The organism is Mucilaginibacter ginsenosidivorax (assembly GCF_007971525.1).
GTDB classification, from domain to species: domain Bacteria; phylum Bacteroidota; class Bacteroidia; order Sphingobacteriales; family Sphingobacteriaceae; genus Mucilaginibacter; species Mucilaginibacter ginsenosidivorax.
Genome location: NZ_CP042437.1, coordinates 1,895,019 through 1,952,689, shown reverse-complemented (window position 1 = coordinate 1,952,689; position 57,671 = coordinate 1,895,019). Strand labels below are relative to the sequence as shown.

52 protein-coding genes (1 of these 52 only partly in view) are annotated in these 57,671 nt (G+C 42.9%); 27 read left to right on the top strand and 25 right to left on the bottom strand.

The window, feature by feature from the left end; translation table 11 throughout:
• A protein-coding gene (locus tag FSB76_RS08265) for an AI-2E family transporter (protein WP_147053125.1) crosses the window boundary here: on the top strand, window positions 1-38 show its 3' portion. The gene continues 1,060 nt to the left of window position 1, outside the view; 38 of the gene's 1,098 nt are visible here — the last part of the coding sequence; the start codon falls outside the window, past its left edge; its stop codon occupies window positions 36-38.
• A 177-nt stretch (window positions 39-215) separates the two neighbouring features.
• On the opposite strand, the gene FSB76_RS08260 is transcribed toward FSB76_RS08265, so the two are convergent.
• The 6 genes from FSB76_RS08260 to FSB76_RS08235 all read right to left on the bottom strand — a co-directional run bounded on the left by FSB76_RS08260 (window position 216) and on the right by FSB76_RS08235 (window position 8,763).
• Window positions 216-1,553 (bottom strand): M16 family metallopeptidase, encoded by a 1,338-nt coding sequence (locus FSB76_RS08260; RefSeq protein WP_147053124.1) that lies wholly within the window; start codon window positions 1,551-1,553, stop codon window positions 216-218.
• Between the two features lie 16 nt (window positions 1,554-1,569).
• The gene (locus FSB76_RS08255; protein ID WP_147053123.1) at window positions 1,570-2,949 is read right to left on the bottom strand and encodes a M16 family metallopeptidase; all 1,380 of its coding nucleotides are present in this window, start codon (window positions 2,947-2,949) and stop codon (window positions 1,570-1,572) included.
• 119 nt (window positions 2,950-3,068) lie between these two features.
• Complete coding sequence (locus FSB76_RS08250; RefSeq protein WP_147053122.1) at window positions 3,069-3,767, bottom strand: hypothetical protein; 699 nt, start codon at window positions 3,765-3,767, stop codon at window positions 3,069-3,071.
• A gap of 161 nt (window positions 3,768-3,928) precedes the next feature.
• Window positions 3,929-5,776: a UbiD family decarboxylase gene (locus FSB76_RS08245; protein WP_147053121.1), complete on the bottom strand. Its 1,848-nt coding sequence runs from the start codon at window positions 5,774-5,776 to the stop codon at window positions 3,929-3,931.
• Window positions 5,777-5,987: 211 nt separating this feature from the next.
• Window positions 5,988-7,289 (bottom strand): M16 family metallopeptidase, encoded by a 1,302-nt coding sequence (locus FSB76_RS08240; RefSeq protein WP_147053120.1) that lies wholly within the window; start codon window positions 7,287-7,289, stop codon window positions 5,988-5,990.
• A 100-nt stretch (window positions 7,290-7,389) separates the two neighbouring features.
• Window positions 7,390-8,763: a M16 family metallopeptidase gene (locus tag FSB76_RS08235; RefSeq protein ID WP_147053119.1), complete on the bottom strand. Its 1,374-nt coding sequence runs from the start codon at window positions 8,761-8,763 to the stop codon at window positions 7,390-7,392.
• Between the two features lie 360 nt (window positions 8,764-9,123).
• Here FSB76_RS08235 and FSB76_RS08230 point away from each other — a divergent pair, with 360 nt between their 5' ends.
• From FSB76_RS08230 to FSB76_RS08220, 3 genes are all read left to right on the top strand, one after another.
• Window positions 9,124-9,960: a sulfite exporter TauE/SafE family protein gene (locus FSB76_RS08230; protein WP_147053118.1), complete on the top strand. Its 837-nt coding sequence runs from the start codon at window positions 9,124-9,126 to the stop codon at window positions 9,958-9,960.
• Window positions 9,961-10,095: 135 nt separating this feature from the next.
• Window positions 10,096-10,485, top strand: coding sequence for a DUF1634 domain-containing protein (locus FSB76_RS08225; protein ID WP_147053117.1), 390 nt, complete (start codon window positions 10,096-10,098; stop codon window positions 10,483-10,485).
• A 52-nt stretch (window positions 10,486-10,537) separates the two neighbouring features.
• On the top strand, window positions 10,538-10,768 hold the full coding sequence (locus tag FSB76_RS08220; RefSeq protein ID WP_225976449.1) for a KTSC domain-containing protein: 231 nt from the start codon (window positions 10,538-10,540) through the stop codon (window positions 10,766-10,768).
• Between the two features lie 114 nt (window positions 10,769-10,882).
• Here the strand turns inward: FSB76_RS08220 and FSB76_RS08215 are convergent, their stop codons facing one another.
• Window positions 10,883-13,321 carry a TonB-dependent receptor gene (locus tag FSB76_RS08215; RefSeq protein WP_147053116.1) on the bottom strand — a complete coding sequence of 813 codons (2,439 nt, stop codon included), beginning with the start codon at window positions 13,319-13,321 and terminating at the stop codon, window positions 10,883-10,885.
• Window positions 13,322-13,599: 278 nt separating this feature from the next.
• Here FSB76_RS08215 and FSB76_RS08210 point away from each other — a divergent pair, with 278 nt between their 5' ends.
• The gene (locus FSB76_RS08210; protein ID WP_147053115.1) at window positions 13,600-14,916 is read left to right on the top strand and encodes an alpha/beta hydrolase; all 1,317 of its coding nucleotides are present in this window, start codon (window positions 13,600-13,602) and stop codon (window positions 14,914-14,916) included.
• 76 nt (window positions 14,917-14,992) lie between these two features.
• Here the strand turns inward: FSB76_RS08210 and FSB76_RS08205 are convergent, their stop codons facing one another.
• The gene (locus FSB76_RS08205) at window positions 14,993-15,481 is read right to left on the bottom strand and encodes a DinB family protein (protein WP_147053114.1); all 489 of its coding nucleotides are present in this window, start codon (window positions 15,479-15,481) and stop codon (window positions 14,993-14,995) included.
• 88 nt (window positions 15,482-15,569) lie between these two features.
• On the opposite strand from FSB76_RS08205, the gene FSB76_RS08200 reads away from it, so the two are divergent.
• On the top strand, window positions 15,570-17,354 hold the full coding sequence (locus tag FSB76_RS08200) for a DUF885 domain-containing protein (RefSeq protein WP_225976448.1): 1,785 nt from the start codon (window positions 15,570-15,572) through the stop codon (window positions 17,352-17,354).
• A gap of 58 nt (window positions 17,355-17,412) precedes the next feature.
• On the opposite strand, the gene FSB76_RS08195 is transcribed toward FSB76_RS08200, so the two are convergent.
• The 3 genes from FSB76_RS08195 to FSB76_RS08185 all read right to left on the bottom strand — a co-directional run bounded on the left by FSB76_RS08195 (window position 17,413) and on the right by FSB76_RS08185 (window position 18,431).
• Window positions 17,413-17,703 (bottom strand): type II toxin-antitoxin system RelE/ParE family toxin, encoded by a 291-nt coding sequence (locus FSB76_RS08195; protein WP_147053113.1) that lies wholly within the window; start codon window positions 17,701-17,703, stop codon window positions 17,413-17,415.
• Window positions 17,703-17,942 carry a hypothetical protein gene (locus FSB76_RS08190; protein WP_147053112.1) on the bottom strand — a complete coding sequence of 80 codons (240 nt, stop codon included), beginning with the start codon at window positions 17,940-17,942 and terminating at the stop codon, window positions 17,703-17,705. Before FSB76_RS08190 ends, FSB76_RS08195 begins: the two co-directional genes overlap by 1 nt.
• A gap of 240 nt (window positions 17,943-18,182) precedes the next feature.
• Window positions 18,183-18,431, bottom strand: a complete 249-nt coding sequence (locus FSB76_RS08185; RefSeq protein WP_147053111.1) for a hypothetical protein — start codon at window positions 18,429-18,431, stop codon at window positions 18,183-18,185.
• 153 nt (window positions 18,432-18,584) lie between these two features.
• Between FSB76_RS08185 and FSB76_RS08180 the strand changes: the two genes are divergently transcribed.
• The 6 genes from FSB76_RS08180 to FSB76_RS08155 all read left to right on the top strand — a co-directional run bounded on the left by FSB76_RS08180 (window position 18,585) and on the right by FSB76_RS08155 (window position 26,545).
• Window positions 18,585-19,490, top strand: a complete 906-nt coding sequence (locus FSB76_RS08180; RefSeq protein ID WP_147053110.1) for a DUF6263 family protein — start codon at window positions 18,585-18,587, stop codon at window positions 19,488-19,490.
• Window positions 19,491-19,682: 192 nt separating this feature from the next.
• Window positions 19,683-21,698, top strand: a complete 2,016-nt coding sequence (gene ligA, locus FSB76_RS08175; protein WP_147053109.1) for an NAD-dependent DNA ligase LigA — start codon at window positions 19,683-19,685, stop codon at window positions 21,696-21,698.
• Window positions 21,699-21,863: 165 nt separating this feature from the next.
• The gene (locus tag FSB76_RS08170) at window positions 21,864-22,097 is read left to right on the top strand and encodes a hypothetical protein (protein WP_147053108.1); all 234 of its coding nucleotides are present in this window, start codon (window positions 21,864-21,866) and stop codon (window positions 22,095-22,097) included.
• A gap of 102 nt (window positions 22,098-22,199) precedes the next feature.
• Window positions 22,200-24,650, top strand: a complete 2,451-nt coding sequence (locus FSB76_RS08165; protein ID WP_147053107.1) for a DUF5686 and carboxypeptidase regulatory-like domain-containing protein — start codon at window positions 22,200-22,202, stop codon at window positions 24,648-24,650.
• A gap of 116 nt (window positions 24,651-24,766) precedes the next feature.
• Window positions 24,767-25,645 (top strand): 4-hydroxy-tetrahydrodipicolinate synthase, encoded by an 879-nt coding sequence (gene dapA / locus FSB76_RS08160; protein WP_147053106.1) that lies wholly within the window; start codon window positions 24,767-24,769, stop codon window positions 25,643-25,645.
• Window positions 25,646-25,747: 102 nt separating this feature from the next.
• Window positions 25,748-26,545: a Fic family protein gene (locus tag FSB76_RS08155; protein WP_147053105.1), complete on the top strand. Its 798-nt coding sequence runs from the start codon at window positions 25,748-25,750 to the stop codon at window positions 26,543-26,545.
• Between the two features lie 68 nt (window positions 26,546-26,613).
• On the opposite strand, the gene FSB76_RS08150 is transcribed toward FSB76_RS08155, so the two are convergent.
• A complete protein-coding gene (locus tag FSB76_RS08150; RefSeq protein WP_090652322.1) occupies window positions 26,614-26,793 on the bottom strand; it encodes a histone H1 in 180 nt (59 codons plus the stop codon).
• A 615-nt stretch (window positions 26,794-27,408) separates the two neighbouring features.
• On the opposite strand from FSB76_RS08150, the gene FSB76_RS08145 reads away from it, so the two are divergent.
• The 3 genes from FSB76_RS08145 to FSB76_RS08135 all read left to right on the top strand — a co-directional run bounded on the left by FSB76_RS08145 (window position 27,409) and on the right by FSB76_RS08135 (window position 29,366).
• Window positions 27,409-27,990, top strand: coding sequence for a Crp/Fnr family transcriptional regulator (locus FSB76_RS08145; RefSeq protein WP_147053104.1), 582 nt, complete (start codon window positions 27,409-27,411; stop codon window positions 27,988-27,990).
• Between the two features lie 198 nt (window positions 27,991-28,188).
• Window positions 28,189-28,605 carry an ABA4-like family protein gene (locus FSB76_RS08140; protein ID WP_147053103.1) on the top strand — a complete coding sequence of 139 codons (417 nt, stop codon included), beginning with the start codon at window positions 28,189-28,191 and terminating at the stop codon, window positions 28,603-28,605.
• Window positions 28,602-29,366 carry a hypothetical protein gene (locus FSB76_RS08135; protein ID WP_147053102.1) on the top strand — a complete coding sequence of 255 codons (765 nt, stop codon included), beginning with the start codon at window positions 28,602-28,604 and terminating at the stop codon, window positions 29,364-29,366. The genes FSB76_RS08140 and FSB76_RS08135 overlap by 4 nt, the downstream gene beginning before the upstream one ends.
• A gap of 79 nt (window positions 29,367-29,445) precedes the next feature.
• Here the strand turns inward: FSB76_RS08135 and FSB76_RS08130 are convergent, their stop codons facing one another.
• Window positions 29,446-30,237, bottom strand: a complete 792-nt coding sequence (locus tag FSB76_RS08130) for a hypothetical protein (RefSeq protein ID WP_147053101.1) — start codon at window positions 30,235-30,237, stop codon at window positions 29,446-29,448.
• 204 nt (window positions 30,238-30,441) lie between these two features.
• Window positions 30,442-31,881, bottom strand: coding sequence for a glycoside hydrolase family 125 protein (locus FSB76_RS08125; protein ID WP_147053100.1), 1,440 nt, complete (start codon window positions 31,879-31,881; stop codon window positions 30,442-30,444).
• Window positions 31,882-32,093: 212 nt separating this feature from the next.
• On the opposite strand from FSB76_RS08125, the gene FSB76_RS08120 reads away from it, so the two are divergent.
• From FSB76_RS08120 to FSB76_RS08100, 5 genes are all read left to right on the top strand, one after another.
• A complete protein-coding gene (locus tag FSB76_RS08120; protein ID WP_147053099.1) occupies window positions 32,094-32,654 on the top strand; it encodes an NUDIX domain-containing protein in 561 nt (186 codons plus the stop codon).
• A 39-nt stretch (window positions 32,655-32,693) separates the two neighbouring features.
• Complete coding sequence (locus tag FSB76_RS08115; RefSeq protein ID WP_147053098.1) at window positions 32,694-33,428, top strand: lysophospholipid acyltransferase family protein; 735 nt, start codon at window positions 32,694-32,696, stop codon at window positions 33,426-33,428.
• Between the two features lie 296 nt (window positions 33,429-33,724).
• Window positions 33,725-34,198, top strand: a complete 474-nt coding sequence (locus FSB76_RS08110; protein ID WP_090652302.1) for a ribonuclease H-like YkuK family protein — start codon at window positions 33,725-33,727, stop codon at window positions 34,196-34,198.
• A 62-nt stretch (window positions 34,199-34,260) separates the two neighbouring features.
• Window positions 34,261-35,097, top strand: a complete 837-nt coding sequence (locus FSB76_RS08105) for a sulfurtransferase (RefSeq protein ID WP_147053097.1) — start codon at window positions 34,261-34,263, stop codon at window positions 35,095-35,097.
• 40 nt (window positions 35,098-35,137) lie between these two features.
• Window positions 35,138-35,602, top strand: coding sequence for an SRPBCC family protein (locus FSB76_RS08100; protein WP_147053096.1), 465 nt, complete (start codon window positions 35,138-35,140; stop codon window positions 35,600-35,602).
• Between the two features lie 368 nt (window positions 35,603-35,970).
• On the opposite strand, the gene FSB76_RS08095 is transcribed toward FSB76_RS08100, so the two are convergent.
• Window positions 35,971-36,753 (bottom strand): hypothetical protein, encoded by a 783-nt coding sequence (locus tag FSB76_RS08095; RefSeq protein ID WP_147053095.1) that lies wholly within the window; start codon window positions 36,751-36,753, stop codon window positions 35,971-35,973.
• A gap of 107 nt (window positions 36,754-36,860) precedes the next feature.
• Window positions 36,861-37,625 carry a putative periplasmic lipoprotein gene (locus FSB76_RS08090; protein ID WP_147053094.1) on the bottom strand — a complete coding sequence of 255 codons (765 nt, stop codon included), beginning with the start codon at window positions 37,623-37,625 and terminating at the stop codon, window positions 36,861-36,863.
• A gap of 888 nt (window positions 37,626-38,513) precedes the next feature.
• Here FSB76_RS08090 and FSB76_RS08085 point away from each other — a divergent pair.
• The 4 genes from FSB76_RS08085 (at window position 38,514) to FSB76_RS08075 (ending at window position 45,655) form a co-directional block, all read left to right on the top strand.
• The gene (locus FSB76_RS08085) at window positions 38,514-39,824 is read left to right on the top strand and encodes a hypothetical protein (RefSeq protein ID WP_147053093.1); all 1,311 of its coding nucleotides are present in this window, start codon (window positions 38,514-38,516) and stop codon (window positions 39,822-39,824) included.
• Between the two features lie 760 nt (window positions 39,825-40,584).
• On the top strand, window positions 40,585-40,746 hold the full coding sequence (locus FSB76_RS32075; protein WP_158642862.1) for a hypothetical protein: 162 nt from the start codon (window positions 40,585-40,587) through the stop codon (window positions 40,744-40,746).
• Between the two features lie 923 nt (window positions 40,747-41,669).
• Window positions 41,670-43,544 (top strand): NACHT domain-containing protein, encoded by a 1,875-nt coding sequence (locus tag FSB76_RS08080; RefSeq protein WP_147053092.1) that lies wholly within the window; start codon window positions 41,670-41,672, stop codon window positions 43,542-43,544.
• 299 nt (window positions 43,545-43,843) lie between these two features.
• Window positions 43,844-45,655: a DUF262 domain-containing protein gene (locus FSB76_RS08075; protein ID WP_147053091.1), complete on the top strand. Its 1,812-nt coding sequence runs from the start codon at window positions 43,844-43,846 to the stop codon at window positions 45,653-45,655.
• 625 nt (window positions 45,656-46,280) lie between these two features.
• Here FSB76_RS08075 and FSB76_RS08070 read toward each other — a convergent pair.
• The 3 genes from FSB76_RS08070 to FSB76_RS08060 form a co-directional block, all read right to left on the bottom strand.
• Window positions 46,281-46,667: a hypothetical protein gene (locus FSB76_RS08070; RefSeq protein ID WP_147053090.1), complete on the bottom strand. Its 387-nt coding sequence runs from the start codon at window positions 46,665-46,667 to the stop codon at window positions 46,281-46,283.
• Between the two features lie 38 nt (window positions 46,668-46,705).
• Complete coding sequence (locus FSB76_RS08065) at window positions 46,706-47,287, bottom strand: hypothetical protein (RefSeq protein ID WP_147053089.1); 582 nt, start codon at window positions 47,285-47,287, stop codon at window positions 46,706-46,708.
• Window positions 47,288-47,727: 440 nt separating this feature from the next.
• Window positions 47,728-49,068 (bottom strand): alpha-L-fucosidase, encoded by a 1,341-nt coding sequence (locus FSB76_RS08060; protein WP_147053088.1) that lies wholly within the window; start codon window positions 49,066-49,068, stop codon window positions 47,728-47,730.
• Between the two features lie 408 nt (window positions 49,069-49,476).
• Here FSB76_RS08060 and FSB76_RS08055 point away from each other — a divergent pair, with 408 nt between their 5' ends.
• Window positions 49,477-51,855 (top strand): ABC transporter permease, encoded by a 2,379-nt coding sequence (locus tag FSB76_RS08055; protein WP_147053087.1) that lies wholly within the window; start codon window positions 49,477-49,479, stop codon window positions 51,853-51,855.
• A 266-nt stretch (window positions 51,856-52,121) separates the two neighbouring features.
• Here FSB76_RS08055 and FSB76_RS08050 read toward each other — a convergent pair whose 3' ends face one another.
• Entirely contained in the window at window positions 52,122-52,724 is a 603-nt protein-coding gene (locus tag FSB76_RS08050) for an FMN-dependent NADH-azoreductase (protein WP_147053086.1), read from the bottom strand.
• A 143-nt stretch (window positions 52,725-52,867) separates the two neighbouring features.
• Between FSB76_RS08050 and FSB76_RS08045 the strand changes: the two genes are divergently transcribed.
• Window positions 52,868-53,272 carry a winged helix-turn-helix transcriptional regulator gene (locus tag FSB76_RS08045; protein ID WP_147053085.1) on the top strand — a complete coding sequence of 135 codons (405 nt, stop codon included), beginning with the start codon at window positions 52,868-52,870 and terminating at the stop codon, window positions 53,270-53,272.
• A 166-nt stretch (window positions 53,273-53,438) separates the two neighbouring features.
• Here the strand turns inward: FSB76_RS08045 and FSB76_RS08040 are convergent, their stop codons facing one another.
• The 4 genes from FSB76_RS08040 to FSB76_RS08025 form a co-directional block, all read right to left on the bottom strand.
• Window positions 53,439-54,542: an NADH:flavin oxidoreductase gene (locus FSB76_RS08040; protein WP_147053084.1), complete on the bottom strand. Its 1,104-nt coding sequence runs from the start codon at window positions 54,540-54,542 to the stop codon at window positions 53,439-53,441.
• Window positions 54,543-54,571: 29 nt separating this feature from the next.
• The gene (locus tag FSB76_RS08035; RefSeq protein ID WP_147053083.1) at window positions 54,572-54,871 is read right to left on the bottom strand and encodes an ArsR/SmtB family transcription factor; all 300 of its coding nucleotides are present in this window, start codon (window positions 54,869-54,871) and stop codon (window positions 54,572-54,574) included.
• A gap of 295 nt (window positions 54,872-55,166) precedes the next feature.
• Window positions 55,167-55,538, bottom strand: coding sequence for a DoxX family protein (locus FSB76_RS08030; RefSeq protein ID WP_147053082.1), 372 nt, complete (start codon window positions 55,536-55,538; stop codon window positions 55,167-55,169).
• Window positions 55,539-55,549: 11 nt separating this feature from the next.
• Complete coding sequence (locus FSB76_RS08025) at window positions 55,550-56,347, bottom strand: SDR family NAD(P)-dependent oxidoreductase (protein WP_147053081.1); 798 nt, start codon at window positions 56,345-56,347, stop codon at window positions 55,550-55,552.
• Window positions 56,348-56,478: 131 nt separating this feature from the next.
• Between FSB76_RS08025 and FSB76_RS08020 the strand changes: the two genes are divergently transcribed.
• The gene (locus FSB76_RS08020; protein WP_147053080.1) at window positions 56,479-56,862 is read left to right on the top strand and encodes a winged helix-turn-helix transcriptional regulator; all 384 of its coding nucleotides are present in this window, start codon (window positions 56,479-56,481) and stop codon (window positions 56,860-56,862) included.
• Between the two features lie 77 nt (window positions 56,863-56,939).
• On the opposite strand, the gene FSB76_RS08015 is transcribed toward FSB76_RS08020, so the two are convergent.
• Entirely contained in the window at window positions 56,940-57,413 is a 474-nt protein-coding gene (locus tag FSB76_RS08015) for a M15 family metallopeptidase (protein WP_147053079.1), read from the bottom strand.
• Between the last annotated feature and the right edge of the window lie 258 nt (window positions 57,414-57,671).

The following is a 57,671-nucleotide window of genomic DNA, read 5'->3' as shown; positions in this document are numbered from 1 at the left end:
GGAAGAGGAGGAAGAAAGTCATTTTGCCTGAACAGTAGCTCATTGGTTCATTAGTTCAATGGTTCATTGGTGAAAAGTTCATTAGTCAAGGGGAACTATATCGACAATAAAAAAGGGTTCGAAACTGCTGTTCCGAACCCTTTTCCTTTAATTTTATTCAATCAGTTCACCATACAAGACTAATGAACTAATGAACCAGTGAACTAATGAACCAATTAGTGGCTTACACCGTTTTCGCCTTTATTCAATGTCCCGTTGATGTATAAAATCTGGTTTACTTTTTTGGGGTCGCCCTGGTATACCCACACAATATTGTTGATGTAGGTTTTAAAGGCGTTGTTAACCTGCTCTACAGTTAATTTTTTAACATCATCAACCAAAGTTAATGAGCGTTTCCAGTTATCAAATAACACTTCGTTTGATGCTATTGATGATGCCTGGGCGCTGTTGGTTTCGTTTTTATAGTAAAAACCGGTTAGGTAGGTAACCTTCATGTTGGCTACTTCTTCGGGTTTAAATCCTTCTGTTTTTACTTTATCAACCAGTTTATCAAATACGGCTATATATTTATCTGGTTGCGTGGTTGATACCGAAAAACGTGCGGTTGACGTTTGCCCAACGCTAAACCAGGCCTGCGGCGCGTATGACAAGCCGTTATTGGTACGCACATCTAAAAAGTGGCGGTTAGCAAAAATGCGCATGGCCACGTTAAAGGCGTCAAAATCTTCGGTACCCGGTATTGGGCCGCTGGTAATGCCTTCAACATAGTTGGTAGCCAAATCGCGCTGCTCTACATTAATGCTGTTTTTGTAAACTTTAAATGACGCTTTTTTGAAGGTAAAGGCAGGGCCTTTTTTAACACCATCCAGCATTGCTTTTACTTTAGCCTCGATAGTAGCCTGGTCCAAATCGGCCACTACAACAATAAGCAAACGCGATTTGGTGAAGATTGAGCTGTAATAGGCTTTGGTTTCTTCAGGGGTTAATTTGGTCAGGATGTCCACGGTACCCATAGGGTCTTTGGCATAATCACGATTAACAAAGGCAACTTTATCTGCAAATTTGTCAATAGCATTATCCGGCCTCGAATCCAGGCTTTTTAACTGGGTAATAGCGTCTGTTTTAATACGGGCAAACTCCTTGGCATCAAAACGCGGCTGGGTCATGGCCTCAACATACAGGGGCCAAACCACATCTAAATCGCTTTTAATACAGTTCATGCGCACTACCGAATAGTTTTTGTTGCTATACCCATAAACAGTAGCGCTTACTTTATCCAATATATCTTTAAACGCGTTTTTATCGTGCTTAACCGTACCGCATTCGGTTAGCGCATTCATCGCCATCGATTCGATACCCATTTTTTCGGCAGTGTAATTTTGTACGCCGCCTTTAATAATGGTTTGTATCTCTACTATGTCGTTGCCGCTTGGCTGTACAATTACCTTAACGCCATCAACTGATGTTTCGTAAGCTGCTTTTTGTGCCTGTACCGTTTTTATATTTCCTATCGCCGCTACAATCAGCAGGGCGAACATATATTTCTTCATCATGATAAGATCTTTTAAATTACTTAGCTACAAAAAATGAAGCTGCATTCAGTTGTTTACTCAAATCGGGCGAAATAATTAAGCCGGCCGCGTATGGTTTACCTATAATGTAGGTATCCACAAATTTCTTAATATCGGCACGGGTTACTTTCTGATAATTACTATCCAGGTCGGTAGCAAAATTAAGCGATGTGCTGCACCATTGGTAGCTTAGCTGGCTGGCCAGGGTTGATGGTTTTTCTTTACGGTGAATGCTATTGCGCATTAATATGGCCTTCGCATCTTTCAGCTGCTCATCGGTATAGTAATCGTCCTTTGCCCACAGGCTTATCTGGTTTATCACTTCGTCATAGCATTCTTTAAGCTTGGTTGGGTTCGGTTCAATACCCATATCAATAGGGCCAACATATTTACTTGTTGTATAGTTTACATATACGCTGCTTGCCAAACCTTTATCAACCAAAGCCTGCTGTAGTTTTGATGAATTTAAACCTACAATGGTGCCAAACAAATCTGCAGCTACAGTAGAGGCCGAATCGGTAAGGTATGATGGGCCCTGCCATGAAATCTGCATCGATGGTGTTTGCGCTATGGTAGTTTCTTTAATAAAATATTCCTTTTTGGTTAATGGCTTAAATGCCGGTATAGGGTATTTTTCGTGCGGGTTGAAACCACTGCTTTCCCAATCGCCAAATATTTTTTCGGCCATGGCAAAAGCTGCGTCATGTTTTACGTCGCCGCAAATGGTAAGCAGACTGTTGTTAGGGAAATAATATTTGTTTTTGATAACCATCATTTTTTCGGGCGTAGCGGTATTAATCACTTCGTGAATCCCGATTGGGTTTTTACGGGTGATAAGGTCGCCCCATAGTTTTTGCTGGATGCCGTACCATAACTGGAAACCCGGATCGCTTTCGGCACGCTGAAACTCCCCATCAACAACGGGGCGCTCTTTTTTCATGTCCTCTTCGCGGTAAATAGGAAAACGAATGGCTGCGTTCATGAATTTTAAACCCGCACTAAGGCTATCCCTGTCAAAAGTAAAAAAGTAATTTACCCGTTCAACATCGGTTGTGCCGTTCCATATTGCGCCAAGTTCTTGCGTACGTTTCAGGAATGAAGCCTGGTCTGGGTAATCTTTGTTGGCTTTAAAAAACATATGCTCGAACATATGAGACAGGCCGCTAAACTCCGGGCCTTCGGTATAAGCACCGTTCTTTACGGCAATTTCGATGGTAGCCAAAGGCACTTTGCTGTTTTCAATAACAACAACTTCCAGTCCGTTCGGAAGTTTTTTCCAGAAATAGCCTTCTGGCAGGCGAGGCTGGGCGATTGCAAAGCAAAAGCTAAAAACCCCGATAACACTCAGTGTTAAGGTTTTAATAAGATTTCGGGTCATAGATATATTGATAATGTTTTAAACACTATAAATATATTGGTATAAATTATGAAAAGGAAAAATTTATCCCTTTTTAACTTAGTTTTTAGTTAAAAAGGGGAAAGCGATCACGTATATTATTACAGGCCCGATTTAATACTATTGTAAGGCATGCCCAAATCATCGATGGAATATTGGGTAAGTATGCTATCTTTTATGGTGATATAATCGCCGCGGTCGGTAACAAACCATTTTTCGATACCATCCTTAGTAACCACAGTTGGGATTGTTGCAGATACCACTTTGCCGGTTGTATCCAATTCCAATATGTAATATTCCTTCTTCGGGTCGGTTAAATCCCTGAAGGGAATGATGACAGTATGGTTGTTATCATCAATAAAATGCCCGAAAAAGTTTTGGTCTTTTAATTCCTTTGGATGAAAATTAACCAGTTTTTGGGCCATTTGGGCAGATACGCCGGTTATTTTTAGCCTTACAACATTGCCTTCCGAATCTTTTAAAGTATCCTGCATAGTTGCCGTTTGGGCGCTGGGATATTTGGCAATAGCGTAAAAATTATTCGATCCGGTATTTTTATCGTTATGACCGGGTAACATATAACACAGTTGCAGGTTGGGCAAAGCAGCACTGTCCGATTTTATTTTTCCGGCGATGCCAAGTAGTTGGTCCTTAGTCAGGCGGGCTTTGATATTAACGATGACTTTACTGGCCGTATCTGATTTGGTTACCTTGGATATACTGTAATAAGCAACGTCTTTTTTTATACAGGCGGATGCCAGCAGGGCAACAGATAAAATGTATATAGATATATTTTTCATAGCGGTCAAAGATAAACACGATTAAGGGATTTGGCAGGATTTACAGGATTTTTGTATGGGGGACGGGGGGTATTGTACCGGGATGTTGATGCGGAATGCTTTTGAATGCATTAACCATGCTCCCGAACCCCGAACCTCGCAACTGGCAACCGATCCCGGCCTCAGATCAGTCCATACAATGCGCCGCCCCTTTCGCCCATTTTATCAACCAGCTTTTCAACTTCCGGGTCGCGCTCCAATACCGGTGCGTGGTGGGGTTTTATGCGTGCATCAATAATGAGCGGCCCCGTGCAGCCCCAATGTTTGTGTTCGGTAAAGCTGCCTATGCCGTAAATATCATGCGATGGGTTGCTGCGTGTAAAAGTTACCCATACAAAGTTATTGATGTTTGCCGCGGCAAAGCTTGCATCATCGCATAATATCATGAGGGCCAGGCCGCCCAGTTCATCTTCCTCTTCCTTTAAACGATACTCAATAATGCTAATAACATTATCGATATCTTTATGATTTATATGTTTGGGCACTTCAACCATCAATACGCCGGGCATGGCCATTTTGATATTGGTTATCGGCCTCGGCAAATCAAACCATGATGGTAATGCTGTCCAAAGCTCACGCTTAATGTCGCCAGCCACGGTGATAGCCACTTTACTACCTGTATTCAGTCCGTCGCCGCTGTAATCAAGAGTATCAATGGTGGTGCGGGTGTAAAAATGCAGGTCGCGGGTAAAATCAACGCGTTGCAGTATATGGAGCAGGAATCCTTCTATATTGTTTACATCCAGGTTTGGGTCATCTTCCTGCGCAGCTATCAGCAGGTATTTTGCCAGGCTTAACTGGCTTTTACCTAAAATATGGTTGGCAATGGTCAATATCTCCTGCGGCTTACGTTCTTTGATATAAGGTGTATAACGCTCGCTGCCGGTTGCAAACAATAATGGGTGAACACCTGCCGCGTCAACCGCGTTAACGGCATGCAGACCCGGAATTTCTTTCGGCAGTGCTGCTCCGCTAATCTCGTGGATCAATGCCCCAAAACTGGTATCCTCCTGTGGTGGGCGGCCTACAACCGTGAACGACCAGATGGCAGCCTTACGGTGGTATACATTATGCACTTTTAATAACGGGAAATCGTGAGCCAGGCTGTAATAACCGAGGTGATCGCCAAATGGGCCTTCGGGTTTATTTTCCATGGGCATCACGGTGCCTGTAATTACAAAGTCGGCATCCGAAGAAATACAGAAACCCTCATCATCATAAAAATACCGGAAACGGCGGTTGCCCAAAGCTCCTGCAAATGTCATTTCGGATAAACCCTCGGGCAGCGGCATGACTGCGGCTACGGGGTGACTTGGCGGGCCACCCACAAAAATGCTCACCTTTAAAGGCTGGCCTTTTGCATTGGCTTTGGTTTGGTGAACACCAATGCCACGGTGCAGCTGGTAATGCAAACCTATTTCTTTATTCAAAATATAATCGTTACCGGCAAGCTGTATACGGTACATGCCCAGATTGGCATTCATGATGCCTGGTTTATCGGCATCTTCGGTATATACCTGTGGCATGGTTACAAAAGGGCCGCCATCCATAGGCCAGTTTACTATCTGTGGGATATCGCTGATAGTGCATTTACCAAAGTTTACCGGGGCACTGCTGCCACTACCTTTCATGGGCAATGCCGATAGGGCTGTAAGCGCCACATTAGCGTATTTAAAGGGATTTTTAACCGCCTTAACCGGATCGTTTTTTAGTTCGACGAGCGTTTTGATCTTCTCCAGCGTATCCCGGAAGATAAATTTAGATCGCTCCAGCGTACCAAATAGATTAGATACTGCCGGAAACTTACTCCCTTTTACATTTTCGAAAAGGATAGCCGGTCCCTGGTTTTCAAACACCCGCAGGTGTATGGCCGCCATTTGTAAATGAGGATCAACCTCCTCCTTAATCCGCACCAAATGACCATGTTTCTCCAGGTCGGCAATACAAGCCTGTAAACTCTTATAACCCATGGGGCGAAATTAGTTCATTGGTTCATTAGTTCATTGGTTCATTGGTGGAATTTGTTCATTAGTTCACTGGCTCATTAGTTCATTGGTGCTATAGTTTGATAGTTTATACATTTATATGACATTAACCTATTAAACTCAATGATTATCAACCCTGCTAAAGCCGATGGCTCATTGCCCACTGCCAAGACCAATGAACTAATGAGCCAGTGAACTAATGAATTAACATCTTAAACGCTGCATCAGCTTCTTCGGCTTTTTTCAGGTCGCCTAAGTAGCTCCAGCGCAGGCCGACTATATATTTTTGCATGGCGTCATTTATCTGGGCAACGGTTACGTTTTCGATGGCTTTGGGCAGGTCTTCGGCAAGTTGCCAGCCGCCCAAAATTTCGGCAATGCCCAGGCTGCCGGTTATGGAGGCAGTGCTTTGTTGTTTGATATAGTTTGATGTTATAAAACTGCTTTTTATGCGCTTAAGGCCTTCGGGACTCAGCCCGTAGCTTAGTACTTTGTTCAATTGCTGGTTCATGGCTGTTACGGCCTCCTTTGGGCTGGTTGTACTTACGTACATTAGCGCATAGGGCATATGCTGCATTACCGAATAGGTACCCGGATCATATGACAGATTGAGTTTGGTGCGCAATTCGCTGAATAATGACCCTCCGAGTGCCGAAATGCCTACACGGTAGGCCACATAATCGGGGCTGTTAAATGCTGGCCCGTTCATGATGGCATCTATGTAATTGGTTTGCAGGTTACGGTCTTCTTTAACCACTTTGTAATCATTCCATGCCGGTTCTTTTAGGGCAACCGGCGTATATGGTGCCGATGGCAGGCCGGCAAATGACGCCTTTATTTTGGCAATAAGTGCCTCTTTGCTGATTTTGCCGGCCACTACAATAAACATCCTGTTTTTATTGAAGATGGAGCTGTAATAATTTTTAAGATCGGCAGCGGTTAATTTGCTCAGTATCTCTTCGGTGCCATCAGGATCGGTAGCGTAAGGTGTGCCTTCAAAGGCGCTTTGCAACACCAACTGCTCTGCACGCTTATCGGGGTTTGATTGATCTTCGCGCATTTTAGCTACTATTTTGCTTCGTAATAATTCCACCTCGCCCGCGTCAAAAACCGGGTTTACTACCGATTCGGTAAATAAATCCCAGCCTTCGTTAAAATATTTGGTGATGCATTGCATCTGGATGTTACCATAATCATATTCGCCCTCCGAGGCTACGTCAACTCCATAAACATCGGCCCTGTCGCGATATACGTTGCCCGAATATTTTTTGGTGCCGCATTCGGTGGTAGCTTCCAGCGCGAATTTTTCAATACCCGCCTGGCTGGCCGGATAGTTGGTTACGCCACCGCGGTAAAACATGCGCACATTGATAATGTCTTTTAGCGTAGGTTTAAAAATTACCTTTATCCCATCTACATCAAACGATGTTGTTTCTGATTGGGCCATAACAGACAGGCTTCCGCAGATAAACAGTATGGCAGTTAGTATCTTTTTCATTAGTGATAAATAGTTTGGAAGTTAAGACTCTGTAGTCGGTAAGATGAATCAAAAGCGTTAAGAAAACTCAGTACTCAAAACTCAATACCCGTGACTTCATTTAGTTTGATGCGTTGAAAAAAGTTTTAGGATTTACCTGGCTGGCCAGTTCGGGGTTAATGAGCATGCCGGCACAGTAAGGTCTATTTTTAATGTACTTCCGCACATAGTTTTGCAAATCGGCACGGGTTACCTGGTTTAACCGGGTGTTGTAAGTAGTATAATAATCTAACGATGCTGATGACCACCAGAATGATAGTACCTGCACAAAATCCGACGCAACCTCCTCTTCCTGTATTTTTAAAATGCCCAGCTTTTGTTTAGATGTGGTAATTTGCTCGTCAGTAACATAGTCGTCCTTATCCATTAATTCCAGCTGCCGTTTTACTTCGGCCATACATTCCTTAATTTTATTAGGATTGGGTACTATAAATAAAGTAATAGGCCCAACGTGGCTTAGCGTTAAATAGCTTATACTTACATCAAGCGCCAGCCCCGATTGTACCAGCGCCTTTTTAAGGGTTGATGAGTTTTGATTTAAAATGTAACTGAACACATCCGCGGCGTAGGTTGATTGTACATCGTTACGGGTATCGGGCCCTTGCCAGTCAATCATAATCAAAGGCACGTTGCTCAGCGCCGACTCTGCTATAAAATAATCAGGTTTTGCAAGCGGCTTAAATTCGGGTATAGGCCATTTTTTAAATGGGTCAAACTTTGATGGTTTCCAGCTGCCATAAATGGCCTCCACCTTTTTAAAAACATCTTCGTGTTCCACATCGCCGGCAACTGTTAACAGGGAATTGTTTGGATAATAGTATTTGTTTTTGATGGAATCCATCAAATCGGGCGTAGCCGTGCGGATGACATCGTGGTTACCTATGGCATTTTTTCGGCTGTACAAATCGCCCCACATGTGATGGTCCATCGCATCGCTCAAAGCATATGTTGGGCTCGATTCCTGGCGTTGAAACTCGCCGTCGACCACAATATTTTCCCTTGCCATCTCTTCGGCGTTAAAAGAGGGGTAACGGATGGCCGAATTCATAAAACCAAGGCCCTGGTTTAGGTTAAACTTGGGCAGGGTGAAATAATAGTTCACGTTTTCGTAAGTGGTCGATCCGTTAAACTGCATACCCAGTTCGCTTACACGGTCTAAAAAATCTTCCTGGTTTTTATAGTCTTTATTGGCTTTAAAAAACATGTGCTCATATAAATGGCTTAGCCCGTTAAATTTGGGTGTTTCGGTATATGAACCATTTTTGGTAGTTATCATAATGGTAGCCAGGGGTACGCTATTATCTTCAACAACCAATACATCCAGGCCATTGGGCAGCTTTTTTAAAAACATATTGGCCGGTAGTTTCAATTGGGCAAAAATCAGGGCGGGTAGTAATGCAGATAGAATGGTAAGCAGGCAAGCTTTCTTGTTCATGTATTTAATATTAAAGGGCTTAAAATAACAAAACAAATTAATCACTATTGTATTATCCCTGTTATATATTAAAATTCAATATAGTTCATTGGTTTTGGTTTGTTCATTGGTTCACTTGTTCATTAGTTCATTGGTGTCGCTTCAATTTTCAGGTTGGGTTATTCAGTTCAATTGCAAAGGAGTTGCCGACGCAAACAACCAATGAACTAATGAACCAGTGAACCAATTCAGGCCACTTGCCAGGAAATTCCAGCGCAAAAGACCAATGAACTAATGAACAAGTGAACCAATGAACCAAAAAGAAGCATCTTATCTAAAAAAAGTTATTGTTACTTTCGCAGTTCAATACTACTGCAAATTATGTCGGTAATTGTACTAACGCTTATTATACTTATCGGCTCGTATTTTGCGGGATTGCTGGGTTCATTAACCGGGCTGGGTGGGGGAGTGGTTATTATCCCCTTGCTTACCTTGCTGCTGAAAGTAGATATCCATTACGCCATTGGCGCATCGCTTGTATCTGTAATTGCAACATCGTCGGGCTCGGCGGCGGCTTATGTTAAAGAGGGTATTACCAACATCAGGCTGGGTATGTTTCTGGAGATAGCCACTACTGCCGGTGCCATGGTAGGCGCGCTGATAGCAGTTTATATCCCTACCCATTTTATTGCAATCTTATTCGGGGTTATCCTTATACTTTCGGCCATCATGTCGTTAAAGAAAAAGGTAGAATCTGTAAACCAGGAACCCAGTGTACTGGCCGAAAAACTGAAGCTGAACAGCACTTATCCAACCGCTAATGGTTCGGTTGCTTATAAAGTAAAAAACGTAGGCGGCGGTTTTTTTATGATGATGTTTGCAGGCACTATTTCGGGTTTGTTAGGCATAGGATCGGGCGCTTTGAAGGTGCTGGCTATGGATACCATTATGCGTATCCCCTTTAAAGTATCAACCACAACAAGTAATTTTATGATAGGTGTTACCGCAGCCGCAAGCGCAGTAGTTTACCTGCAACGCGGATATATTGACCCCGGACTATCAATGCCTGTGGCAATAGGTGTTTTATTAGGTGCACTAAGTGGCTCCAAGATACTGGTACATACCAGCTCATCGGGCTGGCTGCGCTGGGTTTTTGCCGTAGTAGTAACCTTTTTAGCGTCACAAATGATATATAACGGATTTGCGGGGAAGATATAGTTCATTGGTTCACTTGTTCATTAGTTCATTGGTCTTTTGCGCTGGCAATTCCTTTGCAACTGTAAATAGTAAACAAGCTTAACTATTAAAGCGACACCAATGAACTAATGAACGAGTGAACTAATGAGCAAGGCAATGAACGATTCAAAGAAATTCCGTGACACCGACATGCAAGCCATCATAGGCTGGATATTGCGGGCAGGGGTCTTTATATCAATGAGCGTGGTATTTATTGGTGGCGTAGTGTACCTGTACCGGCACGGACAGACCCATGTAGATTATAGCACCTTTAAAGGCGTACCCGATTTTGTGGGTAGCGTGGGTGGTATTTTACATGGTATTTTTACAGGCCGGGGCCGTGCCATTATCCAGGCTGGTATTATATTATTAATAGCTACGCCCATTATCCGGGTGGTGTTTTCGGCCATTGGTTTTGTGATGGAAAAAGATTATTTATACCTGGGCATCACTATACTTGTGTTGCTGATTATCATGGCCAGCATGTTGAGCGGGCATGCCGGATAAAAGTATTTAAAACCTTTTTGTCTTTTGCGCATTGTAATGCTTATAAAGTATTATGCAAAAGCATGTTATGCAAAGGCAGTCGGTACAGTCATCGGCATTGAATAGCGCAGGCTACGATCCTTCTTCTAAAATATTAGAACTTGAATTTAGGGATAGTGGAGGAGTATGGCAATACTTTGGCTTTTCAAACGCATCCTTCAAAAAATTCATGAGCGCCGAATCATTAGGAAAGTTTTTTATTACCCAGATAAAAGGGAAATACCCGGAAATCCGGATTAGGTAGCTAAAAGTCATAAGTATTTAGTCTGAAGTTCTAAACCGGTGTTTTTCTTTTTTGATTACAGCCTCAGCCTTTTGGCCAAACACTATCCATCATTTTCCTGTTAACACCGCGCCCCTAATTACCTGTCCGGCGTTGTTCATCATCACTGCCGGTATTGTGTTTGGCGGCCGATTTAACTGACATCTTACCAAAACGATAGGAGAATCCAATTCGCAATACGCGGGTTTCTTTTTTGTTATATTCTGATAGGTCGATGTTTTGGTACATCGCATGATTGCGGTCGCGATCTGTATTGAAAATATCATTCAAATTTATTTTAATACTTGCGCGTTTGTTAAAAATACTCTTGCTGATGCCGGTGTTAACCGTATAGCTTTGCTTAAGCTGGTTTACACCGTAAAGTGTGGGCGATTCATACCGTCCGGTAATTTCGGCAGCTATGGTGCTGCTGATAGCGAAAGTTTGGGTACTGTTAAAAATAATATCCTGCGATGCTTTGTTAAAACTGCCATTAACCGGGTAAGCCTTGTAGCGCAGGTACGATGCATCTAAATTAAAATTTGCCGACCACCATTTGGTAAACTGCACCGGCGCGTAAAATGATACGCCGTATACATAAATATGGCCAAAGTTTTTACGCTCGGTTATGTTAACCTTGGTGGTATCGTTTTGGCGGTAAACCGGAAAATCGTATGCATCGTTGGTTTGGTTGTAATATAGCGTAGTGATAAAAGTATCGTTATAGGTATGCGACAACTGGACGGCATCGGTATATTCGGGTTTTAGGTTTTTATTGCCCGACCGGTAGTCATATGGATCGGTATAATATAAAAAAGGGTTAATGTCCTGGTAATCGGGCCGGTGAATGCCACGGTTATAGCTGATGCCGAAAACGTTTTTCTCGTTATAAGTATAACTTACCTGTGTTTGCGGAAATAAATTGAAATACTTATACGACGTAGTTACCCACGCCGTACTTACCGAACTTCCTTTTGAATTGGTGTTCTCGGCCCGCAGGCCTGTAGTAATATCCCATTTACCAACTTTATTGATATAGTTAATATATCCCGCGCTTACTTTTTCGATGTACAAAAAACGATTGCTAAAATTAGGGTCCGCCTGATAAACATTACCTACCCTGGGGCCAAACGTAAGGTTGTTGTCACTTTTGGCAAAGTTGTATTTAGCTCCGGCCTCAATACGCGAAGTTTTAGTAAGCGGGTTTACATAGTCGGCTTTAAATGTCCATATGTGTATGCTGGAGGGCGAAATGTTTTCCAATTGCTGGGCGTCCCTATAATTGATGCCACCAGGCGTGTAAAAATTGTTGGTAATAAACTCGTTGGAGTGGCGGCTATAAGTAGAGTAGGTAGCATCGGCCGAAAGGTTTTTGCCACTTTTATCAAGTTCGGCGTTATAATTAATGTTATAATTTAAAAAGTTGCTGCCCCTGTCGAGGTTGGATTGCGATATGATGATAGAGTCCAGCTTATTTTGATTGGATATTTTTAAAGTATTATCTTTTATGAATTTACTATCAGTTATAATACCGCTTACTAAAAAACCAATGCTTTGTTTCGACGATAACGAGTAATCAAGCCCTGCTTTAAAATTGTGGTTTTGCGTTTTTTGGATATTATGATAGGCAACGTTGTAATCACTTAAAGTATCGTGGTAGCTGATATTCCTGTCGGTGTTAATGATGCGCGTAGTTTTATTATCATCAAAACTATAGTTGCCAAAAACATTAACCTTTGCCGACCGGTTATTGAAAACGATACCGGCCCTGCCTTTGGCATATTTACCATACCCCGCCCCGGCAGTTATAGTGCCGTTGGTGCCCACGTTTTTACCCTTTTTTAGCACAATATTGATAATGCCGCCGCCGGATGCATCATACTTTGCCGATGCGGTGCTAATAATCTCTATCTGGTCAATAGTGCTGCTTTGCATGCTGCGCAGCAGGTTGTTAAGGTCATCGCCGGTTAAATTTGTGGCGCGGCCGTCAATGGTGATAAGCGCTGGTTGTCTACCGCTGATAATTAATGATTCTTTATCGCCCCCTACATGTACACCGGGCGACTGGCGCAGCACTTCATACGCCGAATTGCCATCGGCAAGGATGCTGTTTTGTACATTAAGCACAATTTTGCCCGGCTTAACCTGTATGTATGGCCTGCGGGCTACAACAGTTACAGCTTTAAGCTGGGTGTTTGTTTGTTTAAGAGTGATGGTTGGCGCAACAAATGTTTGCCCGGCAACTAAACCAAAAGTACCCGTATAAACTTTAGTGCTGCCTATCTGGCTTGCCAAAAGAATGTAATTGCCCGGTTTTATATTGGTTAGCTGGTACAATCCCGATTTATCGGCCAGGGTTGATTTAATGATGGCCGAATCGGCTGCCAGCATGAGCACAACAGTTGCTGCTTCGGCAGGGCTGTTGACTTCTGTCAAAACTTTACCCTGAATTACCGAAGATTTTGTTTGGGCAAAAGAACCATAGCACACTCCGGTTAGGATCGCAAAAAAAATGCCTCCGAATAAAACCTTCATTAATAGTTGATGTAGAAATTTGCGATAAAGTAATGTTTAGAAAATGTAACGCAATATAACACAAAATACTAAACTGATAATATCATTATAATTTGTTTTTTATGATATATTAATATTAATGTAGTTTGTGCTGTTATTTATAATTTTTGTATAATGCAACAAGTGCCGGTAACAATGCTTTGTCAATATAAATATAGTAAATCAATAAAAAAGGAAACCGATACGATTTTTCTTAATTTCGCATCAAACCGGCAATAGCCCTTTTTGAATATCATAACATGAAAAAAGTTAGTTTTTTAGTACTGATGCTTTGTTTTGCAGGTCGCATATTTGCACAAACAGAACCGGCAAATTACAAGGTTGCACTTAACAGGTTTATACATTTGTATAATGCCAACCAGCCCGATAGCATTTTCAACTACTTTAGCCCCGAAATGAAAGCTGCCCTGCCGCTGGAAAGCTTTAAAACCACAACCTTGCAGTTAAAGGCCCAGATGGGAAGCCTTGACCGCACCGACTTTGTGAAATTTGCAAGCCCGATTGCCTCTTACAAAGCAACGTTTAGCAAAGGCACCTATTTATTAAATATAGCCTTAAATGATAAAAACCAGTTTACAGGTTTGTTTTTAAAGCCGTTTGAAGGCGTACCCGCCGATGCAACTGCCCCGGCTCCGGCATCTGCCGCCACATTTGTAATGGACCCATCTATCCAGGAGACACCGGTAACGGTGAAAAACCTTGCAGGCAGTATATCGGGTACTTTAGCTATTCCAAAAAATGTAACCGGCAAAATACCAGTGGTGATTATTATAGCAGGATCGGGCCCCACAAACAGGGATGGTAACAGCCCTAAATTGGGCCTTGCGACAAACGCATATAAAATGATTGCCAATGAATTGGGAAAAAGCGGAATTGCTTCCCTGCGTTATGATAAACGCCTGGTTGGCAAAAGCGTAAGTTCGACCACAGAAGACCAGTTGCGTTTTGAAGATTATGTGGAAGATGGCGTAAACCTGATTAATTTTTTGACAGACGATGAGCGTTTTTCGAGGATCATTATACTTGGGCATAGCGAAGGTTCATTGGTGGGTATGCTCTCGTCAATAGATCAGCCCGTTAAAGGATTTATATCCGTTGCCGGCGCCGGCGACTCGGCCGATAATATCCTCACCGAGCAAATGAAATCTCAGCCAACCCATATCTCAGAGGGCTTTAAACGAATGCTTGATAGTTTAAAAAAAGGTAAAACGACTGATAATATCGATCCGTCCCTTTATTTCATAGCAAGGCCTGGCATTCAAAAGTACCTGATGTCGTGGTTTAGGTACGATCCGACCCGCGCCATCAAAAGACTTAAAATTCCGATACTGATAGTGCAAGGCACTACCGATTTGCAGGTAAAAGTATCCAATGCAGAAAAACTGAAGAAGGCCAAATCAGATGCCGTGCTCGAGATTATCCCCGAAATGAACCACGTTTTGAAAGATGCGCCGGCCGATAAGGATAAAAACATGGCCACCTATAACGAGCCCGATTTACCACTCAAGCCCGAATTTATAAAGGCGGTTATCAGTTTTGTGAAGAAGGTGAGGTAAAGAGCCTCACCTAAATCCTCTCCAAAGGAGAGGACTTTAAAAATGAATAGTCGAACTTCAATCCTTCGTTCCCCCTTCAGGGGGTTAGGGGGCTTCTCCACGCGCCCAACAATCTCCTGATTACAATAATCTCTGCCACGTGGTAAGCTGTATGGTCTGCCACCTGCAGGGCCTCGCGTAATATGTTTTGCCCGTCGCCGTGAGGTATTTTTGTAAACAAATCGCCGGTTTTAACGAGGCTTACCAACTCATTAAGGTCTCTATCTATTTGCTGAACCGAATTTTCCCAGGCCTCGTCGCTTTCTGGTCCGGTTTCTTTCGGCCAGTAACCTTCGGGCCATTTTGGTGATTGATGGCTGCCATCTTTACAAAACTCCAGCATATCCCATTGGGCAATCCGGATATGTTCTGTAAGCTGCCAAATGCTGTAAGGGAGTTTGTCGGGCTTTGCACTCCTTAAGGTTTTGGGTAAATTTTGTAATGCTTTTTTTATATCGGCGTGGGCATTGCCGCCTTGCAGCAAATGAACTATCTCGCCCACCAGTATGTTATGATTATCATTCATTATACCCAAGGTAACAAATTAGCTTAGGGTTTGATTTATTTGGGTTAAATGTTTTAAGTTTATGCGGCATTTTAATTCAAATTATCCCGTGATCAAAAACGTTTTATTAAAAATAGCACTGGCCGTTGTACTTTTCATGGTGGCTTTAACCGGTTGTAAAAAAGATAGCGCCAGCCGTGGTCCTAATTTTGCAAAAGATGATGCGGCTTTTACCATTTATGAAAATTCGTTCCTGGAAAATTTATGGAAGCTTAACCCCGATTGGGCAACCACAGCAGGGTACCATAAATATGATAGCTTGCTGTATATTCCTAACGACCAGAGCCGCGATAAGATGCTCGATTTTGCCAAAGTGCAAATGGACTCGCTAAGCCGTTTTGATGTAAATACGCTTAACGAAGGTAACCGCATTGATTACAACATGATGCAAAACCAGTTAGATTATGCGCAGTGGCAGATAAAACAATTAAAAAGCTACGAGTGGGATCCCTCGTCATATAACGTGATTGGCACATTTGCTTATATCCTTAATGAACATTACGCGCCGCTGCCAAAGCGTTTGCACAACTTTTACCAACGCATGTTAAACGTGCCACTGTTTTATAAAGATGCCGAAAAGCAGATTAAAAACCCAGTAACCGAACTGGTGAGCCTGGCCATTGAGCAAAATCTGGGCGGGGTAGATGTGATTGGAAAAGATTTTGCCGACTCGTTGCAGAAGACAAACATCCCTAAGGCCGAACAAAAATTGATGGTTGACAGGGCCGCGGTTACGGTTAAAGCTATAAAGGATTATGCCGAATGGCTGAAGAATTTAAAAAACGACCATCCCCGCAACTTTAGGCTGGGGCGCGATTTGTACGAAGATAAATTTAAGTACGAAGTTGTTGCAGCCAAAACGGCGCAGCAGGTTTACAATACCGCTGTGCAGCGTAAAAAATATGTTCATCAGCAAATGGCCAAAATCAGCAGGCAGCTTTGGCCAAAATATTTTGGTAAAAAAGTAATGCCGGCCGATAGTCTGGAAATGATAAGCCAGATGATAGATACTTTATCTGGAAATCATGTTAAGCCGGATGACTTTCAATCGGCCATTGTGCAGCTGATCCCTAAGCTGAATAATTTTGTGCGGACAAAAGACCTGCTAACGCTTGATGCAACAAAGCCGCTCATCATCCGCAAGGAGCCTGGCTATATGGCAGGTGTTGCCGGTGCTTCTATGAGCGGCCCCGGTCCATATGATAAGGATGGTAATTCGTACTACAACGTAGGCAGCCTTTCTGGCTGGCCTAAAGAAAAGGCCGAGAGTTACCTGCGCGAGTATAACCAGTATATTATCCAGATACTGAGCATTCACGAGGCCGTTCCGGGGCATTATGTGCAAGGGGTATACGCCAACAAAGCGCCAAGTATTATAAAAGCGGTATTTGGCAACGGTGCTATGCAGGAAGGCTGGGCTGTATATGCTGAAGAAATGATGCTTAACGCCGGTTATGGTAACAACGAGCCCGAAATGCTGCTCATGTGGTATAAATGGAACCTGCGATCGGTGTGTAACACTATTTTAGACTATAGTGTACACAGCGGCAGCATGACCAAGGAGCAGGCCATCAAAATGCTCACCACCGAAGCTTTTCAGCAGCAGGCAGAGGCCGATGGTAAATGGAAACGTGTAAGTGTGAGCAGTGTACAACTCACCAGCTACTACACCGGCTATAAAGAAATTACCGATTTGCGGGACGCCTACAAGGAAAAAATGGGCGACAAATACAAGCTAAAGGAGTTTAACGAGAAGTTTTTAAGCTACGGCAGCGCACCAGTAAAATTTATAAAGGATGCCATGCTGGCCAAGCCGGCAGCGAAGAAGGAGTAGCACAATTTGTTTACCATGTTTTGCATAGGTAGCTGAATTTAAAAGGTTTACGGATGGTTTATTTAATAAATTTCTTCCGGGGGCTACGGCTGGTATGAAATATGGCGTAGATAACAACATCGTTTTCAAAAATTTCAAATACAACTATGTAAGGAAACTTTTTTAGAATGATTTGACGGAAATTTTTCTTGACCTTGGCATAGGCGGATGGCCATATTTCTATTTTATCGTAACAGCTATCTAATTCTTTTAAAAACAGATCACCCAAGCCGGCCTGTTGCTCTTCGTACCATTCATAAGCTTCTTTGGCCATTGTAATGGCACGGGTTTTAATTATTAATTGGTACATTAAAAACTCTGTTGCCCTTTAATAATCTGGCTTGCTTCCTGGCGGCTATATGACTTGCTTTGGCCACTTAAGTGCATTTCACGTTCTTTTTTCAGGATATCTAATTGTTCATTGCTCAAGGTGAATACTTCCTCTTCCTGTATATCACGTTCCAAAAGCTTATAAAGGGCATTCACTTTACTATCATCGGCATCAGCCAGATAGCTCATTAGTTTTTGCCGCATAGTTAATGTAGTCATATGTTAAACACGTATATACAAATTTATACTTTTTATCACCGGGACACAAATCAGGTTCTTATAACAATAAAATAAGTTTCCTGCGGTTTGTAAAAAAGCACAGGATGTTTGTTTATCCATCGGTAACTGGAAATGTGGTGATGAATTTTAAAAAAGATAGCCCATGAACAAAAATTCCCATGGACTATGAACCATGAGCCATTATCCATGAACTATCAAAGTCTTTGTTACCTGTTTTACTTAGGATGCGTAATGGTTTTTTATCTGGTTGGCCAATTGAGCCATAACATAGGCGCCTAACTTGCCCCTGCTGCAAACCACATTGCTGCGGTTTTTATCAAAATTAACTTCTGCAATAACTTTACCCTGGTCAACCACGCGGAACTTTCCTGCTTCGTTGGGTAAAACAGCTACCGCGCGTTCATCATTTTTAAAATTGATTAGCACGTGAAACTGATGCTGTGGTATAAATGCTATTTGCTGTAACATAAAACCCTCCTTTCGGTTAATAAATTGCCTGAAAAATAAAAGTCAATTGGTTACTATAAAGTTAACGAAATTAGTTTTAATAAATTGCTATGTTTTAGCATATTTTTTAGCCAAAATATTATAATATCTTAGCCTAATTATACGCTGCCAGCCATGAAGTATTTGTTTAACCTGTTTTTGCTGTTTTTTGCTGCATTTTCGTGCCAGGGGCAAAAACTTAAGCTTGTTTTAAACTTAACAAAAGGCAATACTTACAATATGGTTACGGCTACCACATCGGCCATAACGCAAACCATAAACGGGCAGGTAAACCATGTTGACGTGACAGTGACGGGCACAACAGCCTTTAAAGTGCTAAGTGCCGATGATTCGCTGTACTATATGGAAGTTACCTACAAATTCCTGACGATGAAGATGCAGCTACCCGAGGGGCCGGTTAGTTTTGATTCAGAAAAAAGAGACCCGGCCGATTTGATGTCGTCAATGATGGGCGCGTTAATTGATAAGCCTTTTACGGCAACATTTACCAGGAGTGGTAAAATCCGGTCGGTTAATAATGTAGAGCGGATGATATCGTCGGTACTGGATGGTTTCCAGGAAATTCAGGGCGTGCAAAAGGAGGAACTGAAGGCAAAATTCATCCAATCGTTTGGCAGCAATGCTATCAAAGGCAGTATCGAAATGTCTACCGCGGTATTCCCCGAAACTGCGGTTGCCCGGAATGATCAATGGACAATAAACACAACACTTCAAAGTACCATGAAGGCCAACGTGGCCATGGTATACCAGTTAACCGATGCCACGCCGGCCAGCTACATTATTCATGGGGAAGGCAGCATAACTACTATACCTGCCCCGCCAGACGCACAGATGAAATATAACATGAAAGGCACCATGGTATCTGATGTTAAAGCCGACAGGTTAACCGGCTGGATAACCGAATCAAAAATAAAACAAAGTATAGGTGGCACCGTAGCCATAAAAGATACCCCCGATACCCCAGGTGGCGCCACCTTCCCGATGAGCATGGTGAGCCAAACGGTTATTACTGATAAGTAGTTCATTTACTTAGTTCATTGGTTCACTTGTTCATTGGTGTCGCTGTAAGAAAATGCAAATCGGCTCCTGGCGGGTTTAAGGCATTTAATTTATAACCAATGCCGCTATAGAAATGGAAAAGTAAATTCCGCGTTTAGGACCAATGAACTAATGAACAAGTGAACTAATGAACCAATTTATTACCTTCGTACCATGTCACCCGCCGAAGCTAAAAACCAGATCCAGGCCATCAGCGCCGAATTAAAGCAGCACAATTACAATTATTATGTGCTGGCCATGCCTACCATCAGCGATTTTGATTTTGATAAAAAGCTGGAAGAGTTAAACAAACTGGAAAAGGAATTCCCCGAATTTTTAGACCCTGATTCGCCCACACAAAAGGTAGGCGGCGAAGTTACCAAAGAGTTTGTAACGGTAAGGCACCGCTGGCCCATGCTATCGTTAGGTAATACCTACAACGAGCAGGAACTGGTAGAGTTTGATCAGCGCATCCGGAAGGCTATTGGCGATAGTTTTGAATATGTTTGTGAGCTTAAGTTTGACGGCCTGAGCATGAGCTTAACCTACGAAAACGGTAAGCTGGTACGTGCAGTAACCAGGGGCGACGGGACACAAGGCGATGAAGTAACCACCAATGTACGCACCATACACAGCATACCCAAAAAACTGACATCCGGCGAGTATCCCGACCTGTTCGAGATTCGTGGCGAGGTGTTCATGCACCTGAAAGCTTTTGAACGTTTGAATAAAGAGCGTACAGATAATGGCGAAATGACATACGCCAACCCCCGCAATTTTGCATCGGGTACTATGAAACTACAGGATTCGGCCGAGGTTGCCAGGCGGCCGCTGGATTGTTTCCTGTACGGTTTATATACCGAAAAAACATTGTTTAAAACTCATTGGGAAAGCCTGGAAGCTGTAAAAAGCTGGGGCTTTCATGTTGATAACCATAGCAGGCTTTGCAACGACATTAACGGCGTATTAGAATTTATAAGTCACTGGGATAAAGAGCGGTTTAACCTGAGTTATGATATTGATGGTATTGTTATTAAAGTAAACAATTACTCGCAACAGCAGGAATTGGGCTTTACATCCAAATCGCCGCGCTGGGCCATATCCTATAAATTTAAAGCCGAGCGGGTAGAAACCGAATTATTGCAGGTAACTTACCAGGTAGGCCGCACTGGTGCCGTTACCCCTGTTGCCAATTTAAAACCCGTATTGCTGGCCGGCACAACAGTAAAGCGCGCCACCCTGCACAATGCTGATGAAATTACCGAGCGCCTTAAATTGCACGAGCACGATACCGTATTTGTTGAAAAAGGAGGGGAGATTATCCCCAAGATCATTAGCGTTAATTTGGATAAGCGAAAGCCCGATGCCAAACCTATAGCATATATAACCCATTGCCCGGCATGTGAAACGCCCTTACTGCGCACCGAAGGCGAAGCCGCGTGGTATTGCCCTAATGACGAAGGCTGCCCGCCGCAAATTGTAGGTAAAATGCAGCATTTTATAGGCCGCAAGGCCATGAATATTGATGGGCTTGGCGACGAAACCATCGAAACACTACACTCGCGTGGGTTTATCAACCACATTAGCGATATTTATGATTTGCATGCCCATGCTGCAGAATTAAAGCAGATGGGCCGGTTTGGCGAAAAATCAATCAGCAACATGCTGGATGGTATCGAAAAATCAAAACAGATGCCATTTGAAAAAGTACTGTTTGGATTAGGGATAAGGTACGTTGGCGAAACCGTAGCCAGGAAACTGGCTTTCCATTTTAAAACCATTGATAAACTGATGGCTGCAACCGAAGAGGAACTTACCGCCGCCGATGAAATTGGCGGCCGGATTGCCCAAAGCATTGCCGAATACTTTAGCAATGAAAAACATAAGCAGGAGATAGAGAAATTAAAAGCCGCCGGACTACAATTTGTAGCTGTTGAAAAAGAGGTAACCCTGGCCAGCGAAAAACTGGCAGGCCAAAGCTTTATCATTTCGGGGGTGTTTGAAAAGTTTTCGCGCGATGAACTAAAAGATATCATTGAACAAAATGGCGGCAAAATTTTAAGCAGTATTTCGGCAAAGCTAAATTATCTTGTTGCCGGTGATAACATGGGTCCAGCCAAACTCGAAAAAGCGCAAAAACTTAATATTCCAATCATCAGCGACCAGGAGTTGTTAGATTTGATTTCTTAATTTTTAATATTTTAAAATAAAAAGTAACTGGTATTCCTGTAAAGATATAAAAATGACGTAAAATGCTTTTTTTGCATAAGTACAAAACCGTACAGTAATATTTACGTAAGTTTAATTAATTACCCGGCTGCGGTTGTGTGGTTACAGGCTTATAAACATTAAGGTATGAAAGGGTTTACACAAATTCAAGGCAATATTTTTGTTGAACCTTGTAAAGATTGCGGTGAAAGGCCGGTGGTTGAGCAACAGAAAGGGCTGTTTATAGTTAGATGTCCTAAACACGACAGTCACTATCAAACCAAACCTGGCTTTGTTGATATTAATGACTGGAACCTTAAAAACAAAGTACATACCTCGTTAGGAGCGACGGATACAAAACCTTCAAAAGAAGCATCATAACTAAGCTGGCTAATGCTACGTCATTCATATTTTGCATAATTTAACAATTAAGTGTTGTAACATTTAGCAAATAAGCTACATCTTAGTGTAAATACTGCCTGAATGAAGTTTACCACACTATTACTCCTGCTGTTTAGTTTCAGTATCGATGCCTTTTCACAACAGTTTGCTATTAGTGGTAAAATTACCGATGAGGGTAACCATCCCATTTCGTTTGCTTCTGTATATGTAAAAAATACTACTAAAGGAGTTTCCGCTAATAGCGAGGGTGTGTATGCACTACAGTTAGCACCCGGTAAGTATGAGCTGCAGTTTAAAGCGGTGGGTTATGGCCAGCAAATAAAACAAATAACCCTTGCCCAAAACCAGGTTATCAACATCAGCCTGAAAACAGAAACATACCAGCTTAAAGATATTACCATACACGCAGGCGGCGAAGACCCGGCCTACGCCATTATTCGTAAGGCCATCAAAAAGCGTAAAACCTATTTAAACGAGGTGAAAGCGTATACCTGCGATATTTATATTAAGGGCTTGCAAAAATTACTGGCCGCTCCTAAAAAGTTTATGGGTTTTGATGTGCAAAAAGCCACCAGCGAGGCCGGGCTTGATTCCAGCCGTACCGGTATTGTCTACCTTTCGGAATCTGAATCGAAATACAGCTTTATGCAGCCCGACCTGGTGCACGAGGTACAGGTATCCTCAAAGGTATCGGGCTATAACCGGGCGTTCAGCTTTAACCGGGCATCAGATATGCTGGTAAACTTTTACCAGAATTTTGAAAGCTGGAAACGCCTGAGCAACCGCCCGTTAGTATCGCCCATTGCCGAAAATGCCCTGTTTTATTATAACTATAAACTTATTGGGGCAACCATCGAAAACGGTGAAACCATCAATAAAATACAGGTAACACCCAAACGCGGTTACGACCCCTGTTTTGAAGGCTATATTTATATTTTGGACGATAGCTGGCGTATTGCCTCTCTGCAGCTTTTTATCACCAAAAAAGCAAATATTAACTATGTAGATACGCTGAAAATAAGTCAGCAGTTTTACCCGGTTGACGCCAGGGTATGGATGCCGGCCACCATTAAGTTTGAGTTTACAGGCGGCGTGTTTGGTTTTAAGCTGGGTGGGTATTTTATAAGTGTATATAAAAATTACAACCTGGCCCCCGTGCTTAATAAAAAGGATTTTGCCGAACGCATCAACATTACCAAAGGACACGATAAAGACTCGGTTTACTGGGCGCAAGAGCGGCCTATCCCGCTTACCGACGAAGAAAAAAAGGATTACGAAGTAAAAGGAAAGCTGGCCATTAAACGAGAATCAAAGCCATATCTCGATTCGTTGGATAAGGCCAATAACACCTTTAAACTAAGCAACCTGTTGCTCACCGGTATTGATACCCGTAACCGTTACAAAAAAGAATACTTTCATTACAGCAGTGTGCTTAACTCGGTATTATACAATACTGTAGAGGGTTTGGCCCTCAACTATGGTGTTGGGTTTACTAAAATGATTGATACGGTTGATAACCGCTTTATAGCCATAAACGCCCGGGTACGCTACGGTTTTGGCAATCACTTATTTGGCGGCGTTGCCGGTGTTTCGCTCCCTGTAAAACAGATGACGTTGAGTTTTAACGCCGGATCGGACGTTACCGACCTTAACAACCTACAGCCGGTATCGGCATTTGTAAATTCGGTTTATACGTTGTTCAGGCGGGAGAATTTTCAGAAACTTTACCAAAAACAATTTGCATCGGCATCATTTGCCGGTCGAATCAGCGGCGGCTGGCAGGCCAGTGCTTATGTAGAATGGGCCAATCGTAAATGGTTGCCCAACACAACCGATTACAGCTTTTTTAAAAAAAATAACAGGCAGTTTACTTCAAACAACCCGCTGTTGCCAGCACAGGATGTGCCGTTGTTTCCAGAAAACCAATCTTTTAAAATAAGCGCCCGCACCAGCTACGATTTTAGCAATAGGTACGAAACCTATCCATTTGGCCGCAGGTACCTGCCCTCAAAGTATCCAACCATCGGTATTAACTATACCAAAGGCATAAGCGGTGTGCTGGGCAGCGACGTGGATTACGACCAGCTAAGCGCCGATATCTCTAAATCGGATATCGACCTTGGATTTTACGGCCAAACCTCGTTTTTTATTGGTGCCGGTAAATTTATCAACGCAGACAACATTTACTTCCCCGATTACAAACACTTTGACGGTGACCAAACCCATGTGTACAAACCATCGTTCAACCGCTTTTTATTGCTGGATTACTACAATTTCAGCACAGCCGATAAGTACCTGGAAGGTCACCTGGAACATAACTTTTCGGGGTTTATAACCAATAAGATCCCTGTTTTAAGAAACCTGAAGCTGCAGGAGATCATTAATGTGAACTACCTGTCAACCCCAACGCTTAAAAACTATACCGAACTGGGTTTTGGCATACAGCGCGGCTTGGTACGCGTTATGTATGGCCGCAGCTACAATACAGGCAGTAACATCAAGAATGCGTTGAGGGTGGGGATATCTCTTTAGTTTTCGGTTTTGAGTAGTGAGTATTGAGGTCGGATTTACGGAATAATAAAAAACTCACCACTGATTACCCACTACTCAAAACTAACTCCCTATATTAGCATCCTTTAATTTAACTCATGAATATATTTTACGGAACAGGGGTAGCCATGGTGACCCCTTTTCAGGCGGATGGTCAAGTTGACTACGACGGGTTGAGCAACCTGATTGAACATTTGATTGATGGCGGGGTAGAATACCTGGTATCATTAGGTACAACCGGCGAAAGCGCCACATTGAGTGAGGCTGAGCGAAAGCAGGTTTGGGCCTTTACCGCCGAAGCAGTAAATAAGCGCGTGGGTTTAGTTGCCGGTATTGGCGGCAACAATACGCACGAAGTTGTTGAACAAATAAAATCATTTAATACTGCCGGTTATGATGCTATTTTATCATCGAGCCCGCATTATAATAAACCAACGCAAGAGGGTATTTACCAGCATTATAAGGCGATAGCGCAAAACACGCAACTACCCGTTATTTTGTATAACGTACCCAGCCGTACGGGCAGCACCGTTAGTGCCGCAACAACTGTGCGCCTGGCAAACGATTTTAAAAATATAATCGGCATTAAGGAAGCATCCGGTAATTTTGATTTGTTTAACCAGCTGATGAGAGATAAGCCCGAAGGGTTCTTATTTATATCGGGCGATGATCCGGTTACTTTGCCAATGATGGCTTTAGGCGCTGTGGGCGTAATATCGGTAATTGGTAATGCCTTGCCCCGCCAGCTGTCAGATATGGTGCGCCTGCTGCTTAATAACGATTATAAAGGCGCCCACAAAGCCCAGTACAGCCTGATTGAATTTACCCGCCTGATGTTTACCGATGGCAGCCCCGCCGGTGTAAAAACTGCGCTGAAGGAATTAGGCATTTGTGGCGATACGGTAAGATTACCGCTTGTGCAGGTTGGTAGTGCAACAGCAGAAGCCATAATTAAAGAAACGAAGAGTTTAGCTTAAAATAGCTAAACTAATTTAGCAAAAAAGCCACGTCAGTTTTGATGTGGCTTTTTTGTTGGGGTATTGTAAACAACAATTTATGCCTATTTTCGTACCCATAAAATGGATTGTGTTAAACTCATAGCAAAATATAACGGCCTTGGCATAGCCGAAGTGATAGACCATGATAAGTTTAACCTGATAGCTATTGACCATCATTCTACCCGGATTGAAGGATCAACCCTTACCGAGATAGAGACACAGGTGCTCATTAACGAAGGCCGTACACCTAATGGTAAACCCTTACAGGAAAGCCTTATGGTAACCGACCATCATGCCGCCCTTTTGTTTACAATACGAAACGCCAGAGCAAAAAATAAACTTTCGGTAACCCTTTTGCAGCAAATAAATGCGCTGGTGATGAAAAGCACCGGAAAAGTTTATAACACCATGTTAGGTACGGTCGATTCGGCGACAGGTGCTTTTCGTAAAGGCAACGTAACCGCCGGGGTTTCTTATTTCCCGAATTTTGATAAGGTGGAAAGGTTAACCGGCGATTTGGTGGCGAAACTAAATGATGAGATGGGTAAGCCCTTATCTGTTGAAGAGCAATTGAACCTTTCTTTTGATGCCCATTTTAACCTGGTAAGCATCCATCCTTATTATGACGGCAACGGGCGTACCTCGCGTTTATTAATGAATTACATACAGGCTTATTACAATTTACCTTTGGCTAATGTAAAAAGCGAAAACAAGGCGGCTTATATTCAGGCCCTGGTTGATACCCGTGCGCAAGAGAATATTCAGGTCTTTCGCGATTTTATGAACAGGGAGTATGCATCGCTGCTTGACAAAGAAATTGAAAAATTTGAGGAGATGAACAAGCCATCAAAAGGCGGCGGGTTTACTTTTCTTTTTTAATAAAAAACCCGGTTATTGATTGTAACCGGGTTTTTATCAGGGGAATAAGATTGATCAAAAAATCTTCCTTAGCTTTCTTTGTTTTTCGCCTCCTGAACCTCAAGGCGGATAGCTTGTGCCAGGTTTTTAAGATCTTGCATACCTTTGCGAACACGGGTTCCGGCAGCGCTGTTTCCTTTGTTGTAGAATTTGTCGGCGTCAGCCTCTAAAGAAGCTACAAGCTCCTTTACTTCAGTAAATTTTTTCATTTAATTACTCCTTTTAAATTATGAGGTCTATTGTTTTTAATTAAAGCTAAGCTATAAGGTTTTTTTTTAATTAAAAATTTTTAAAGTCGAAAAATAGTGCCTTTACAGTGGTTTTTTTCCACATCTTGAAGCCTGCCAGGATATTTAAGCATTAATTATATAGTATGAAAATAGGGGTTTTGCTTTAGTATATTATGGCTATGCTTAGTTGATTAAATGCATATTTAAATAATACGTATTATAAATACTATTAAACCCGAACTATGGTACTCATTTAACATATTATTTCATTTTTTAATTTATTAAATTGAATACATCGAATTTATCCGATGTTCCTGGGTTTAAAGCTGGCGGGGAGGGTAACCGGCTTTTAATTTTTATCGCCAATTATGCCGGGCTGCTCCTGCCATACCAGGTTGCTCTGCCGCGGCTACTGTGTGTACACAGCTTTTTATAAAAGGAAATGACAGCGGTTTTGTTTAGTGGTACGTTTCTAAAAACCGTGTACAAAAAGTAGCAGCCCCGCAGGGCGGGTTAAACGGCAATTTCAATTATTCGTGTATCTTTGGTATAGCAGTTTTTACTAAAATAGCCACCGGCCAGCAGGTTTTTACCATGTACGAAGTTATTACCCAATCATTACGCGCACTGGTTGATTTTACCGACGAGGAGCTTTTTTTATTTATGCAAAGGCTTAAGCCGCTCAGCTTAAAAAAGTATGCTTTTTACTTAAAAGAAGGCCAGGTTTGCAAAAGCATGGTCATTGTATTTAGGGGCGGGTTAAGATATTTTTCGCGCAGCGAGAAGGGCGACAATACTTTAGGTTTTGCATTTGAGGGCGAATGGATTGGCGATTACGAAAGTTTTTTATTACAAACCCCATCGCCTGATTTTATTGAAGCGCTGGAAGATTGCGAGCTATTTACCCTGAGCTACGCCGACATGCAGGCCTTGTATAACCATAGCCAGCGCTTTGAACGCTTTGGCCGTATAATAGCCGAAAGACTGTTTATTGACACCGCCAGGAACAACCGGAATTTAAAAATGCAATCGGCCGAAGACCGGTACCTTGAACTGCTTACCAAACAGCCCCATATATTTGAAAGGCTCCCCCAGCATTTAATTGCCTCATACCTGGGCATTCAGCCGCAAAGCCTTAGCCGCATTAGGGCCAGGCTGTCAAACGCCAAAAGTTAACTTAGGTTAATAAATCAACTTCGCTTTTTAACCTCATATCATTTCACGGCTAAGCTATTAGTCCCAGTTTTGTGCTGTGCATTGTAAAGCTTTAAGCAGAAGGCTCAAAACGCTTGATTTTTAGCCAGGTCAACGTTACCAGGCTGGAGTTAATTAGCAGGCTTTTAAATAAAAACAACACCACAAAATCAAAATAATATGAATGCCTCGCAGGTTTTTTCCGTCGTTAGCGCCATCGCAGCATTGCAGTGGCTTTTGTTAATTGCATTGCATAAATGGAAAGTTACGCAGTGGTTGGTTAACCACGCTGCTGTCCCATTATTGCTTTCGGTAATTTATTGCATTTACATTGCCGGCTTTTTCGGTATCCATGGCGGTGGTTTTGGGTCGGTACAGGAAGTTCGTATCCTCTTTAGTAACGATAACCTGTTACTTGCCGGTTGGGTCCACTACCTCGCTTTTGATTTATTGATCGGTTTTTCTATAGTTAAATCGGCCAGGGCTTCGGCGGTCCCGCATTGGCTGGTTATACCTTGCCTGGTGCTCACCTTTATGTTTGGCCCTTGCGGCTATTTACTTTATCAAATTGTCCACAAAATAAAATCATCCAAATGAAAACCTTATTCGTCCGTATCAAGACTATTAGTCCGCTTCTTTATTACTGCGCGTTGGGTCATTTAGCCTTATTTATACTGATGCTCATCATCGCCCAATTTGATCATCGCCAACTGATGGGGATTAATTTGTGGACAAAGCCCATCAAATTTGCAATCTCCATCGCCATATACTGCCTAACATGGCCCTTGCTGCTGCAATACCTGCCTTATGAACAGCTCAAGAGGCGCTTCGTGAATTTTACAGTTTTTGCCATGAGTTTTGAGATGCTGGCCATCGCCACGCAGGCCGCAAGAGGACAGCTATCACACTATAATACTTCGGGTGCTTATAATGCGCTTGTATTTAGTACGATGGGGATAGTGATAGTGTCGCAAACGCTGTTTGCCCTATACATTGGAATAAAGTTTTTTAAGGTGAAGGCTGTAAAATTAACACCCGCTTTGCTGTGGGCTATCCGCCTGGGTATAATTATGGCTTGCATCTTCGCGCTTGAAGGCGGTGTAATGGCATCGCGACTGGCCCACACAGTAGGCGCTGCCGATGGCAGCCCTGGCCTGCCGCTTTTTAACTGGAGCCGTATAGCCGGCGATTTACGGATAGCCCATTTCATGGGCCTGCACGCGTTGCAAATTATACCGCTGTTTGTTGTTTTCAGCGGGGTTAAAAATAGCAGGCCGGCGGTTATTTTTGCAAGTGTTTATTTTATAGCCGTTTCGCTATTATTTTATAATGCTATGCTGGGGAGGCCGTTATTTTAGAAAAGCAAATTTAGTCCAAAGTCGGGAGTCTTAAGTCAGAAAAACTTCAGGCTTAAGACTCCCGACTTATGGCTTAATCCTACATATATTTCCCGTTTACCAGCCACTTGGCTATTCGTAATATGGTATGTTCGTTTTTATCTACCCCGGCAGAAGCAATAATAGTTTTACCAAATCCATCAGGCGCTATGGTGTACGCCATAGTTTGGCTATCCTTTTTGGTGTTTATGATAAATTTAGATGCACTGTTACCACCGCTAAAACTCACCTTGACAACTATCAACCCATCGGGTAGACTAAATTCATAAGTGTCGCCCTCGGGACCCGATGAAATATTTTTAAACTTGCCAATAGCTTCCAATCCCTGGTAAATCATGTTATCGTCTTTTATCATAACAGGAAACATCATGTTTCTTTTTACAATATTGTATTCTGTTCGTACAATAGGGTTCTTGCTTTTCAGTGCTATAAACTCGTTTATTTTTGCCTCGTTAAGCTTATCATCAACTATTATCCCGCTTTGGCCTATTAGTTTAGCAAAAGATTTTTCGGCACTTAATATACTCAGTGTAAATAAGCCCACCTGGCTGGTTGTTAAAAAAGAGAAGCGATAGTAAAAGTCAGTATTGTTTTGAGGATCAGGGGGCAAATCACTGGCCAATACGGCGATGATCAGTTTTTCGCCGCTCATGGAATACAGTTCGTAATTGGCGGGCTGGGCAAACCCGGCTTTAAGCTTTACTATCCTGGCAATCTCTTTGCCATCAACACTAAGCATCCCCGATTTGTAGGAAACCGACTGGGCAGCCAAAGGGCCGGCCAGCAACAATAACACCACTGATGTGATTATCGCTTTAATTGTTTTTCTCATTTTTTGTACTTGTAAGGTTAATTTTGATAACTTGTTTAGGTTTATGGGGCTTGAAATTGCTAATTGGCTAAACCCAATTAAAGGTAAGGATATTTAATAGGTATGCTATACTAATTATATGTTAAAATACCGCGCCGGTAATGTAAAAAAAGCTGTCGCTTAAAAAGTGACAGCTTCTGCATTTTTATGATTATTCAGCGCTCGTTAAAAAATTTTCTGCAACAAATCCGGATGGTGCGCGTGCAGTTTAACAATCAGTTCGCCAAACAGGGTATTTGCCCAGGCAAACCATTTGCGGGTGAAGTTATTAGCATTATCCTTATGGAAACCTTCGTGCATAAAACCGGTGCCGGCGTGCGTGTTTTTAAGCATATGCAGGCAACGGGTAATCTCTAATTTATCCGTCGAGGTAAGGGCACGCATAGTGATAGCCATTGGCCATATAAAATCAATACCTACGTGTGGGCCTCCAATACCTTCGGCAACTTTGCCTTTAAAAAAGTAGGGGTTATCCAAACTCAATACAAAGCGACGGGTGTTTTGATATAACGGATCGGTTACCGGCAGCGAGTCGAGGTAGGGTAGTGCCAGCAGGCTGGGCACGTTGCTGTCATCCATTAATAATTGGTTGCCGTAACCATCAACCTCAAAGGCTAAAATTTTGCCATATTTTGGATGGTTTACCACCGCGTATTTTTTAAGTGCAGCATCTACTTCTGCTGCAAGGGCTGTGCATTCGGCGGCTGTTTTGGCATCTTTACCTATCACGCTAAACATTTCGGCCATTTGCTTTAAGCTGGTAACCGCAAAGTAGTTGGCAGGTACCAGGAAAGGGTATATAGTGGCATCATCGGATGGGCGGAAGATGCTGCAGATGAGCCCAACGGGTTTCACCGGGTTGCCATAACCCCTGTTTGGCGCAGTATCACTGGCGGTTTCAGTTTTACGCTGAAAATGGTACGGACCCTTGCCGTTTTTGCGTTGCTGTACTTTAAAAGTATCTAATATGGTTTTGCCCGCTTTTTGCCAGGTTTCGTCAAAAAAGCTGCTGTCGCCGCTTATTTTCCAGTAGTTATAGGCCAAACGCACCGGGTAGCAAAGGGAATCAATTTCCCATTTGCGCTCATGCAGTTCGGGTTTCATATCGGTAACGTCGCTATCCCATTCGCTGCCCGTTGGGCCTTCATTAAAAGCGTTGGCGTACGGGTCAATCAATACGCATTTAGCCTGGCGGCTTAACACACCCTGGATGACTTTTTTAAGTGCCAGGTCGTTTTTAATCAGCGGCAGGTACGGCCAAACCTGTGCCGATGAATCGCGCATCCACATGGCAAAAATATCGCCGGTGATTACAAACGTATCGGGTTTGCCGTCTTTTTCTGAATAATTTACGGTAGTATCTAAAGTATTTGGATAGCAGTTTTCAAAAAGCCAGGCTATTTCCGGATCTTTTATATTCGCTTTAACTTTTTGTATGGTGGCTTCAACCGCTTTGCTGGTAAATTTCCTGTCGGCAAGTTTTGGCCGGTGGCTTTCAAATACAGGTGAGGTTTTGCCCAGCCAGCTTGTTGCCGGTACTACACCAAGGCCTAAGCCGGCAGTGGCAACGCTGTTAATTTTAATAAAATGTCTTCTGGTGATCATAAGTAGTTTAAATGGTAACTGTAAAAATATAAAAGCGTTTCGCAATCCAAAAAAAATCATGCTAAATTAATTTACCAAGGGTATTTGACGCTATTACTGATATTTTAAAAAGCGAACACCAAGCCAGGATGATTCAAAAAAACCGCTACTCAGCATTCACTACTCACCACTCACCATTTGCTACTGTACCGCCAAAATGCTAATTTTCACCCATGCATCATCCTGAAGAAAACCCCTGGAAAATAACCTCTGAGAAATCAGTTTACGATAATCCCTGGATTAACCTTACCGAGTACCAGGTAATTAACCCATCGGGCAATCCGGGCATCTACGGCAAGGTTCATTTCAAGAACCTGGCTATAGGCGTTTTACCATTAGATGATGACCTTAATACTTATATTGTTGGCCAATACCGTTTCCCCCTTAATCAATACAGCTGGGAAATGCCCGAAGGTGGTGGCCCCGAAGGAACCGATCCCCTGAAATCGGCCAAACGGGAACTGCTGGAAGAAGCCGGGCTTAAAGCCAGTAAGTGGACGGAATTAATGCGCCTGCACCTTAGTAATTCGGTAAGTGATGAATTGAGTATCATTTACGTAGCTCGCGGCCTTAGCCAGCACGAAGCCGAACCTGAGGATACCGAGCAGTTTGTAATAAAAAAAATACCTTTCGCCCATATTTACCAAATGGTTTGCGAAGGCCGAATTACCGATGCCATGACGGTTGCTGCGGTACTTAAAGTACAATTATTGCTTTCAGAAAACCTTTTGTAACCTTATACGTTTCCAAAAAATGCCTAAATTTGGCAGTTGATGAAAAAGTTTTTAGGCTATTTTCTTACCCCTGTGGCTACGGGAGTGTTTTTATTGATACTGGTTATATTTCAACCTATTCAATGGGTATGTTTTCGTTTTTTTGGCTATTCGGCACATAAAAAATCGGTTGATATTCTGAACCTGTTTTTGTTGCGGTCGGTTTATTTGCTGGGTAATACGGTAACTTTTATCAATAACCAAAACCTGCCTGTTGGTCGTCCCATCATATTTTTGGCTAACCACCAGGGGTTGTTGGATATACCGCCAATGATATGGTACCTGCGTAAATACCACGCCAAGTTTATATCCAAAATTGAACTTACTAAGAATATTCCCTCTATATCCTACAACCTGAGGCATGGTGGCGGGGCCAATATCGACCGGAAAGACCAGCGTCAATCCATCACCGAAATTATGAAGCTTGGCGTACGGATGAAGGAAAATAAATGGTCGGCCGTAATATTTCCTGAAGGCACACGCTCAACAGACGGCACAATAAAAACTTTCCAGGTAGGAGGTATAGCCACGATACTTAAAAAATGCCCCGAAGCGTTATTAGTGCCTGTAGCCATTAAGGATTCATGGAAAATGATTCGCTATGGCCAGTACCCCCTGAATACATTTACGCCCATGAAGTGGGAAGTGCTTACCCCCATTGAACCAGCCGGCCGCCCGATAGAAGAAGTAGTATTGGAGGCCGAGAACCAGATCAGGACTGCACTGGCTTCTTAATTTGAAGATTTGAAAATTTGAGGATTTGAAAATGCAGGGGGAGAGAGGTGCATATTTCAGATTGTGCCCGAGGTAATTTAACAGGTAGGGGCTATGTTGTTTCAAATTAAAACCATTCCCCTATTACATTTTCAAATTTTCAAATCCTCAAATTTTCAAATTCTCTTCAATCTTGTTGATATTCAGCCAAATGTTAACAAATAAATCACATCATATTTACGTTTATATGAAACGTTATCGCTTATTTTTATAGACCTATAAAATGGGTCAGTTAAAATTTACTTAAAACAATTTTTATGACCTGGAGAAAATTTAGCGGTGAGGTGATCCAAACACCCATCATGGAAGAGGTTGAAAAGGCGATTGAACGCGAAGCCGCCCTCGGCAACAAGCTCAAAGTATGTATCGGAACAGATTCGCAGGTAAAAGGTAGTGTAACTGATTTTGCCACAGTTATCGTGTTTCTGCGCGAGAAACGTGGCGCGTTCATGTTTATCCACCAGGAGCGTACCTCGCAAAAAATGACCATTAAGGAAAGGATGCTGAGCGAGGTGCAGAAATCAATTGACATTGCCTACAAACTTTGCGATCTGCTTGACCTGTATGATGTGGAACTGGAAGTACATGCCGACATTAACACCAACCCAATGTTTAAATCAAATGCCGCGCTGCACGAAGCAATGGGGTACATTTTGAGCATGGGTTTTGTATTTAAAGCCAAGCCCGAAGCTTTCGCAAGCTCCTACTGCGCCAATAAAATAGTGCAGTAAAAGCCTTGAAGTAAACGGCGTGGTATTTATATTTGGTCTTTTACCACAAGACCGAACAAACTATGTCGCCACTAATTGAAATTAACGATCCGGCCCTTGCCGGCCCGAACACCATACTTATCGACGCCCGCGCCGGTAAAGATACCCACGACCGCTACCTTGCCGGTCACCTTAAAAACGCCGCGTATGTTGACCTGGACCGCGATTTAGCTGCCCACGTTACCGACGCCTCCCAGGGCGGACGCCACCCTTTACCTCCAATTGAAGATTTTGCCGCCCTTTTGGGCCGTTTAGGTATTACGCCAACAAGCCACGTGGTGGTTTATGACGATAAATCTGCAGCTTTTGGCGGTGCCCGCTTTTGGTGGATGCTGAAGGCAATAGGTCACACTAATGTACAGGTATTAAACGGTGGCTTACAGGCTGCCAAAGATGCCGGTATCGAATTAAGCACCGAAGAATTTACCCCAACCCCGGTTGAAGCTTACCCGGTACCTGCAGATTATACCGGCACCGTAGCGATTGGCGAGGTTGCCATTGCCGCCCATGATGCAACCCGGATTGTAATAGATGTGCGCGAAACCCCACGCTATTTAGGCCAAACCGAGCCTTTAGATTTGATTGCCGGCCATATACCAGGCGCATTTAACCTGCCTTATATTACCAACCTGGGTGCCGATGGTAAATACCTGGATGCTGATACATTGCGCAAAGTTTATGATGACGCCATAGGGGATATTGCCCACCAGGAGATCATAGTTCACTGTGGATCGGGGGTTACGGCCTGCCACACCTTGCTGGGTATGGAGTACGCCGGCATTACCGGGCCGCAATTATATGTAGGGTCGTGGAGTGAATGGTCGAGACGTAAATTGCCTATTGGTACAACTACGAGATAAAAATGTATATTTACAACAATATTGTACTTTATAGTTGATTGTGAAAACATACGTTTTAAAAACCGAACAAAAAATCCCGATTGGTTTAGATGAGGCCTGGGATTTTTTTTCCTCGCCCTTAAACCTGGCTAAAATTACCCCGCCCGATATGAGCTTTGTGGTAACATCCGATTATACTGCCGATACCAAAATGTACCCCGGTATGATCATCACCTACAAAATTGCGCCGGTTGCGGGTATCAAAATGAACTGGATGACCGAGATTACCCATGTTGCCGATAAACAATATTTTGTTGACGAGCAGCGCTTTGGCCCATATGCTTTATGGCATCACCAGCATCATTTTAAGGCTATTGAAGGCGGTGTACAGATGAATGATATTTTGCACTATGCCATACCCTACGGCTTTATAGGCACCATTGCAAATAAGATTTTTGTGGGTAAAGAGGTAAATAAGATTTTTGCCTATCGGAATAAGGCGATTGAAAGGCTATTTGGGTACTAACGATGCCCATCCGCTGCATCACAGCGTTATACAACCTATGACATAGTTAATTTTCCTGTCATCCTGAGTAACCTTTATTTGCGCACAAATGATCGCATTGTAAATGACACCTTTTTTTTCAATTGATAATCAGTTGGTTACAAATGTGTCAATGGCAGGTACGAAGGATCTATCAGCTGTGCATGACCGATAGAAAAGTTCGCAAATAGATGCTTCGTACCTCAGCATGACAGTCTTTTATTTTTTAATGTCATTCTTTCCCGATGGCTGTGTCCCCACAGCCATTTTCCCTTATCTCATAACATGTGGGCAGCTGTATGTGAGGACACATACAGCGGAAGAAGAAGCTCATGATCCATTCACAATCATTACCAGATAAACAGCGGTACCAGCCAAATTGGCGAGATGTAGTAAGGATCGTAGTAGGGTTCGTAGTATTCGATAGTTTCTTCTTCAACAATGGTAGTGGTGGTGGTGCCACCGCCGCCGTAATTGTTGTTATTGTTATTTTGTTTTTGCTCTTCCTCCATCAGTTTAATCATCAGCTCCGATCCCTGGTTTATCATATCTACCATGGCATCTTCGCCAACATCTTCGGGCTTTATCGCGCTGTTGCAAATATCTTCTATTTCACCCCAGGCGGTGTCGGCCATCAAATCATTTTGCCAGCCCGATACGCTGGTATCAAACCTGTTTTCGTTGATGAACGACATAAACACAATTTCGGCCGGGTCGGCTTTTTTAAACATAGCTACAGCAATGCGCAGGTCGTCAAAACGCTCATTGTCGGTAAAGTTGAACCAGTCATCGTCGTTATCAAAGTCGAAATAGCTGCTAAAGGCAAACTCGCCTTTTTCCAGGTCGACAAACGAAAAAACGTCGTAAACTTTCAGGTATTCGCTATAGCGCTTCATGAAGGTGTCAAATACACCGCGGCCTTTTGAGCTTACCTTATAAACCGAGCCCGAGCTGATGATGTAGCCATTGGCAACAAGTTCCTGGAACAGCGGCTGTAGTACGGCATCGTCGCCATAAGCGCTGCTGCTAAACTGGTGGTTGCCATTTATCATTTCGTTTAAAACGATAATTGCTTTAAACGTTTTTTTATTATCGTCAGATAAAAGCGTGTTTTTTCTTAATTGGATAGCCATAATTTAAGTAAATGTGAGCCCCCTCTAAATCTCCTCCGGGTAGGGGAGACTTTGGACTGCCCGGGATTCAAGCTAATTAAAATGTAAAACTAATTTGAAAATTGATATTATCGCCTGTGGCCAAATCCACCACGACTACGGCCGAACCCAGATCTGCTGCCCGAACTCCTGCCGCTGCCAAAGCTGCTGCCTGAACTGCTGCTGCCAAAGCCGCCACTCCTTACCCTGCTGCCCGAGCTGCGGTTGCTGAATGATCTTTGCGACCTGGTGGGCTGGCTCAAACTGCTCCGGCTGCTGCTCCTGGACGACATGTACGATGAGGTAGTTGGCCTGAACGTAGTATAGGTACGCGTACGGGTATAATAATGCGGATAATAACCGTAGTGGTAAACGGGTACATAATAACTGTGCGGGCGTAAAAAGTAGCTTAAAATCAAAAAGTCTGTTAAGCCGAATGAGGAGTGGTAGTAGTTGTTATACCCCACGTAAGTTGGGTTGCCCTGGATATCCAGGTTGGCGGTGTTATTATTGCCCGTTGGCTGAATATTAACACTGGCCACCGTTACCGATTGCGAATTGCTCACATCATCAATAATGTTCAGCTTGTTGTTATCGGCTTCCTGTACCTTCAGGTAATCAATGTTGCCGTCCTTATCCAGGTCCAGGTTGTTGATCTGGTTGGCCGGGTTGTTAATGGCTTTTTCGAGGGTTTGCGGGTCGGTACTGTTTTTTACAAACTGGGCAAGCTTATTTACGTCAAAACCGGCAGTGGTATTGTTTTCGATAGTGACATTGTTTTGCTGCGGCGGGTTTTGGCTGCATGCCGAAAGACTAACCACTAAACCTGTAAGCGCTATGAATATTTTTTTCATGATGATTTTATGGGTTGTTTGCCGGCATGGCGGTTTCTGGTTTGGGTTACGCCGACTGGCTTTTTTGTATTTGTTTTTATTTAGATGCAAGATGTTGTACGATGTTACAAATTTTTTTGAATAGCGTCAAGAATTAAGTGTCGGGATTCAAGACTATGGTAACGCTCAAGGGTAAAATTAAAGAATTATAAAGGGGAAATGACATTGGAAAAAACTGACGGTTTTGGAAAAACGAAGAATTTTCGGGCTTCCCAAAGGCTGTTTTTCCAGTTCCCTCTCTCGGGAGGGGCGCGATGGAAATGTGCGCAAAGGCAGGGAGGGGTTTAATGAATTTTTTATTTTTCGGGGAACGATTAGCAAAAAAGCGATGTTGTTGACGTTGTTAGCATGGCGGCGATTCGACTCACCCCGACGAGGCTACGCCCGTCACCCCTCTCTCCGACTGCGTCGCATAGAGGGGTAAAAAAAAGAAAGAAAAGAAAAAAATGAGCTCCACCCTCTTTCCGGCGCAGGTGAGTGTTGCACAACTAAGCCATGAAAAGGAATGCTTGTTTTATAACCATTTGACGCGCGGAGATTTGAATATAGACTAACTTGCTTTTGGAGATTGTTGAATATTGAAATCTCAGAAGGTTGATTGACAGTATTTCAAACTCTGGAGCTTATGCGCTTGGTTGCGCAACACTCACCGCAGCCGAAGAGAGGGTGGTCGGGCGTAGCCTCGACCGGGTGAGTCGTAGCCAGCGTTCAAAGCCAAAGCCAATGTTAAACCAACTACCTCATCGGGCAGCGCAAAATAGCCCCCCCTCCACTAATTTGCCATTCCATCAAATATTAACTATTTTACCAACGCAGTTGCCTATGGTTACACCTTAAAAAACATTACCTGTGTTTAAATATTACCGCCTTATTGCTACCTTATTTTTGTTATTTACGGGTCCGGCATTTGCCCAGGTAACCGATTTTAGCAGCATTCCTAAAAGCGATTCAGACAAGCTGTTGAAAAACGGCCAACCTGCCGACCTCGGCCACAGCCATTTTCCTTTACTGAAGGAATACCGCGATATGCACATTTTTACCATCAACGATTCTGTTTTTGGTGCGGTGCCCTTCCGATTGTTTATCCCCCAAACGTATGACCCATCAGTGGCAACGCCGCTGGTTTTATTACTGCATGGCGCTGTCGGGGCATCTCATTTTAGCGATGCCATGGGGCAGCACAGGGTCACCGAGGCCGACGACGATCCCTTTATTGGAAAGCTGTGTAAAACAGGCAACATCATTATTATGCCCTACGGCGATGAAACCAAAAAGTTTAGCTGGGTGGTTAACAAATGGAGGCCCACTGAAAATCTCACTTTTAAAACACTGCTCAATATCATCAATGAAGTTAAACGATCTGTAAATATCAATGACGACAAGGTTTTTGCAATGGGGCATTCTGATGGGTCGGATGGCGCGTTTGCATTAGATGTGTATAACCCCACGCCCTTTGCGGGCTTTTTATGCTATAACTCCATGCTCACCAACTTGGCGGCCAACGATATCTATTTACGAAACGCCACAAATAAGCCGCTGTACGCCGTCCACTCGAATAAAGACGATATTCGCCCCATCGAGCAGGCCCGGGTGATTATAAAACTACTGGATTCTTTAAAAACCAATGTCAAATATAAAGAGTACTATGGCTACCAGCACTTTGATAAACATTTAGACCTCGATTACCCCAACGCCCTTAAATTTATCGACAGCACCCGCCGCACCCCGTACCCTAAAGCTATATTTTGGGAAACCAGCAGTCATTTATTCAGCAACTGCAATTGGCTGGTTATCAACAACTTGGATATTGCTTTAAATGCCGCGCCCTGGCATAAGGCATACAATATTGGCAGCTATTATAAAAACACCAAAACCTGGAAGAGCTATCCTTACTACAGTATAAACCCTAGCGCCGCTATAAAAGGGACCTACAATAACAACACATTTGAAATTTACACCTCGCGGGTAACCGCTTTTGAAGTTTTAATAAGCCCGCAAATGGTTGATATCAACAAAGAAGTAAAAATAATATTAAATGGAAAAACGGCCTTCGCCGGCAAGGTAAAGGCCGATGGTAATTTTTTCAAAAAGCAATTTGCCAAAACACACGACAGGAAGGCGGTTTGGGTTGCGGCGGTACCGGTGAGGGTAGTTAATTAAGTATTGTTCATGTTTCCAAAATCGCTTTTTTTTCAGTTTCCTCCCTCGGGAGCTACTGTGTGTACACATCTTTTAGGAAAAACCCCGGAGGGGTTGAATGTCGGTAGAAAAAGGATCAAAAATAGCTTTACGTGCCGTAGGTACGAAACTATTGAACTTTTTCAGTCAAATGGTATTGATAAATAGCCAAATTTGGCGGTTAGTTTCGTACCTACGGCACGAAAAGGGGGATGCTTAATTATTCTACCGACATTTCACTCCTAACGGAGTGGCTTTTATAAATTACTATCTCATATAAACTTGTGTACACACAGTAGCCCCGGCAGGGACGCGATGGAAATGCGGGCAAAGGCAGGGAGGGGTTAATTAACTTTTTCTTTTTTCGGAGAACGATTTAGCAAAAAACCTTCTCCGCAATCTGTGTCCTCACAGATCGCTCCCCTTTCCCTTTGTTGCTGTTGTCTCCATAGATTTCGACTATTAAAAAAGCCGGGGAAACGTGCGATTCCTTCCCTTGGGAAAGGAAGGTAGGGGTTAATTGAATATGCAGGCAATAATGATTATGGCGTAACATTTAAATGCCGCGCCCTGGCATAAGGCATACAATATTGGCAGCTATTATAAAAACACCAAAACCTGGAAGAGCTATCCTTACTACAGTATAAACCCTAGCGCCGCTATAAAAGGGACCTACAATAACAACACATTTGAAATTTACACCTCGCGGGTAACCGCTTTTGAAGTTTTAATAAGCCCGCAAATGGTTGATATCAACAAAGAAGTAAAAATAATATTAAATGGAAAAACGGCCTTCGCCGGCAAGGTAAAGGCCGATGGTAATTTTTTCAAAAAGCAATTTGCCAAAACACACGACAGGAAGGCGGTTTGGGTTGCGGCGGTACCGGTGAGGGTAGTTAATTAAGTATTGTTCATGTTTCCAAAATCGCTTTTTTTTCAGTTTCCTCCCTCGGGAGCTACTGTGTGTACACATCTTTTAGGAAAAACCCCGGAGGGGTTGAATGTCGGTAGAAAAAGGATCAAAAATAGCTTTACGTGCCGTAGGTACGAAACTATTGAACTTTTTCAGTCAAATGGTATTGATAAATAGCCAAATTTGGCGGTTAGTTTCGTACCTACGGCACGAAAAGGGGGATGCTTAATTATTCTACCGACATTTCACTCCTAACGGAGTGGCTTTTATAAATTACTATCTCATATAAACTTGTGTACACACAGTAGCCCCGGCAGGGACGCGATGGAAATGCGGGCAAAGGCAGGGAGGGGTTAATTAACTTTTTCTTTTTTCGGAGAACGATTTAGCAAAAAACCTTCTCCGCAATCTGTGTCCTCACAGATCGCTCCCCTTTCCCTTTGTTGCTGTTGTCTCCATAGATTTCGACTATTAAAAAAGCCGGGGAAACGTGCGATTCCTTCCCTTGGGAAAGGAAGGTAGGGGTTAATTGAATATGCAGGCAATAATGATTATGGCGTAACACCGCTGGTAGAAGCGGTGCCGGGCTATACGCTTATACTGCACAGGCATTAGGCGCGGGGCCGGTATCCACTTCCATCACTGACGCACGCTCGCGGAGAATTATGGTCTAAACACTACACAAAAACACCGTGATTTGCATGCGGGCACACAGGTCTGGAGGCGCGCGACAGCGAGAAGTGCTTGCGATAGCTGGGGAGAATAAATTAGGATTTTTTGTCGATACCAGCAGTACTAAAATCAAACCACATGTGGAAAACTTACCTGTTTAACATGCAACGAGCCATTTGTCTGATGTAATTTAGTTATCTTTAAATCTCAATAAATTCACCTAAATCCAACCGTTAAATATTATGTCGCTCACCGCTAAAATTGGTTTCGAGGTCATAAAGGCTATTGCGAACAAAGCCATCGACAAAACGATAGATCACGTTTTGAAAGACAATAAGACTGAATTAAAGGCTATTCTGAAAAATTTGCCTGAGCTATTTGAAACTCACTTAATTGAGCTTATAAACTGGTCGGCTGAAACGCCTTTTATGGACTTACATGCTCACCAGAATATTGAATTAACAACTGTGGAGTTAAGCATCTCTCCAGCAATTCAGAGATATGAAAAGATGTGGTCTACAGAAGAAATAAGTGAAAATGATTTATTAAAACTAAATAAAAATATATTATTGCTCGGCCATCCCGGAGCAGGAAAAACAACAACGGTTAAACGACTGATTTTAAACTATTTTCTTGATGGCTATCAAAACGTTGAGTATGATTTCCCCATCCTTTTAAAGTTTCGTAAATTTAAAGTCGGTTCAACGGTTTCAACATCTTTACTTGATTTGTTTGGAATACCTTATCAATCTCGAATAGTTAAAGTTGAAAGTAGCGATAATAGGGGAAATATTACAATGTCTGAAAGGTCGATTATTCACGTAGGCGACGTTCCGATTGACATATTTGTTGCTAAGTTCTTAAATGAAACAAAGGCCATATTAATTCTTGATGGCTTGGATGAAGCCCCACAAGAAAACCAAGATAATATATTAGAAGAAGTTGAAAGCCTCGGCCTGAAACTTTTGACAGGAAAAATAATACTTACTGTCCGAAAATCAAAGCTTTCCAGCACCGGCTTGGGATTTACAAAATTCGAAATAACCCCATTAGATGAAAAACGTATAAAATCTATCGCCAAAAGCTGGCTTGGCAGTAGTAAAGGTTTCTATGACGCCCTGAAAAATAAGCCTTATAGGGATTTAGCAAGCAGACCTATTTTTTTAACGCTACTCTTGATATTGTATAAATTAAACAACAAGAACCTTCCTTATCAGTCTTATGAGGTTTACAGGGATGCAACCTATTTAATTCTCAAAGATTGGGATGAGCATCGACGAATTCAACGAAAATCTGCGTACGCAGAATTCAATGCAAGGAAAAAGCTTAAATTTCTTTATGAACTATCATTTAATCTAACTTACCGGGTAAAAAAGACAATATTTTCTACGGCGATTCTTCGTGAAGTGTATCAGAACATATATTCATCCTATAACCTGCCGAAAGATGAGATTGACGATGTAATCTCTGAAATCCAATCCCATAATGGTATTATCTCGATTTCGGGTTACGATTCCTGTGAATTTAGTCATCTCTCCATCCAGGAATATTTATGCGCCGAACACATTATAACTTTACCCTTCTCAGCAAGTATTATAGCTTATTTCTATCAATATCCTGAACCTTTAGCGATTGCTATTACTTTATCCGGCGATCCCGGATCATGGTTTGCAAATTTGCTTCTTAATAAAAATTTAAATATCGGCGACATGGATAGGCAAGAAAATGGAGTGAATTACGATAACTCGATTTTTACATTATTATCAAGATTGGTGATTGAAACGCCAATCTTTAAATGCAGTGAAGAATTGGGGATGGCAATGCTTTATTTGCTATTTATAAGCTATACTTCCATCAATCTTATAGACATCATAGATCAGCTATTACGTTTTCCTAACGTATTTATATCCTTGAACATGGCATCAAAAAAATTCTCACTCTGGCGAGACGATAAAGAATATATGTATTTCAAAAGGACTGCTGTTTTTACAGGAAGTTACTTTTTAGAAATTCCACTTGAAGGGAAAATATCAAAGCAAAGTCTTTCTATGGGATCAATTAATTTTAGCGTCATAAATGATATTTTCAAATTTGAATATATCCGGGAAAGGGCTTAAAACTCCAACCTGGCCTAAGCGCAGACATTGCGGCTGCATCCGGGGGGATCGCTTGTGATTTGCAACTATTTGGCTTCTCGTCGGTGTTATCGCTGTATCAGCAAGAGCTTGTATTTACATATGCTTTAGCTGCAAATCTATATAATTGAAAGCTTCCTTAAGGCTAGCTGGAAACGGTGTGGTGATAATACCGACCACTGGCTGAATAACATAATTCTCAATAAAAAACAGTTTATATGTAGTTATATACACAAAAAAGGAATTAATTTACGCACCGATATTTAAACGTATCATATTAAATGGATATTAAAGCTGAAGTAAAGTCAATTGAAAAATTAAAGGACTATTTTTTTATTGTACCCGATTATCAACGAGAATATGTATGGACAGCTGATGTCCATGTCGCTCGTTTTTTGCAAGATATATCAGATGAGTTTTCTCCCACAGCTCTAAAGCAAAGCAATTATTTTATTGGATCAACAATTATAGTAAAACGTGAAGATGGTGCATATGATGTGGTTGATGGCCAGCAACGCCTAACAACTATTGTAATTTCATTATGTGCTATTAGGGATATACTAAAAAATTTAGTTGGCATAACAGATGAATTAGATACTGTCAAAAGCGAATTGCATAAAGTCGTTAAAGAACTTTTATATAAGTACGATATAGCAACAAAAAAACATACGCCTCGACTAACTCTACAATACGAGGAAAGTAAGGATTACTTGATTAAATTAATTTCTGAAAAATCTTTCACCGATACTTTGACTCCTTCGATTAAAAAGATGATCGAAGCATATGGTACAGTAAATGATTATCTTATAGAATTAAAAAGTGACGATCCTGAAACGTTATTAAATTTCATAAGCTATTTTTTAGCTAATGTCGAAATGGTTATTATCAGACCTGACGACTTGGGAAGTGCCTTGAAAATCTTTGAAACAATAAATGAACGAGGTGTAGGGCTAAATGCGATGGATTTATTAAAAAATCTACTTTTTAGTCATGCGAAAGAAGAAGATTTTGTAATTATTAAAAACACTTGGCGCGAAATGCTTAAAGGGTTAGATGAAAGTAATGAAGGAGATAAACCTTTAAGGTTTTTGAGATATTTTCTGATGGCTCGTTATCATAATGGGGTAATTAGAGAAGATGAAATTTACAAATGGATGATTTCAGCAACAGGTAAAAACAAAATCAAATATCAAAGTGACCCAATTTCTTTTGTTAAAGAGCTTAAAGCAGCAGCTTATACTTACGCCAATTTTGTCAAGGCTACAAATTCGTGGGATGCTGACAAATTGTATCCTAATATTACAGGAATCGGCTATTTAAGCAAAAAAACTTCAAGACAACATCTCGTCCTTTTAATGGCGTTACCCGGAAATATCTCCGTTGAGGTTATTAAATTCTTAGCAAAAAACATTGAAAGTTTAGTATTCTATTATGCGATTAATAGAACACTGACGAAGTCGTATGAAGCCTTATTTGCAAATTGGGCAATTAAATTACGTTTGGTTAAATCATTGGATGACTTAAAGAACTTTCTAAACGACGATTTTAATAAAGAGTTAACTGAACAACAAGCGAAGTTTGATGGACAATTTTCTAATAAAAGTCAAGGCGACTTAAATCCACAATATCGAATTAAATACATTTTAGGTAAAATTGAAGAGGATATCCGACAAAAAGTCAATTTTCCATCAGCGAATTTTACATTTTATCAAAGTCAGCAATTAGAACATATACTTCCGCAAACAGGCACAAATATTCCAGATACTGATTATCCACAATCGTATGATTATAGCAACGCTGTTTATCGATTAGGCAATCTAACATTGCTCGAGGCACCCATCAATCAAAGTCTCAATTACTCAAATGACATATCATCTAATGAATGGTTTATTATCAAAAAGACAGCTTATTTGAATTCGAATATCTTGCTTACCAGAACTTTTTCTCTGATTCAAATCGGAGAGCAAACGAAGTTTAATGGGTTTGCTACAGAAAAATTAAAGACGTTTGACGATTGGAATATTTTGGCAATAAATGAGCGACAAGATATTTTAAAACGACTAATTCAGGACATCTGGAAACTCTATGTCTAATTTTATATAGTTGATTTAAAGGTAATTGATATTAAAGGCTGCCGACAGTATGAGCCCACTTGGGGCAAGTGTTGCACACATAGCAGCGACTTAGCTCAATTGTGATCGTTACCCACAATATCGTCGTCGGAAAACATAGCGTATCCATCCCAATACATAATCATTTTGGCCCGCAATAGGGATGGAAATGGATACAGGCCCCGTGCCTAATGCCTTGTGCGCGTATGAATGTACAGCCCGGGCCGCAGGCATTGCCCTTATTTTAGATAAAGGATTATGGATAAATGAGCAAGTTTCGGTCCCTGAGGGGACGCAATACCACACTCGTCATCCGGCGGGCTGATATGTCACCCTTTCAGGGCTATCATAATAACCTTTTTAATCGATGGGCGATGCCCATCGCAGATGGATGCCACCCTTTCAGGGCTGTCTCGTTGTGTATTTTTATTTGATGGCCGATGTTCCATCACCGTTGGATGCCACCCTTTCAGGGTTGCTTTTTGTTGGCGCAAATTTAAATTGAAGGACTAGGCCCATTTAGCGCAATTGTTGCGCACAGGGCGGCGTGTTAGCTCACTTGTGACCTTATAAATGAGCTTTTTAACGCCTTGGTATTACGCTGAAATCATTTAACAACACCTTCATAATAATTATACGTTACTTTATCCCAACTGATAAAATAATAAATGCGGCCATTTTCTATTTTATCAAGATGTAATACATGGTTCCTCTCTCCAAAAATTCGGATACTTAAGTTTTTTAAATCTATTACCGCTAATTTGAAGCCCCAACCGAAAGAAGATTCTTTTATATAAACCGGTATGTACAAATTACAGTTTTGATAAATTAACGGCCCTCCAAATCCATATCCAGGCATTTGTTTACCATTAATCAGTAAGTTGCCTATTATCGGTGCGCCCTGACCAATCTCACGGAGGTTTTCATACTTTATCTTATAGCCTTCTATCTGTATTGCTTCGTCGAAATCCCATGGTGTTTGATTGTAACTCATCCTGATTCATTTGGTGTTTAAGCCCCATCCTACAAAACCTATCGCGGTATCACCACTGTATTCGACCAGATCAGATTGTTCTCACCGGTTTCAGCGAATTTTTTTGTGGCATCAAATGTTGTAAGCTGTTGTTTATTTACAAATTTGAAAAAGCCCACGCCAACTTTAAAAGGCGTGTTTGCAGTCATTTTGGTTTTATTGTACACCAACGTAATGGCGTAAATTGTTGATTTATGTGGGGCAACAAAGCTCACTACAGTAGCATCCGAGCTGCAGCCATTTTTCCAGATGCGCATTTTGACGTTATCTGTTTTTAATATGTCGGCCCAGGCGCATGATTTGTTCAGGTATTTTAACGTGTCGTTCGAGTTGTTGGTCACTTTTAGCACGCAGTCGAGATATATTACCTTTGTTGGAAAAGCGGGGTCGTTGCTGGCACTTACCGGTTTTTTCATTTGGTCCTGAGCAATGGTTACCACATAGCTTTTTCGGTCGTCGGCTGTTAACGCGCCGTTAGTTTGCTGTTTTGTTTTTGGCTTATACGCTGTTGTGTACGCTACACCGTTTCGCCCAAAGGTAAATACGATGGCAAAGAGTAGGAAGAAGGCGAATTTTTTCAATTTGATAAGGGTTCAATTTAAGAGTTCCAAGTTACGATTTTTAAAAAGTTAGGAGAACAATTTTAGAACCCCGCTTCCCTGCAATAGGGATGGAAATGGATACCGGCCCGGCGCCTAAGGCACTGTGCGCGTATGAATGTACAGCCCGGGCCGCAGGCATTGCCATGAAGTAGAGTCAAGAGGTAAGAATCAAGACAGAAAGACAAACGATACCCCGCTTTTATTGCTGATCCTGGTTAAATGATATGGGGCCCGAAGCGACTTGTATTGGCCAACACCCTACACAAATATTTTGATGCGCCTAAATGCGCTATCAATTTCATGTTAACCATGATTAAAAATAAAATGTTGATTATCAGGTGATTGTAAAATATTTATCTGAAATGTGTTAAGTTATGTTAACCATGTTTAGATGCGTTTCCCAATATCTGCATGCCGGTTTACAGCCCGCCCTGCCCATGATATAATTGCAGAGGCTTGTTTAATTGTAGTTTGATAACGGTTATGTACGGGTCTTTATATTTGTCGGGTACGTTGATGAAAACAAGGCCGGGTACCGGGCTCCAGGAAATTTTACCTACAATCTTGGGCTGTAAATGAGCGGTTGTTCCCACTACCTGTACATCTTTAATGGTGTTTTTCAAGCCTTTCAGCATAATATTTCCGGTGGTTTGTCCCGGTAAAAAAAGATAAATGGTTGTTGAGTCCTTTGATAGGGTGGTTGGCCCGTAAAAATGACCCTGGGGCAAACCGGGTAGTGTTCCAAAAATAGCTTCTCCATTTTTTTTATTCCAGGCGCCAAGCTCTTTTAAAATATTTACCTGTTCGGCGGGGATGGTACCATCTGCTTTGGGGCCAATATCTAATAAAAGATTGCCGCCGTTACTAACCGCATCAACAAAAATGCTTATCACCTCAAAAGGTGTTTTGTAATTGATATCATCGGGATGATAACCCCAGTTGTTGTTGGTTGTCATACACAATTCCCACCAATTAAAGTTAGGGCGGCTAACCGGGAAGTTTTGTTCGGGTGTTTCGTAATCGCCATAACCTTGCAGCCGGCCGTTAATGATAGCCGCCGGGTTGAGGTTTAAAATTTGTTTCCTTACTTTTTCCGAATGCCATTCGGCAGCGCTGTGTTCCCAGTCGCCATCAAACCACCACAAGTCGGGTTTATATGCTTTATTTACCTCGTCAATTTGCGATTGAAAAAAATGCTGAAACCGTTGCCAGCGCTCGGGCTCATCGGCAACTTTATACCGGCTGCTGTCTTTCAAAAAACCAGGATAATCAGGATGGCTCCAATCTATCAGAGAAAAGTAGGCACCGCGTTTGATCCCCTCTTTATCCAAAGCATCATAAAAAGGTTTTAACACATCCCTTTTTGCAGGCGAATTATCTACCACGTTGAAATGATGCTGCTTGGTAGGCCATAGCGCAAAACCATCGTGATGCTTGGTAGTGATAACGGCGTAGCGGGCGCCGCTTTGTTTAATTAAACCGGCCCATTCCGCCGGGTTATACCGGGAAGCAGTGAAGCCATTTAGCTGCTCCATATAGTTTTTATAACTTATTTTTTTGTTATGAAAGCTCCAGCTTTCATCAACCCCATTTACCGAGTAAATGCCCCAATGAATAAAAATGCCAAGTTTTGCATCGGCAAACCATTGCATTTTTTTCCGGATGGAATCGGGTGCGGTTTTTTGCTGAGCGCAAACAGTTAAGGAGTACGAAAACAAACAGGCAGCAATTACAATGCGCAGTGAAAGGTGTTTATGCATAAACAAATTTGAAAAATAAATTTATATAACCGGCCCCCACTTTGAAACCGGTGGTATACCTTATCCCGATAAACACGTTGCATCCGGCCATCACAAAGTTAAACAAACAGCCTATTGAGTTTTAGGTATTGAAATCATTTATCTAAATCAAACAAGCCATCGTTTTCCCCAAAGTGTCGGCAGGGGGAGCTTCGGGCGAAAACGGGTCGAAGATTACTTCGTGCTTACCGATGACAAGTTAGGTGTTATATAAACATTGGCTTTGAACGCCGGCGCAGCCTCGCCGGGTGAGTCTTCGCCGACATGCGATATACAACATTTCCTCTTTTAAAATCCGGGGAGTCACCCCTCCGCATGCCTTCTTTTAAAAAAATAACCCTATTTTAGGGTTTACAACACCTACCTACCATGCTAAAAAACTACTTCAAAACCACTTTGCGATACCTGTGGAAGAACAAGGTTTTCTCCCTCATCAATATCACCGGCCTGGCTACAGGCATTTGCGTTTGTTTTTTCGCATTGTTGTATGTGCATTTTGAATTAAACCGTGACGGTTATAATGATAAGGCCGATAATATTTACCGCCTGGTAACCGATGTGAAAACGCCGGTAGGTATTAATTACGAAAGTGCATCAACCCCGATGGGGCCGGCTATAAAAGCCGCCTTCCCCGAGGTGAAAGATATGGCCAGGGTGTTTATGGACGATATGATTTTGCAAAGCAACCCCGACAACGCGGTAAAGGAAGAAGTAGCCTACGCCGATTCGTCGGCCTTTAAAATATTTTCGTGGCCGCTGCTGCGGGGCGACATCGGCCACCTGTTTAATGCCCCCTGCGATGTGGTACTATCCGAAACCGCCGCCAAAAAATACTTCGGCAACGCCGACCCGATGGGCCAAACCATGCTCATTAACGGCAAAGCCAAATGCAGGGTAACCGGCATTATGAAGGATATCCCGTATAACTCGCACCTGCGGGTGGATGTTCTTTTTTCTATTTCGACCCTGGTTGATGAAAACTGGAATCATTGGACCCGTTTTGGCTTTTACACCTATCTGTTATTACAGCCCGGTGCATCGGCGGCAGCTTTGCAGGCCAAGTTCCCGGCCATGGTAAAAGCCAATATGGATCAAACCGATTTTAAGTACCAGCTATCTATCGAGCCATTAAAAAAGGTTTATTTGTATGGCAAACCACGGGGGCACCGCACCGGCACATCGGCCAGTGGCAGTATCACCAACGTGTATATCATATCTATCATAGCGCTGCTGGTACTGTTTATTGCCTGTTTTAATTTTATTAACCTTACTACCGCGTTCTCGTTGCAAAGGGCCAAAGAAATTGGCGTGCGTAAAGTGCTTGGCGCATCAAAATACCAGCTGATGCTGCAATTTTTTATGGATGCTGTAATCCTTTGTTTAATTGCATTTATTATAGCCCTGCTGTTTGCATCGTTGTTATTACCCTTATTTAACCAGCTAACGGGTACTATTATAGCCGATGGTATTTTTCACAATGTGCAGCATATATTATGGCTGCTGGCGCTGGCTGTTGGGGTAGGCATAGTATCCGGTGCGTACCCGGCTTTGTTTTTATCGGGCTTTAAACCCATTAGCAGCCTTAAAGGCAAAACGGGCTCATCGGGTACCGGGCTTATGTTGCGCCGGTCATTGGTGGTGGCGCAGTTTTGTATTTCTATATTCCTCATCCTGGCTACTACCATTGTGTATATGCAGCTTAACTTTATGCAAAACCAGCAGCTGGGTTTTCAAAAAGATCATAAGCTGGTGATTGATTACCAGTTTAGCAACAGCATTAACCAGCATACCGATGGGATAAGGCAGCAACTTGCGGCAATCCCGGGCGTTGGTATGGTCAGCCTGTCGTCGTCTATTCCCGGCACGTCAAACAATCAGTTTAATACCATGATTGAAAACAGCAAAGGCGAAAAGCAACAGCAACGGCCCGATGTTTATTTTATCGACGATGTGTTCCTGAAACAATACCATATCGCCCTGGTTGCCGGGCGCGGGTTTCAAAAAAACTTAGCCCTCGATTCGATGAAAGCCATGCTCATTAACCAGGCCATGTTAAAAAGCCTGGGCTTCAAAAAGCCCGAAGATGCTATTGGTAAACATTTTAAACAGCTTAACCATACCGGCGAGATTGTTGGCGTGATCAGGGATTTTCATAACCATGCCTTTTTAGAAACCGTGCAACCCTTAACCGTACGGGTAGATTCAAGCCATTTAACCAATATCACTATTGATATCACATCGGCAGATGTACGGTCGACAGTACATCAACTGGAAGCCACCTGGAAAAAAATACTGCCCGATGTGCCGCTGGTATACTTTTTTGCCGATGAAGCCTACAACCAGCAGTACATAGCCCAGGAACGTTTTGGCAAGCTGTTCATTTGCTTTGCCGTTGTGGCCATCGTTATCTCCTGCCTTGGGCTGTTGGGCCTGTCGGCTTATAACATAGCCCAGCGCAAAAAAGAGATCAGCGTACGCAAGGTATTAGGCGCCTCGGTAATGAACATCACCCTGCTTTTATCGCATGATTTTATCCGGCTTATTGTAATTGCCCTGTTCATCGCATCGCCTATATCCTGGCTGCTGATGCACAACTGGCTCAATAATTTTGCCTACCGCATCAATATCCCGGTTTGGGTGTTTGTTTCATCGGGCCTTGCAGCTATGTTTATCGCGTTGGTTACTATTAGTTTTCAGTCTGTTAAAGCAGCAATCGCCAATCCGGTGAGGAATTTGAAAGCGGAGTAGGCGAGCAGTATGGGCATTTCCCCGCCGGTAGAGGCGGGGCCGCGCTTTTCGTTCATACGCGCACGGGGCGTTATGCGCCGGGCCGGTATCCACTGCAATCGCTAATGCGGGGAGGGAGCTTTTGGGAAGATTAAGGACTTGCGAAGTTTTAGAAACTTCACAAGTCTCCTCTTTGTTACGCCGGCTGCATCAACCGCTTTGGTAAATCATTTCAGTTGTTGATATGGCTGTAGTGCTTGTAAAGTTCTTAAGGTTACCTAAAGTGGCTAATCAATTTTTATACTGTCAAGCGCCTGCTCCATAGCGTGTTCCTTCACACCGGGAACTTTTAATCCTTCGGCACGGAACACTGTCAGGTCTGTCATCCCCAAAAAACCAAGGAACGCTTTTAAGTAGGGGGCCACAAAGTCGTTGGCTTGTCCCGGCCCGTCTGAGTAAACACCGCCGGAAGACATGGCCACATAAACTTTTTTCCCGGTTACCATTCCGATAGGGCCATTTTCTCCATACCCAAAAGTAACACCGGGCCTGGTGACATGATCAATCCAGGCCTTTAGGGCCGAGTGGATGGTATAATTAATCAGCGGGGCGCCAATAACCATGATATCTGCAGCAAATAATTGTTTAACCAGCTCATCAGACAGGCGGATGGATGCTTTGTCTTCCGGCGTCAGCTGATCTTTGGGAATAAAAAATGTACGGAGTGCGGCAGCGTTTAAGTGCGGAATCCCGATGTCTGCCAGGTTTAATTCTTCCAGCGTGCTGCCCGGATATTTGTCCTGAATTTTGCTGACGATAGCGTTACCCAGCTTAATACTATACGACGATGCACCCTGGATGCTTGATTTTAAATGAAGGATATGTTTCATAATAAATTTGCTTTTGTATTTTACACGGGAAGGTTTTTCCTCCCGGATTATCGAAAGCAAAACTATGGTTACCAGGTGGCAAAAAGTGAGTAGTTACCCAAAGGTAAGCGGTTACATCCAGGTAAGTGATTATCTTTGCATGTATGAAAGTGATTAAAAATGAGGGTATTCCGGGCAAGGCGGAATGTGCGCACTCGCTTAAAAACGTGCTCGACGCCCTGTACGTTTTAAATGGAAAATGGAAGCTGCCTTTGATACTTTCCCTGGTACAATCGCCCAAGCGTTTTAAAGAAATTCAGCACGAAATTACCGGCATATCATCCAAAGTATTAGCCAATGAACTAAAAGACCTGGAGCTGAATGATTTTATCACGCGCAATGTATATCCCAGCACCCCGGTAAGCATTATTTATGAAGCAACCGCTTACAGCCGCACCTTAAAAAATGTTTTAGCCGAACTAAGCGCCTGGGGCGAGCAACACCGCGAAAAAGTAAAGCAAAGCATGCGGAAACAAGCCATGGTGCAAAAACAGTCAATTCTAAATTAAGAGGCAACTAAAATGCCTTTTGTGCCTGGTAGAACTTCTCCTGTTCAGCATGTTTGCGAGGAACTAAGAAAAGCACGGATTCGTGCTATCTGAATATTATAGGGTATAAAACAAAAACGGGCTACCCAAAGGATAGCCCGTTTTATAAAACCAGGTTAACCGGTGTTTATACCAATTGCGCCAAAGCCTCTTTGCTAAAACCTTTCAGCTGTTCGGTGCGGTTGTCGCGTATTTTTTGTACCCAATGTGGGTCGGCCAATAGGGGGCGGCCAACGGCTACCAGGTCAAAATCGCCACGGTTCATGCGGCGTAGTAATTCATCTAACGAGCTTGGATTTGAACTTGCACCACCGAAGGCCGCCAAAAACTCACCATCTAAACCAACAGAACCAACGGTAATGGTTGCTTTGCCCGTTACTTTTTTGGCCCAGCCGGCAAAGTTTAAATCCGAACCTTCAAAATCGGTCTCCCAGAAACGGCGTTGTGAGCAATGGAAAATATCCACACCCGCATCGGCCATCGGGTTTAACCATGCTTCTAATTCCTGTGGGGTTTTGGCAAGCAGGTTGTTATAGTCGGCAGGTTTCCATTGCGAAAGGCGGATGATGATGGCAAAATCCTCGCCAACCTGTTTCCTTACCTCTTTAATTACTTCAACGGCAAAACGGCTGCGCTCGGGCAGGGTTTTTCCGCCATAAATATCGGTACGCTGGTTAGTACCATCCCAAAAAAACTGGTCGATGAGGTAACCGTGCGCGCCATGAATTTCAACACAGTCAAAGCCTAATCTTTTGGCATCAGCGGCAGCGCGGCCAAATGCGGCAATGGTATCGGCAATATCAGCATCGGTCATGGTGTTGCCATTGGTATTGCCCGGCCTGTTTAAGCCCGACGGCCCCTCAAATGGCTGCGACGGTACCCAGCCCGAGTGGTGGTTATCCATAATGCCCATATGCCAAATTTGCGGGCCCATAGCGCCGCCGGCGGCATGCACACCGTTAATTACATTTTGCCAGCCGGCCAAAGCTTCGGTACCGTAAAAGTGGGGGATGTTGGCATCGTTTGATGAGGATACCCGGTTAATAACCGTACCTTCTGATAAAATTAACCCCACTTCACCTTCAGCGCGTTTGCGGTAATAAGCTGCAACATCGGCTGTGGGTACACCGTTTGGCGAGAATGAACGCGTCATAGGCGCCATTACGATGCGGTTTTTGATATTTAACGATTTCAGGCTAAATGGCCTGAACAAGGTGTTATTAGTGCTCATGCTATAGTTTGTGTTTTGTAAATGCTTAATTATAACTCCGATTGTACCAGTTTACTTAAGGCAGCAAAGGCTTCTTCATTGCGTTTGTAGTAAGTCCACTGCCCAACACGGGTGGCCGTAACAAGCCCGGTACGCTGCATTAATGCCAGGTATTCTGATACGGTAGATTGTGTAAGCCCGGCCTTAGCCTGAATTTGGCCTACGCAAACGCCATTGGCAAATCCATATTCCTGCTGGGAGGGGAAATTAAGCTCGGGCTCTTTAAGCCATTGCAAAATTTGCAGCCGGGTTTTGTTTGACAGCGCCTTAAATATCTCTAACTGATCCATGGCACAAAGATATATCGACTTTTCCCGATATGTCAATTAATAGTAGAGAGATGACATTGGCTTGATAGTGGAAGTTGCGAGTGGAAGACTTTTATAGGGGAAGGCATCCTTAAATAAGTGATTTTGTGTTTGGCCAACCGACGGGGGAGGGTAGCTATGAGGCATCTTTACCTCAGGTGTTTTATAGCTTGACAGGTTATTAAGCTGGCGTATTATTTATCAGGAAACTTCATTAAGCACAGGCCCTTTATTGATAAGGTAAAACAGAGCCCGTGCTTAAGCGACATGTAGGCGGTTATGTTATCCCCATTATCCGTTTATGCAGCTCGGGAAACCGGATTACGGCAGTTATCCAAACAATGGCTTCAATTGCCATTGGGAAACCGATATTTTGGTGGTGCTGTAAATGCGTAGCTATTGCACCTCCTAAATATGCCGACAGCAGCAGCAGGCCCAACAATCCCGTTCGCGGTACGGCGAAAAGGATAACCGACAAGAACTCGATAACCCCAAGGAGTTGATAAATGTCTGGCGAGATACCGAAAGACGCCGTCATTTGTAAAGCATGCTGGCTGCCGCGGATCTTATCAATTGCAGAGGCCGCCAGCATAAATACGACCAGGCCCGTAAGTATCCAACCTGTGATGTTAACTGTTTTTTTATTCATGGTGGTGCGGTTTAAAGTGATAGAACCAAACCACCATCAACGCGGATAACTGCTCCGCTGATGTAATTGGCGTACGGGCTTGCCAGGTAGGCAACGGCGCCTGCTATTTCTTCTGGGCGGCCAAGACGTTCGGTATCATTGGGGGTAAATTGTGCTACGGCGTTTTTTTCAATTTCGGCCCAGCTGCTGCCCCATTGATTATGTTGGGCCATTTGCAGTAGCATGTTCCTGGTGGTATCAACCAGCATTGCGCCTGGCGAAACCGTGTTGGAGGTAATGCCCGTGCCTTTTAGTTCACGTGCCAGCGATACGCTGAGGTTATGCCTGGCAGCTGCAGATGCGCTATAATCCGGCTGCATAGTCATTGGCTGTATGGCTACCGACGAACCGATTTGGATGATGCGCCCCCAGCCCAGTGTTTTCATTTGCGGCAGCAGGCGGTGTATCATGCGCACGTAGGATAATACGTTATTGTTGTACGTGTCGTTCCAATTTTGCACTGTAGCGTTTAACCAGGGTTGCGGTTGGTAGGTGCCCACGTTGTTAACCAAAATATCAACCTGGCCGCCTGCTAAAACTGCCTGCGCCACCTTGTCGGCTCCCTCATCTGTAGATAGGTCGCCGGTTATGTAATCCGCCAGCCCGCCGGTTTCCATTATGCTTTCGGCAACTGATTTGCTTCGCGCTTCATTACGGCCGTGTACCGTTACCTGCGCACCCTCTGCCGCCAGCAACCGGGCTATGGCTTCTCCTAATCCCGCGCTTGAGCCTGTTATAAGTGCTCTTTTTCCTTTTAATTTTAAATCCATGATTTTGTTACCTTTGTGTATTAACTTACTATTAGTAAGTCAAAAGTAAAGGAGCTTACTTTATTAAACAAGAAGGTACTTGTAAATCAGTAGCTTACGGTAAAGTAACTATTGCTGTAAATGAGCAGGATATGAAAAAAGAAAATTTAAAAAAATGTGAAGGGGACCGTGACGACTGCCCCATTAAAGATGTGCTTGCCCGGATAGGCGATAAATGGTCGATGCTAACAGTGATCATGTTATCAGACCATGATACCCTGCGATTTAATGAATTACACCAGCTGATTGATAATATTTCCCAAAAAATGCTGACTGTTACTTTAAAAACGCTGGAGGCCGATGGTTTGGTATCGCGCAAAATGTACCCGCAAATACCACCAAAAGTGGAATATACTTTGACAGCGCTTGGCGAAAGCCTGGTGCCGCCACTCATGACTTTGTATGACTGGGCCAACAAAAGTATGCCGGCCATAAAAGCTTCAAGGGAGCATTACGGCCAGCCGGTGCCGCGATAAATAAGCGGAGATTATTAAAGGCTGCTTGTTGAAGTGAAATTCCTCAATCACTCAAAGTTTAAACCTATGGCGATGGTTTATTGCTTCAATTGAAAGTGAGGTTTATCAACCGGTGCAACCGGTGGTTTCCAATCGCCGCCCCAGGTAATTGCAATCCCCAGGTTTTGGGCAACTTGTTTAATGTGGTTAGCAATAGTTACAAGTGCTGCTCCGGCTCCGAAATCAATTTTACCATTAATGTATGGGTACAAATCAACTGCGTGCCCGTAACCATCTGCTTTTATTTGATGGTTTGATTTATGCACCACGCCATCGGCATTTGTATCACCAAACGGTTTACCCGGTAAAGGGCCTGTGTTGGGGTTTATAACGGTACGCCCCCATGTGTAATATTTTTGCTGGGTAGCCAATGATCTAACGCCTTCATTGATCGAAAAATCTATCGGGCTATTGGTAATAGCGGTGGTTAAAACCTTAACTAAATCAGGATGTACCCCCACGAGGGCTTTTTGGCTCGCTGCGCCGAATGAATAACTTTTTATTGGTTCCATTAATTTGTTGGTTTATTTACTTGGTTTAAATGAATTTCACCGGCGGTGGTGGTGTTGCCGGCCGCTGTCCGGCTAATGAATGTTAATGCACATTGCGCCCTGTCTCATTTGTAATTTACCGCCGATAGTTATTTTGTGATCGTGAAAAAGATGGTTTTGTAAAAACTACCTAATGGCCAGCCCATTGCCGCCTCCGGTCGATGTCGCCACGGTAGTAGTACACGTTCGGGTATATTTATGCCTCGAAAATAAATATTG

Excerpts from the sequence above, each read along its gene's own strand:
- FSB76_RS08015 (WP_147053079.1), bottom strand. The coding sequence starts at position 57,413 with ATGGAACCAATAAAAAGTTATTCATTCGGCGCAGCGAGCCAAAAAGCC.
- FSB76_RS08205 (WP_147053114.1), bottom strand. The coding sequence starts at position 15,481 with ATGAATGATAATCATAACATACTGGTGGGCGAGATAGTTCATTTGCTG.
- FSB76_RS32075 (WP_158642862.1), top strand. The coding sequence starts at position 40,585 with ATGGTTGATATCAACAAAGAAGTAAAAATAATATTAAATGGAAAAACG.
- FSB76_RS08030 (WP_147053082.1), bottom strand. The coding sequence starts at position 55,538 with ATGAATAAAAAAACAGTTAACATCACAGGTTGGATACTTACGGGCCTG.
- FSB76_RS08090 (WP_147053094.1), bottom strand. The coding sequence starts at position 37,625 with ATGAAAAAAATATTCATAGCGCTTACAGGTTTAGTGGTTAGTCTTTCG.
- FSB76_RS08140 (WP_147053103.1), top strand. The coding sequence starts at position 28,189 with ATGAATGCCTCGCAGGTTTTTTCCGTCGTTAGCGCCATCGCAGCATTG.
- FSB76_RS08225 (WP_147053117.1), top strand. The coding sequence starts at position 10,096 with ATGAACGATTCAAAGAAATTCCGTGACACCGACATGCAAGCCATCATA.
- FSB76_RS08110 (WP_090652302.1), top strand. The coding sequence starts at position 33,725 with ATGACCTGGAGAAAATTTAGCGGTGAGGTGATCCAAACACCCATCATG.
- FSB76_RS08025 (WP_147053081.1), bottom strand. The coding sequence starts at position 56,347 with ATGGATTTAAAATTAAAAGGAAAAAGAGCACTTATAACAGGCTCAAGC.
- FSB76_RS08105 (WP_147053097.1), top strand. The coding sequence starts at position 34,261 with ATGTCGCCACTAATTGAAATTAACGATCCGGCCCTTGCCGGCCCGAAC.
- FSB76_RS08190 (WP_147053112.1), bottom strand. The coding sequence starts at position 17,942 with ATGACTACATTAACTATGCGGCAAAAACTAATGAGCTATCTGGCTGAT.
- FSB76_RS08240 (WP_147053120.1), bottom strand. The coding sequence starts at position 7,289 with ATGAAAAAGATACTAACTGCCATACTGTTTATCTGCGGAAGCCTGTCT.
- FSB76_RS08245 (WP_147053121.1), bottom strand. The coding sequence starts at position 5,776 with ATGGGTTATAAGAGTTTACAGGCTTGTATTGCCGACCTGGAGAAACAT.
- FSB76_RS08210 (WP_147053115.1), top strand. The coding sequence starts at position 13,600 with ATGAAAAAAGTTAGTTTTTTAGTACTGATGCTTTGTTTTGCAGGTCGC.
- FSB76_RS08070 (WP_147053090.1), bottom strand. The coding sequence starts at position 46,667 with ATGAGTTACAATCAAACACCATGGGATTTCGACGAAGCAATACAGATA.
- FSB76_RS08120 (WP_147053099.1), top strand. The coding sequence starts at position 32,094 with ATGCATCATCCTGAAGAAAACCCCTGGAAAATAACCTCTGAGAAATCA.
- FSB76_RS08095 (WP_147053095.1), bottom strand. The coding sequence starts at position 36,753 with ATGGCTATCCAATTAAGAAAAAACACGCTTTTATCTGACGATAATAAA.
- FSB76_RS08230 (WP_147053118.1), top strand. The coding sequence starts at position 9,124 with ATGTCGGTAATTGTACTAACGCTTATTATACTTATCGGCTCGTATTTT.
- FSB76_RS08050 (WP_147053086.1), bottom strand. The coding sequence starts at position 52,724 with ATGAAACATATCCTTCATTTAAAATCAAGCATCCAGGGTGCATCGTCG.
- FSB76_RS08195 (WP_147053113.1), bottom strand. The coding sequence starts at position 17,703 with ATGTACCAATTAATAATTAAAACCCGTGCCATTACAATGGCCAAAGAA.
- FSB76_RS08075 (WP_147053091.1), top strand. The coding sequence starts at position 43,844 with ATGGATATTAAAGCTGAAGTAAAGTCAATTGAAAAATTAAAGGACTAT.
- FSB76_RS08055 (WP_147053087.1), top strand. The coding sequence starts at position 49,477 with ATGCTAAAAAACTACTTCAAAACCACTTTGCGATACCTGTGGAAGAAC.
- FSB76_RS08060 (WP_147053088.1), bottom strand. The coding sequence starts at position 49,068 with ATGCATAAACACCTTTCACTGCGCATTGTAATTGCTGCCTGTTTGTTT.
- FSB76_RS08155 (WP_147053105.1), top strand. The coding sequence starts at position 25,748 with ATGGATTGTGTTAAACTCATAGCAAAATATAACGGCCTTGGCATAGCC.
- FSB76_RS08125 (WP_147053100.1), bottom strand. The coding sequence starts at position 31,881 with ATGATCACCAGAAGACATTTTATTAAAATTAACAGCGTTGCCACTGCC.
- FSB76_RS08130 (WP_147053101.1), bottom strand. The coding sequence starts at position 30,237 with ATGAGAAAAACAATTAAAGCGATAATCACATCAGTGGTGTTATTGTTG.
- FSB76_RS08215 (WP_147053116.1), bottom strand. The coding sequence starts at position 13,321 with ATGAAGGTTTTATTCGGAGGCATTTTTTTTGCGATCCTAACCGGAGTG.
- FSB76_RS08145 (WP_147053104.1), top strand. The coding sequence starts at position 27,409 with ATGTACGAAGTTATTACCCAATCATTACGCGCACTGGTTGATTTTACC.
- FSB76_RS08170 (WP_147053108.1), top strand. The coding sequence starts at position 21,864 with ATGAAAGGGTTTACACAAATTCAAGGCAATATTTTTGTTGAACCTTGT.
- FSB76_RS08185 (WP_147053111.1), bottom strand. The coding sequence starts at position 18,431 with ATGTTACAGCAAATAGCATTTATACCACAGCATCAGTTTCACGTGCTA.
- FSB76_RS08080 (WP_147053092.1), top strand. The coding sequence starts at position 41,670 with ATGTCGCTCACCGCTAAAATTGGTTTCGAGGTCATAAAGGCTATTGCG.
- FSB76_RS08180 (WP_147053110.1), top strand. The coding sequence starts at position 18,585 with ATGAAGTATTTGTTTAACCTGTTTTTGCTGTTTTTTGCTGCATTTTCG.
- FSB76_RS08250 (WP_147053122.1), bottom strand. The coding sequence starts at position 3,767 with ATGAAAAATATATCTATATACATTTTATCTGTTGCCCTGCTGGCATCC.
- FSB76_RS08115 (WP_147053098.1), top strand. The coding sequence starts at position 32,694 with ATGAAAAAGTTTTTAGGCTATTTTCTTACCCCTGTGGCTACGGGAGTG.
- FSB76_RS08235 (WP_147053119.1), bottom strand. The coding sequence starts at position 8,763 with ATGAACAAGAAAGCTTGCCTGCTTACCATTCTATCTGCATTACTACCC.
- FSB76_RS08260 (WP_147053124.1), bottom strand. The coding sequence starts at position 1,553 with ATGATGAAGAAATATATGTTCGCCCTGCTGATTGTAGCGGCGATAGGA.
- FSB76_RS08040 (WP_147053084.1), bottom strand. The coding sequence starts at position 54,542 with ATGAGCACTAATAACACCTTGTTCAGGCCATTTAGCCTGAAATCGTTA.
- FSB76_RS08045 (WP_147053085.1), top strand. The coding sequence starts at position 52,868 with ATGAAAGTGATTAAAAATGAGGGTATTCCGGGCAAGGCGGAATGTGCG.
- FSB76_RS08035 (WP_147053083.1), bottom strand. The coding sequence starts at position 54,871 with ATGGATCAGTTAGAGATATTTAAGGCGCTGTCAAACAAAACCCGGCTG.
- FSB76_RS08020 (WP_147053080.1), top strand. The coding sequence starts at position 56,479 with ATGAAAAAAGAAAATTTAAAAAAATGTGAAGGGGACCGTGACGACTGC.
- FSB76_RS08165 (WP_147053107.1), top strand. The coding sequence starts at position 22,200 with ATGAAGTTTACCACACTATTACTCCTGCTGTTTAGTTTCAGTATCGAT.
- FSB76_RS08135 (WP_147053102.1), top strand. The coding sequence starts at position 28,602 with ATGAAAACCTTATTCGTCCGTATCAAGACTATTAGTCCGCTTCTTTAT.
- FSB76_RS08255 (WP_147053123.1), bottom strand. The coding sequence starts at position 2,949 with ATGACCCGAAATCTTATTAAAACCTTAACACTGAGTGTTATCGGGGTT.
- FSB76_RS08220 (WP_225976449.1), top strand. The coding sequence starts at position 10,538 with ATGCAAAAGCATGTTATGCAAAGGCAGTCGGTACAGTCATCGGCATTG.
- ligA (WP_147053109.1), top strand. The coding sequence starts at position 19,683 with ATGTCACCCGCCGAAGCTAAAAACCAGATCCAGGCCATCAGCGCCGAA.
- FSB76_RS08150 (WP_090652322.1), bottom strand. The coding sequence starts at position 26,793 with ATGAAAAAATTTACTGAAGTAAAGGAGCTTGTAGCTTCTTTAGAGGCT.
- dapA (WP_147053106.1), top strand. The coding sequence starts at position 24,767 with ATGAATATATTTTACGGAACAGGGGTAGCCATGGTGACCCCTTTTCAG.